The organism is Glycomyces paridis, from assembly GCF_004912155.1.
Lineage (GTDB): Bacteria > Actinomycetota > Actinomycetes > Mycobacteriales > Micromonosporaceae > Glycomyces > Glycomyces paridis.
On the sequence record NZ_STGX01000004.1, the window covers coordinates 315,078 to 371,499 of the forward strand.

Genomic DNA, 56,422 nt, shown 5'->3' on the forward strand with positions numbered 1-56,422 from the left:
TCTGCTCACCCAGAGCCCTTACCTGTGACCCGACGAGACGCTTAGGCCGTGTTTGCGGGCTGAGAAGGACTCCCGAAGTTCCCAGCGGCGCGCGAGCACGAGAAAAGGGGCCGAAAGGCCCCTTTTCGCTGTGGTCGGGTTGACAGGTTTTGAACCTGCGACCCCTTCGTCCCGAACGAAGTGCCGCCGGCACGGAGTGCCGCCAAAGAGCACTGCCAAGCTGCGCCACAACCCGAGGTTCCCGACGGCGCGCAGGCATAAGAAAAGGGGCCTCGCGGCCCCTTTTCGCTGTGGTCGGGTTGACAGGATTTGAACCTGCGACCCCTTCGTCCCGAACGAAGTGCGCTACCAAGCTGCGCCACAACCCGATGTTCTTTTGTACGCGCGCACGCTGGGCGTCCGCACGAAAGAAAATGCTACCTGAGGGTGCGGCCCCGTGTCGAACGGGGTCTCCCGCTTCGGGCCCGGTCACACCCGGGCCCGAAGCGGGGTCGTCCTAGAGCACGGCGGGGACGAACGTCAGGAGGCTGGCCTCCGGCGCGCACGCGAACCGCACCGGCGCGTACGGGCTCGTGCCCAGGCCCGCCGACACGTGCAGCCACATGTCCTCCCACGGGTGCAGGCCCTTGACGCGCTTGCGGTCGATTCCGCAGTTGGTGACCAGGGCCCCGTAGCCGGGCACGCACACCTGGCCGCCGTGGGTGTGCCCGGCGGCCACGAAGTCGTAGCCGTCGCGGGCGAACTCGTCGAGCACGCGCGGCTCGGGCGAATGGGTCAGCCCGATCGACAGGTCGGCGCCCTCGGGCACCGGCCCGGAGACGATCGCGTAGTCGTCGAGGTGGAAGTGAGGGTCGTCGACGCCCGCGAAGTGGACGTTGAGCCCCGACACGACCGTGTCGACCGCGAGGTTGTTGAGGTCGTGCCATCCGCCGTCGACCAGGACCTTGCGCAGCTCCTCGGTCGGCAGGGACGCCCCGTACTTGTGCTCGTGGTTCGGGTTGAAGTAGGTGAGCGGGTTCTTGAACACCGGCGCGAAGTAGTCGTTCGAGCCGAACACGAACGCGCCGGGGGCCTTGAACAGCGGCCGGAGCGTCTTGGCGACGAGGTCCACGGCGTCCGGGTGGGCGAGGTTGTCGCCGGTCAGGAGCACCAGGTCCGGGTCGAGCGCGGACAGGGACGCGACCCAGTGGGCCTTGCGCACCTGGCCGGGCGTCATGTGCAGGTCGGAGAGGTGCAGAACCCTGATCGGTTCGGCGCCTTCGGGAAGCGCCGGCACGGCGAAGTGCCGGAGCGTGTACTGGACGCGCTCGTACAACGAGGCGTAGACGAGGGCCAGCGCACCGGCGCCGACCCCGATCCCGGCTGCTGCGGCAAGTCCACGGCTGATCTTCATACCCCCAACGGTAGATTGCTGAGATATGAGTGAGTTGAAGACCCAGCTGGAAACAGATATGCGAGCCGCCCTCAAGGCCCGGGACAAGGTGACGCTGGGCACGCTGCGGATGGTCATCGCCGCGGTCCGGAACGAAGAGGTCGCGGGTAAGACGCCCCGCGAGCTGGACGACGCAGACGTGGTGAAGGTGCTGGTCAAGCAGGCCAAGCAGCGCCGCGAGGCGGCGGAGGCCTTCGAGGCGGGCGGGCGCGCGGAGTCGGCCGAGGCCGAGCTGGCGGAGGAGGCCGTGATCAAGCGGTACCTGCCGACCGAACTCACTGAGGCCGAAGTCACGCAACTGGTGCGCGACGCGATCGCCGAGGGCGGTTTCGCCGGTCCCAAGGACATGGGCAAGGTCATGAAGGCCATCGGCCCGAAGACGGCCGGGCGCGCCGACGGCAAGGCCGTCGCCGCGATCGTGAAGGCGACACTCGCGGGTTAGGCCCGTATGGTGTTTGCGCCGACCGGCGGCGTCGTCGGGCGCGGCTATCGTTGAGTGCCGGGCCCGCTCCGCCCGCAGACCGCCTGAACTCGCAGAACCTTGAGGAATCCATGTCCAGCCACATCGCGGCCGAGGCCGCGCGCCGCCGCACCTTCGCGGTGATCTCCCACCCCGACGCCGGCAAGTCGACGATCACCGAGGCCCTGGCCCTGTACGGCCGCGCCATCTCCTCGGCGGGCGCCGTCCACGGCAAGGGCGACCGCAAGGGCGTGGTGTCCGACTGGATGTCCATGGAGCAGGACCGCGGCATCTCCATCACCTCGGCGGCCCTCCAGTTCGAGTACCGCGGCTGCGTCGTCAACCTCCTCGACACCCCCGGCCACGCCGACTTCTCCGAGGACACCTACCGCGTCCTCACCGCCGTCGACGCCGCCGTCATGCTCCTGGACGCCGCCAAGGGCCTCGAACCGCAGACCCTCAAGCTCTTCGAGGTATGCCGGGCCCGGCGCATCCCCGTGATCACCTTCATCAACAAGTGGGACCGCCCCGCGAAGGACGCCCTCGAACTCATCGAGGAGATCGAGACGCGCATCGGCATCAAGCCGACCCCGGTGACGTGGCCCGTGGGCGTCGGCGGCGAGTTCCGCGGCGTCATCGAGCGCGTCGGGTTCGGCGACCGGCGCGACGGGTCCGAGACCGACGGCCGCCGCGCCGCGGGCCCGCAGGCCCCCGGCATGGTCCGCTACGAGCGCTCCCCCGGCGGGCAGCAGCTCGCCGTCGCCGAGTACCTCGACGAGGCCGCCGCCGCGGACCTGTTCGGCCCGGACTTCGAGCGCGCCCGCGAGGAGTCCGAGCTGCTCACCGAGGTCGAGGCCGACTTCGACCCGAAGACCTTCGAGGCCGGGCAGACCACCCCGACCCTGTTCGGGGCCGCGCTCGTCCAGTTCGGCGTCGGCCAGCTCCTCGACCTCCTGGTCGACATCGCGCCCTCGCCGTTCGCCCGCGAGGACGCCGCCGGGTCGCCGCGCGAACTGGAGACCGGCTTCTCCGGGTTCGTCTTCAAGTCCCAGGCGAACATGAACGCCTCCCACCGCGACCAGCTCGCGTTCATCCGCGTGTGCTCGGGCAAGTTCGAGCGCGGCATGCAGGTCACGCAGGCCCAGAGCGGGCGCACCATGTCCACCAAGTACGCGCAGACCATGTTCGGCGCCTCCCGCGACACCGTCGAGGAGGCCTGGCCGGGCGACATCGTCGGCCTCGTCAACGCCACCGGCCTGTCGGTCGGCGACACGATCTACACCGGGAAGGCCGTGGAGTACCCGCCGCTGCCGGCGTTCGCGCCCGAGCACTTCGGGGCCCTCCAGATGCACGACACCTCCAAGGCCAAGCGCTTCCGCCGCGGCATCGCCCAGCTCGACGCCGAAGGCGTCGTGCAGGTCCTCTACTCCGAGCGGCGCGGCGAGGCCACGCCCGTGCTCGCCGCGGTCGGCCCGCTCCAGTTCGAGGTCACCGTCGCGCGCCTCGCCGCCGAGTTCGACGTCCCCGCGACCATCGACAACCTGCCGTACCAGCTCGCGCGCCTCACCGACGCCGACGGGGCCGCGCGCCTGCGCACCGCCCCCGGCGTCGAGGTGTTCTCGCGCCCCAGGGACGGCGCGTTCCTTGTCGCGCTGCCGAACAAGTACCGCATCCAGACCATCGTCAACGACCACCCCGGCCTCGTGCTCGAACCGCTCCTCGCCGGAGGCCAGGGCTGATGGCGCGCCTGCTGACCTCCGGCGACATCAAGTCCCTGTCGAGGGGCCTCCAGATCACGCCGACGAAGAAGTGGGGCCAGAACTTCGTCGTCGACGCGAACACGGTGCGCCGCATCGCCGCCGCCGCGAAGCTCGACGGCGAGGACGTCGTCATGGAGGTCGGCCCCGGCCTCGGCTCCCTCACCCTCGCGCTCATCGAGATCGCCCGGCGGGTCATCGCCGTCGAGATCGACCCGAAGCTCGCGCTCGCCCTGCCGACCACGGTCGCGCACCGGGCGCCCGAGGAGCACGAGCGGCTCACCGTCGTGGAGACCGACGCGGCCCGCATCAAGCCCGAGCAGATGCCCGAGCCGCCCACCGCGCTCGTGGCGAACCTGCCGTACAACGTGGCCGTGCCCGTCGTCCTCCACGCCCTGGAGCAGTTCCCGAGCCTGCGCAAGGGACTCGTCATGGTCCAGGCCGAGGTCGGCGACCGGCTCACCGCCGGTCCCGGCTCCAAGATCTACGGCGCCCCCAGCGTCAAGATGGCCTGGTACGCCAAGGCCAGGCGCGCCGGGTCGGTGTCGCCGAACGTGTTCTGGCCCGTGCCCAACGTCGCCAGCGGCCTCGTCGCCTTCGAGCGCATCGAGAGCCCGAAGGCGAACCGCGTCGAGGTGTTCGGCGCCGTCGACGCCGCCTTCGGTCAGCGGCGCAAGATGCTGCGCCAGTCGTTGAAGACCTGGGCGGGCGACCGGGCCGAGGCTGTGCTCGATCGGGCCGGGATCGAACCCACGAGGCGGGGTGAGTCGTTGGACATAGCGGAGTTCATCGCCCTCGCCGACGCCAAGGAGGCGGAGGGCGAGACCGCACCGCGACCTCAGGAGGCCTGAATGAGTGGACAGACCGCACCCGCCCAGCCCGGCGAGTCGATCAGCGTCGACGTGCCCGCCAAGATCAACCCGCACCTCGGCGTGGGGGACCCCCGCGCCGACGGCTACCACGCGCTGTCCACGGTGTACCAGGCGATCTCGCTGCACGACACCGTCACCGCCGAGCGGCTGGGCGAACCCGGCATCGAGGTGACGATCTCGGGCGAGGGCGCCGGGACGCTGCCCACAGGGGAGGACAACCTCGCCTACAAGGCCGCGAAGCTCATCGCGCTGTACGCGGGGATCGAGCCGGACGTGCGGCTGCACCTGAACAAGCGCATCCCCGTCGCCGGGGGCCTCGCGGGGGGCTCCGCGGACGCCGCGGGGGCGCTCATCGCCTGTGCCCGGCTGTGGGAGGTCGCGATCGGTGACGCCGAACTTCACCGCCTCGCGGCGGGGCTCGGCTCGGACGTCCCGTTCTGCCTCAAGGGCGGCACCGCGATCGGCTCGGGCCGGGGCGAGGAGCTGACGCCGGTGGCGGCCGTGGGCACCTGGCACTGGGTGGTCGCGACGACGGACACCGAGATCGCGACCCCGGAGTGCTACAAGGAGGTCGACCGGCTGCGCGAGGACGGCATCGGGCGGTATTCGGCCGACACGGGCCCGATCGTGCGCGCCTTCGAGTCCGGCGCGAGCGCCGACGAACTCGCCCGGCTGCTGGTCAACGACATGGAGGCCGCGGCCGTGAGCCTGCGCCCGCAGCTCGCCTCGCTCATGCACGGGGGCCTGGAGGAGGGCGCCCTGGCGGCGCATGTCTCCGGTTCGGGCCCTTCGATCCTGTTCCTCGCCACTGACGTCAAGCACGCGGTGGCCCTGGCGCGCCGCATCCGGATGCGCGGCGGGGCGCGCAGCGTCCACCTGGCGCACGGCCCGGTCCGGGGCCCGGCGGACTGAGCCGCGGCCCGGCGCGCACCAGGCGCCGCCGTCGCCACCGAATCGCCACGGGCGCCCGGCCTCGAAGGCCGGGCGTCCGCCGCTTCGCCCGGCGCTGACCGGTCCGACTCCGACGGTTGTCGGTCCCCCGAGGCACCCTTGTCATCGGGGGCACCGGATGCCGACACACCCGACCCCGGGGGCGGGCGAGCGCCCGGGGCTGGAGTCGTGCTAGATCCGCCTACGCGGCGAAGGTCCACATTCGATTCCTTCGCTCTGCATTGCCCTGAATGCGACCGTTGCCGCTGGTACAGGAGTTGCGTCACCGTCACCGGACCCCGGGTGTGGCAGCGGTCTGCCACACTGGAGTGACCATGCTCACCCCCCTTTGTGGCCGTCCTCAGGAGTCCCACATGAGCGATCGCGTGCTCCCATCGAATCCCCCCGACGGCGATCCCGACGCCGCCCGCCCGTCGGCCCGCACCGACCTCCCCGGCTACCTCGCCGACTTCGAGACCCGCATGAACCGGCTCCAGGAACGCGCCGAGGACTCCCAGGCGCTCCTCGCGGCCGTAACCGGCACCGGCGCGAGCGCCGGCGGCGAGGTCACCGTGACCGTCGGCGCGGGCGGGGCCCTCACCGACATCGAGTTCACCTCCGAGGTGCGCCGCACCAGCCCCGACTCCCTCGCCGACATGGTCAAAGAGGCCTACGGCAAGGCGGTCGCCGAGGCCGCCACCGGGGCGACCGAGGCGATGGCAACGCTCCTCGGCGCCGGATCGCCCGCAATGGAGGACTTCGCGTCCTCGCTGCGCGCCCGCGGCGAAGGCGGCGCCTGATGGCCGCCGGGTGGGGCGTCATCGGCGAGGCCATCGCGAACCTCGTCGCGGCCACGCGCGGGGACGTCAGCGAACCGCTCGCCGCGATCGCGCAACGTGCGCGGGACGCCGAACTGGGCGACCAGAACGCGTTCAGCGAGTTCCTGTCCGACTCGGTGCCCTCGGCCATCGCAAGTTTCGACCGGACCGCCGAGGGGGCGCTCAGCGCCGCCGCCGACTTCGCCGACGCCCTCGCCGAGGGCGTCGCCGCGGCCCACCGGGCCTACGAGGAGGCCGACCGGCGCTCCTGCGACGAACTCGTCCGGCTCACCGAGGATCTGAGGTAGCCGTGGGCATTCTGGACATCGCGGGCGACGTCATCGGCGCCGCCGGGGACCTCGCCGAGGACGCGATCGACGCCGCGGGCGACGCGGCCTCCACCCTCGCTGACGGCATCGTCGCGACCGCCGAGGGCGCGTACGACGTGGCCGCGGGCGTCGTGGACGGCGTCCGCTCCGTCGGCGGGTTCATCGGCGAGTACGCCGACCTGCTCGGCATGATCGTGAACCCGATGGGCTTCATCACCGGCGAGGTCGTCGGGTACCTCGCGAGCGAGATCGACTGGGTGCGCGACCCGATCGACCTGCTCCAGGGCGACACCGACCCGATCCAGGCGCTGGTCGAGGAGTGGAAGGGCATCTCCGACGAGCTCGCGGGGGTGGCCGCGAACCTCGCGGCGGGCGCCCGGAGCTCGGCGGACGCGTGGGACGGCGACGCGGGCCGGCGGTTCCGCAAGGTCGCGGGCGCGTTCGCGAAGCTCCTGGCGAAGGCCGCGTCGCTGGCGCGTTCGGCGGCCGACCGGATCAACACCGTCGGGAACCTGGTGGCCGAGGCCCGCGGCGAGGTCGTCGAGATGGTCTTCGACTGCCTGGACCGGTGCGTGCAGATCATGCTCGGGGCCCTGGCGGCGAGCGTGTTCAGCCTGGGGGCCTCGATCGCGGCGGGCATCGTCGCGATCGTGCGCGAGGCGGTGGGCTGCATGCGGGAGGTGCGCGAGCGCCTCGACCGGCTCGAATCCGAGGCGGGTTCTGCGCTGGAGGGCCTGGCCGAGGCCGAGTCGGCGTTCGCGGCGATCCGGCGGACGCTGGAGGAGGCCTCGCAGCGGGTCCGCAACCCCGGCAAGGCCGTCCAGGACCGGCCCGACGCGCGCCCGCGCGAACGGGAACGGGAGCGGCCTTCGACCGGTGGGCGGCATCCGACGGCGGAGCCGAAGGACCGCACCGAGGGCGGCTCCGGCGGCGGCTCGACCGGGGGCGGCGGTCCGACCGGCGGCGGGTCCTCCGGCGGCGGCGCGTCGGGCGGCGGCGGACCTTCCGGCGGTGGCGGCGGAGGCGGCCCCGAGGAGGAGCCGGAGGAGGAGCCGAAGGCGCCCGAACCCGAGGTCGACGACTCCGAGACCGCGGTGACGGAGCTGCCCGACGGCTCGCAGGCCTGGCACCCGTACCTGGTCGCGACCATCCCCGACGCCGAGTGGCGGGCGATGGCCGAGTCGATCCCGCGCGAGGTGTGGGAGGCGATGGCGGCCGACCCGGACTCGATCCCGCCCGAGCTGGCGAAGTACGCGCCCGACGACCTCAAGGACGCGTTCCCCAGCAACGACCCCGACTGGGAGCCGCCGCTGGACGAGGACGGCAGGCCCAAGCCCACCGGCGCGCAGATCCCCAAGGAGCTCATGCAGTACGTGACCCCGGGGATGCGCGAGGCGATCGCGGACTTCGACCTCGCTGCGGGCAAGGAGGCCTGGCGGCAGGAGCACCTCACCGAGGAGCAGCGCCTGCGCGAGGACCTGAAGGAGGCCGAGACGCCCGAGGAGAAGGTGCGCATCCTCGAACGCCTCGACCAGATCCACGAGGCCGACGAGGCGCGGCGCGAGGCCGAGGACGCCGAACGGGAGGCCGCCGCACTCGAAGAGGAGTACGCGGACGCGTTCGGGGCCCAGGACGAACCACCGGTGCGCACCGCGGAGCCGCTGTAAGGACCGGGCCCGGGCTTCGCGCCCGGGCCCGCCGCGCCGCGCCGCCGCACTACAGTGGGCCCATGTCCACGGACCGACCCTCCCCGGCGGCGCTCGCCGCGATGCCGACCGCCGAGTTCGCGTTCCCCGGCCCGCTGCGCGACCGCCTCGTCGCGGCGATCCTCGACGGCGCCAAGACCTCCACGACCGGCCTACTCCTCGACTACGAGCTCGAAGGCGAACCGCTGCCGACCGTGGGCGAACGCTCGGTCGTGGTCGATTCGGCGGGCCTGCCGGTGGCGGTCATCGAGACCACCGAAGTCCGCGTCCTGCCGCTGTCGCAAGTGGACTTGCAGCACGCGGTCGACGAGGGCGAAGGCGACCGCACCGTGGCCGAATGGCGCGCGACCCACGAGGAGTTCTGGCACGGCACGGAGATGCGCGAGGCGATCGGCGACCCCGACTTCACCGTGGACGACGCGACTGAGGCCGTCCTCCAGCACTTCCGCCTCGTCGCCGACCTGCGCGTGGACTGAGACCCGTAAAGGCCTGGGCGCCAGCCGATCCGGCGAAGACGGCCGAGGCCGTCCGCGCAGAGTCGCGAGGCGGGAGACCAGACTTCCCCACCAACGGATGCGCAACGGGCGGCTTCACCGCCGCATCCCGGCCCCGCGCCGGGTCAAGACCGACGGCGTCTCGCAGGCGGCCGCGCTGCGGCCCTGCGCTTCTGCCACTCTCGCCACCCTGCGGCGCTCCCGCGTCCGGCACCGCCCGCTTATCATCGGGTGACCTCGCCCGCCGGACGATCCCCTCGCCGCCCGGCGCCAACGACTTCCCGGAGACCCCGTGCCCGACCGCGCCACCGTCCCGCGCCTGCGCGCTCCCGCAGGCGAACCCGCCGCTTCCGCCACGGCCCGAGAGGAGACCGCGTGGACGCCGGCACCGTGATCGGCGGGCGCTTCCGCCTTGAGGAACGCCTCGCGACCGGCGGCATGGGCGCCGTGTGGCGCGCCCACGACCTCCGCCTGGACCGCGAGGCCGCCGTCAAGGTGCTCCGCTCGGACCTGGACGACACCGACCGGCCCGTCGCCCGCTTCAGCCGCGAGGCCACCACGCTCGCGAAACTCAAGGGCACCGGCTTCGTGGAGATCTACGACTTCGGCGAAGAGGAGGTCGACGGCTTCCCGATCTGGTTCATCGCCATGGAGCTCATCGCGACCGGCTCGCTCGGCCGCCTGCTCGCCGAACGTGGCCGCCTCACCTCCGCGGAGACCCTCCAGCTCCTCGCCGAAGCCGCCGCGGCCCTGGAGAAGGCCCACCGCATCGACGTCGTGCACCGCGACATCAAGCCCGCCAACCTCCTCATCGACGACGAGGGCCACGTCCGCGTCGTGGACTTCGGCATCTCCCTGCTCAATTCGAGCCCGCGCCTGACGCCCACCAGCGCCGTCTTCGGCACCCTCGCCTACATCTCCCCCGAGCAGCTGCGGCGCGGCGAGATCGCCGGGCGCTCCGACGTGTACTCGCTCGGCGCGGTCGCCTACGAATGCCTCACGGGCGCACCGCCCTTCGACGCCTCCGACCCCGCCGCCGAAATGCACGGCCACCTCTACGAGGAACCGGCCGCGCTCCCGGAGGAGGTCACCCCCGAAGCGGCCGGCATCGTCCTGCGCTGCCTGCGCAAGGACCCCGAGGAACGCTACGAATCGGCCGCGGCCCTCGCCGCGGCCTGCCATGCGGCCCTGGGCGTCTCGACCCCGCCGCCCACGACCTCCCTGGCCTCGCCTGCACCCGCCCCCGAACCCGCCCAGGTCGACACGAAGCCCGAACCCACCCAACGCGGCCGCCGACTGCTCATCACCGCCGCCGTCATCCTCGCGCTCCTCGCCGCGGGCACCGCCGTCACCCGGCCCTGGAACCTCTTGCGAGACAACGAGGACGGCACCAAAGAGCCCACCAAGGCCGTCGAGCAGACCACAAACGCCACCTCCGCGGCCGCCACCACCGCCGCCGAGGAGACGACCACCGCGCCCGAAGCGACCGCCTCCGACGACCCGCCCCCGGCCCCGGAAACCGGCGGCGGCGAGACGGACACGAACGATTCGGGCGACACCGGCGGCGGCTCCGACACCGACGAGACCGAACCGGAGACCTCCGGCAGCGGCACCGTCCCCCAGGTGACCCGCCTCAGCACCCACGACGCCGAACAGGAACTCGCCGAAGCCGGCTTCGACAACGTGCACATCGAAGGCGCGATCTACTCCTGGTTCGGCGTCGAATGGGACAACTGCGAAGTGCTCGAACAGACCCCCACCAGCGGCGAGACCGCCGACTTCGACGACCAGATCGTCCTCGGCTACTACACCGACACCGACGAAGACCCCGCCGACTGCACCTGACCCCCCGCCATCTGACCGGAGCGAGGTTCACCGGCACGCTGCGTTGCAGCGCGCGCACAGCCGTCGACGCGTTGGCCTCGGGCCCTTCAGTCCGCATATCGGGAAAATGCGGAAGAATTCACACGCCCGCAATGTCATCACGCTCCGTCACTCGAAAAAGGACACCGAGCGCTTCGAGACACGGGCGGACATCCTCGCGGTCACTCACCGTCACTGAAAGTCGACATCCGATCGCAGCCCTGCCCCGATGCCGCTCGCGACGTCCCCCACCGCAGTGCCCGATTCGGTACGTTCGCGAATGATCACACCCCGACGCGAAGGATCGATCCCCCATGCCCGGCAGAACCAGAGCCGACACTGATACCCGCCAGCAGGCCGGCACGAGCGTGTCCGTCGACTACTACCAGCTCGCCGATCTCGCCCGCTTCAGTTATGAAGCCGCGCAATGCTACGGCGAACTGCTGTCGCACTTCGGCGACACCTACTCGGCCGATGCAGAGCTTTGCAACGCCGACGGCACGGCCACTGCAGCCGATCTCGAAGTCATCGCCATGCGCGAAGAGCTCATCGAATACTGGAAGACCACCGCCGGGCGGTACGAGCTCGCCGGCGCACAGCTTGAGGAGTCGCTCCGCACCTACCAGGACTCCGACGACGCCGCAGCCGCGGACATCGAAAGGGCCTTCGACGACTGGGGGAACCACGAAGGCGCCGGATCCAGCAACCCCACCTGGGATGCGGAGGAGTTCGCCGAACCCACCGACCGGCCCGAAGAGGCCACCGACGAGCAGCCCGACTACGTGATCTACGACGACGAGATCAAGGGGAACTGAGCATGCCGGGACCAGCGGCCACCATCGACGAAGGTTCAGGCGCCAACGACCACACCGCGTCGACCACGCACTTCCTCGACCAGTTCCAAGACGCCCTCACCGAGCGCTGGCAGGACACGATCGTCACCTCGGTCCGCGACGACATGCCACTGCCGTCGCCGTACTCCGCCAAGGGAGAGCGGTACACGCCACCGGACCTGCACCGCAACGCCGGCATGGCCGCGCACTTCGCCGTCGGCCAATGCGACCAGCTCGCCTGGTACGACGGCGGGAGGGACGGCTCGGTCCCCTCCTCGTGCCACGGCCGCACGGCGCCCGAGGGCGTGACCGAGTTCAACACCTTCTACTACCGAGAGCAGACGGTCGAAAACCCGCTCACCGTGGACTGCTGCCTCGGCGAACTCCTCGCCCTCGCCGAGGACTGGTCCTGGGAGACACGCGAACTGATCCGAGGCAAACTGCCGCCGTTCGCCGACCACAACACCACGAACCTCCAGGTCGCCTACGAAGCCTTCGCCCGGATCTCCACCGAGATGGGGCTCAAGCCCGATTCAGAAGAATTTAAAGTAGACAGCGATACTTTCCCGCACTACGTGGAGTCCATCGCGAACGGCAACAGCGGCGCGAACCAGGCCTGGATGGTCGACTGGACCGGCCTCGCCGCCGACACGGTCGGCGAAGGGTACATGGAGTCGACGGCTCCGACGTTCAAGAACCAGGCCAATCTCATCGCGGGACTGGCGAACATGATCAACATGCGCTACGAGATCATCCGCCACTACCGCGAGTCAACGCTCACGATCCTCGCCCTCGCCACCTCGCAACTGGGAGCGACCGTGACGGTCACCGAAACCACCGACCTCGGAAAAGTCTGGATGGCGGTGACGGGCACGGGAATGTCAGGAGGCGTCCTCGGCGACGCCCTCGCACTCGCCCCAGGGCTCAAGGAGGCAGCCGGAGTGATCAAGCTGAGCGCCTCGGGATTGCGTCTGTTGGGCTGGACCGGCACCAACTTCACCGATCCGTTCACCAGCAGCATCGAGCAGTTCGAATTCTCGCCAGAGGAGGTGGTGGTCGACCTGCTCGACGAGATTCGGACCATGCTCGGCAAGCTCCAAGCCTCGGAAGAGGAGTACGCGGGCTACGTGAGCGACCTCCGAGCCAGATTGAATCAGGTCCCGACCGAGTACCTGGAGCTCTATGACTTCGGGCGAAACCAATGACGCGCAAAGGAAGCACGAGAGGGTCGGGCCCGCTGGTTCGCCTCATCGTCGCGATGCTCACCGCGATGCTCGTGCTGGGCTGCCAAGACACGGGTGGGCCGGATGAACCGACTTCCGAACCGGAACCGACGGTGAGCGCCACGCCCGAGGACACCAGGATCTACTCAGGCGATATCTATTCCACGGAGGTGTGCCCCGCTCCCGAGGAACTCACCACGCTGCCGACCGGGGAGAGTTTCACCACCGCGATAGTCGAGTTGTCGGATCGTCCCGATGACCTGTACAACTACCATTCCATCACCTGCACCTATGGGATTCAGCTCAACCCGGGGTTCACGAACGTCAAGAGCGATTTCGTCTACATGCGGATACAGCTGGGCGTGCTGAAGGAGCCGAACCCGAAGAGCACCGAGGCCGAACTCGACGAGTGGACAACCTACTTCGGTCAGGGCGAGTGGACTGCAAGCTCCTCCGAGAACAAGACAGGAGAGTTCTACCGCGTCTGCGTCTCCGAGGAGAGCGGCGGAGAGGTAGGACAGGACGAATTCTCTTTCGACTGCGAGGACTCCATTCTGCACATGCCCTACGCGAACGCAGTGATCTATGCCGACACCAGAAACCTCGAAATGATCTTCTCCAGTACCTACCACACCACCGGTGAACCCGTGGACGACGAGGACTTTCGAACCCTCGGAGCGGCCATGACGGAACTCGCACAGCTGGTGACCGAAGCGATTCCGTTGGTGGAGCCGTAGCAGCCCATACCCGTCGCCTGGGCGCGGAACGGGGAAGGTACGAAGAGCCCGCCCGCGCGGCGGTGCGGTCGGCGGCCGTGGGTGCGACATTGGCGCTGCTGCTCGGGTGCCAGCCGAACGAGGAACCCGACGATCCTGAGGGTACTGCCTCCGAATGGGGAACGGAGACACCGACAGACGACGAACTGTACTCATTGGACGTAACCAAGGACGAGGTGTGCCCGGAGGCGGACAAGGTCGAGTCGCTGCCACGGGCGGACAGCTACACGGTCGACCGTATGCCCTTCGGGACTGAGGCGGACCAGTCTGACGGGTACACCGGCATATCGTGCCGTTACGGCGTGCGGGTCAATACGCCCGAGTACGAACGCGTCGAGGACGCGTACGTGTACGTCTTGGTGAATCTGACAATCCAAGAGGAGCCGTTCGAGGTGCCGGAGCCGATGGAGATCGACTATGAGCCGCTGTCGTACTTCGATGACTGGAACGTCGTGTACTGGGACCTCCAGGAGGGCGAGTATGCGAGCGTGTGCGCCTCCGAGCAGAACCCGATCTTCGATGTGGGCGACCGATACGACTGCGGCGCGACGGGCCCGTTCCAGTACGCCCAGACGGTCCTGGACGCCGACAGCCGGAACCTGCGACTCCACCTCCGGGCGGAGTTCTGCACGCCTGAGGCGACGGTGAGCGACGCCGATCGGGAAGTGTTGGCAGCCGTGATGTCGGAGGTCGCCGCTCTGATGACCGAGGCGGTTCCGTTGGTGGAGCGGTGACGGAACGGAGATCGTGCGGCGCAGCGTGTCGGTGTCGGGAAGCGGTCACGCGGGGTGCGGGGGTCGGGGGTTTCGGGTAGGGTCGCGGTGACCGGGCGCCCGCGGTTCGGCGAAGGTCACCCCGTTAGCGGAGAGGAAGGCCCCCAATGGCATCCATCGATGAGGTGTTGGCGTCGATCAGCGCGAACACGGACACGTTGACCGAGGCGCAAGGGCAGATCGAGGCGTCGAAGGCGATCACCGAGGAGACGCTCGGGCAGTTGCAGGCGCTGAACGTCGAGGGGGCCGCGGCCGCGCTCGGGGTCACCAAGGACCAGTTGGAGGAGTGCAGCGCGCTGGCGGCGGCGCTCGTCAACAAGCTCGGCGAGGCGCTGAACTCGGCCACGGTCGCCAAGGGGCAGTAGGCGAGTCGGGGCCGCCGCGGAGGCGGCCCCGGGTCAGGCGTTGCGGTCCCAGATCATCCTGAGGCCGTGGAGGGTCAGGTTCGGCTCGTAGTGGGTGATGGTCTCGCACTGCTCGATGACGACGGGCGCGAGGCCGCCGGTCGCGACCACCGCGGTCGGCTCGGTGCCCAGTTCGACGCTGATGCGGCGCACGAGGCCGTCGACCTGGGCGGCCGTGCCGTAGACCATGCCCGACTGGAGGCATTCGACGGTGTTCTTGCCGATCACGCTGCGCGGCTTGACGAGCGGGATCTTCAGCAGGTTGGCGGCCCGGGAGGCGAGGGCGTCGATGGAGATCTCGATGCCGGGCGCGAAGGCGCCGCCGAGGAAGTCGCCGGTGGCCGAGATGACGTCGATGTTCGTGGAGGTCCCGAAGTCCACGGTGATGCAAGGCCCGCCGTAGAGGTGGAACGCCGCGTGGGTGTTCGCGATCCTGTCGGGCCCGGCCTCGCGCGGGTTGTCGATGCTCAGGCGCACACCGGTCTTGACGCCCGGCGCGATCTGCACGAGCCGCGCGTGCGGGTAGTACCGCTGCGCCATCTTCGCGACCTCGGCGCCTTGCTGGGGGACGGTGGAGGACAGCGCGATCCCGGTGAGGTCCACGCCGTCGCCGTCGAGGAGGGCCCGGAACGTCAGGCCGAGTTCGTCGGCGGTGGCGTGCGGGTCGGTGCGGATCCGCCACGAGTGCACGAGGGTCTCGCCCTCGAAGACGGCGAGCACCGTGTTGGTGTTCCCGATGTCGACGCACAGCAGCACGGTCTTACTCCTCGAAGTCGAGTCCGATGTCCAGAATGGGCGAGGAGTGCGTGAGCGCGCCCACGGAGAGGTAGTCGACCCCGGTGGCGGCGTAGTCGACCGCCATGTCGATGGTGATGCGCCCGGTCGCCTCCAGCTCGGCCCGGTCGCCGACGGCCTCGACGACCTCGCCGAGCTCCTTGGGGCTCATGTTGTCGCACAGCAGGAACAGCGCGCCCGCGGCCACCGCTTCGAGGGCCTCGTCGATGGTCTCGACCTCGACCTGGATGTCGATCTCGGGCTCGGCGGAGCGGACCGCGTTGAACGCCTCGGTGATCGAGCCCGCGGCCTCCTTGTGGTTGTCCTTGATCATCGCCACGTCGTACAGGCCCATGCGCTTGTTGTCGCCGCCGCCCGCGCGCACCGCGTACTTCTCGAATGCCCGCAGGCCCGGCGTGGTCTTGCGCGTGTCGAGGACGGTGGTGTGCCAGTCGGCCAGGACGTCCGCGAAGCGGCGGGTGTGCGTGGCGACCCCGCACATGCGGCACAGCAGGTTGAGGGCGGTGCGCTCGGCGGCCAGGAGCGACCGGGTCGGGCCCGAGACGCGCGCGAGGACCTGGCCCGCGCGGATGCGGGCGCCCTCCTTGGCGAGGTAGGCGAACTCGATCTCGCCGGGCATGGCGTGGAAGACCGCGTGCGCCACGGGCAGGCCCGCGAGGAGCCCGTCCGCGCGGGCGGTGACGGCCACTGTGGATTTGTGCCCGGGGTCGAAGATCGATTCGGAGGTGACGTCGCGGCGGGCGTGGGAGAGGTCCTCGTCCAGGTAGTCCTGGACGGCGACGTACACGTCCTCGGGGTCGAGGCGCAGGGCGAGCAGGCGCTCGTCCAGCCCCGCCCCGCCGGGCACTGCGGCGAATCGGCTCATGCGATGGGCTCCCAGGTGGTGTCGAGCTCCCCGTCGGAGCTGATGGAAAGGCACAGGTGCCCGAGCCAGTCGTCTCCGGCCTCGGGATGGTCCTCGCGCCAGTGACTGCCTCGGGTCTCGCGCCGCCGGTGGGCGGCGGCGGTGACGGCGGCGGCGACGGTGAGCAGGTTGGTGGCCTCCCATGTGGCCGGTCGCGGACGTCCGGACACATTGTCCCCCAATGCCGTCAGCGACGCAGCGGTGGCCTCCAGTGACCGCTCGGAGCGGAGCACGCCCGCGCCGGCGGTCATGGCCTCCTGGAGCGGGGCGCGGGAGGTCGTGGAGCACACGTCCCCCTCGCCCGCCGGGGCCTCGGGCACGCCGGGGCTCGGCTTGCGCTCGGCCACGTCGTCGGCGATGCGCTGGGCGAACACGAGCGCTTCGAGCAGGGAGTTGGAGGCGAGTCGGTTGGCGCCGTGCAGCCCGGTGCAGGCGGCCTCGCCCGCGGCGTACAGACCCGGGACGCTGGTGCGCCCGAACAGGTCGGTGCGGACCCCGCCCGAGGAGTAGTGGGCGGCGGGCGCGACGGGGATCTGGTCGGTCACCGGGTCGACGCCGATGGCCCGGCAGGACGCGGTGATCGTCGGGAAGCGCTGTTCGAGCATGTCCCGGCCGAGGTGGCGCGCGTCGAGCCACATGTGCGGGCGGCCCTCGGCGATCATCCGGGCGGTGATGGCCTTGGCGACCACGTCGCGCGGGGCGAGCTCGGCGAGCTCGTGGCGCCCGACCATGAACCGCTCGCCGGAGAAGTCGCGCAGGTAGGCGCCCTCGCCGCGCAGGGCCTCGGAGATGAGCGGCTGCCGGTCGCCGGAGACGACCTCGGCGCCGAGCCCTTCGCGCGCGTCCGCGCCGCCGACGTACAGCGACGTCGGGTGGAACTGGACGAATTCGAGGTCGGTCACGGTCGCGCCCGCCCGCAGGGCCAGCGCGACGCCGTCGCCGATGGACACCGACGGGTTGGTGGTGGACTGGAAGATCTGGCCAAGGCCGCCGGTGACGAGGACGACCGCGCGGGCCTCGACGCCGCCCACGCCGTGCTCGACGCCTTCGCCGAGGACGTGGAGGCTCACCCCGGCGGCGTGGCCGCGGGCGTCGGTGAGCAGGTCGAGGACCATCGCGTTCTCGATGATGCGGATCCACGGGTCGCGCAGGACGGCCGAGTGGAGGGCCCGCTGGATCTCGGCGCCGGTGGCGTCGCCGCCGGCGTGGACGATGCGGCGGGCGCGGTGGCCGCCTTCGCGGGTGAGCTGGAGGGAGCCGTCGGGGTGGCGGTCGAACTCGGTGCCGAGGTGGATGAGGTCGGCGATGCGTTGGGGGCCTTCGGTGACGGTGACGTCGACGGCGGCCGGGTCGCAGAGGCCGACGCCGGCGATCTGAGTGTCGCGGGCGTGGGCGGCGGGGGTGTCGAGGGGGTCGAGGACGGCGGCGACGCCGCCCTGGGCCCAGCGCGTGGACCCGTCGTCGATGTGGACCTTGGTGACGACGGTGACGTGGAAGCCGGCTCGGCGCAGGTTGAGCGCGCAGGTGAGGCCGGCGACGCCGGAGCCGATGACGCACACGTCGGTGGTCTCGGTCCAGGAGGGGGCCTCGGCCCGCAGGCGCCGCGGCAGGCGCGGCAGGTGCGGGAGCGGTGCGAACGCGGGTGGCAAGTGCCCGTTGCCCTTCTAGGGTCGGGCGCCCGGTCGCCCGGGTGCCCGTTCGGTGGGTGCGCCGCCGTTCGCGGCTCGGTCAACTGTGCCCCCGCGGGCGCCGGGGGTGCCAAGCGGGTGTGGCGCGCGTCCCTGCGGACGCGGCGGGGCCCCGCCCGCGCCGCGCGGGGCGGTGCGGGCGGGGCCCTGTCCGGTCGGCACGTCCGGTCAGCGCCTGGAGACGCGGCGGACGAAGTCGGCGAGGTCGGCGGACTGGCGCACGCGCGACTCCTCGTGGATGTACATCATGTGCCCCGCCGGGTAGGTTCGCGTCTCGATCCGCGAGCGGTCGTCGAGCGGGATCTCCAACTGGTTGAGCGTGTACTCGATGGCCTCGATGGGGACGCCGCCGTCGTAGCGGCCCATCGCGATGTGGACCTCCAGGAACGGGTTGAGGCGCATGACGTTGCCGAGCTTGCCGATGACGTCGACTGCCTCGCCCTCGAACTCCTTGTACGACCAGGGGTGGACGGCGCGGGAGAGGCGCTCGTAGACGTGCTCGTTCTCGTATTCGAGTTCGGCGCGCAGGTAGTACTGGAGGGCGGCGGTGTAGGGGCCGTCGGTGCCGGTGAGGAACGGGTCGTAGGGCATCTGCTCGCGGTTGTACCGGTCGGCCGGGCCGGTGAAGCGGGTGTCGAGGCGGCCGGTCACGAGGCGCTTGTGGCGCAGCAGCTCGGCGTAGTAGCGGGTGTGCTCCAGGCGCAGGTTGGCCTGGTCGACGTACTCCTCGCTGACGCCCGAGAGCGCGGCGATCTTGGCGACGGCGGCGGCGCGCTCCTCGGGGGCGAGGTTCTGGCCCTTGGCGAGGACGCCGCGGTACTCGTCGGCGTAGGCGCGGGCCTCGGCGACGACCTCGTCGAGGGTGCGCCCGGGGTGGAGCCCGTGGTAGTGGGCGGTGGCGGCGTAGGTCGGCAGGAACAGCGGGGCGGGGAGGTCGGAGCGGGTGGTGTGGAAGAGCGTCTCGAGGTTGAACGCGGGGGCGACGAACATGAGGCCGTTGAGCGCCATGCCGAAGCGGGTCTGGAGGTATTCGGCGATGCCGGCGCCGCGGGTGCCGCCGTAGGACTCGCCGATGAGGAACTTCGGGGAGAGCCAGCGGTTGTTGCGGGTCGTCCACAGCCGGATGATCTCGGCGATGGACTCGATGTCCTTGGTGAAGCCGTGGAAGTCGCGGGCGTTCTCGCCTTCGGCGGCGCGGGACCAGCCGGTGGAGACGGGGTCGATGAAGACGAGGTCGGTGTGGCGCAGGAGGGTCTCGTCGTTGTCGAGGAGGCCGTACGGCGGCGGGGTGAGCGCCCCGGCGTCGCCGGAGTCGACGCGGCGGGGGCCCAGGAGGCCGACGTGCAGCCAGATCGAGGAGGAGCCGGGGCCGCCGTTGAAGGCGAAGGTGACGGGCCGCTGGGTGACGTCGGCGTCGTCGAGGGTGTACCAGGTGACGGAGACCTCGGCCTTGGGTTTGCGGCCGTTGAACTTGTCGTCCTCGGTGACCTCTTCACGGAGGACGATCCGCCCGGTGGTGGCCGTGTAGGCCAGGTCGCCGAGCGTGTGGTGGGTGGTCTTGAGGTCGTCGGCGGGCTCGGGCTTGTCGGCCTTCTTGTCCGTCTCGGCGCTCTCGTTCTTCGCTTCTTCGCTCATGAGTCTGTAACTTACCGCTCGGCTAGTGGCGATGCCACCGGGTTGCCCGCGGTGCCGGGCGCGGGGTGCGCCTTGTCGGCGTTGACCTCGATGATCGCGTTGCGTTCGTCGACATGGACGACGGTGGGGGTGTAGGCGCGGGCCTCGGCGTCCTCCATCTGCGCGTAGGAGATGAGGATCACCAGGTCGCCGGGCTGGACGAGGCGGGCGGCGGCGCCGTTGATGCCGATGACGCCCGAGCCGCGCTGCCCGGCGATCGTGTAGGTCTCCAGGCGGGCGCCGTTGGTGATGTCGACGATGGCGACCATCTCGCCGTCGAGGATGTCGGCGGCGTCGAGCAGGTCGGCGTCGACGGTCACGGAGCCGACGTAGTGGAGGTCGGCCTGGGTGACGGTGGCGCGGTGGATCTTGGACTTGAACATGGTCCGGATCATCGGGCGTCTCCAATTACTACGGGGGCGTTGTCGATCAGGCGGGTGGTGCCCGATTTCGCGGCGATGAGCAGCCGCGCGGGGCCGGCGGCGGGGGCCTCGCCGAAGTCGTTCGCCCGGACGGCGACGTAGTCGACGTCCAGGCCCGGTTCGGCGGCGAGGACGGCGCGGGCGGCGGCGAGCGGGTCCGGCGAGGCCTGGGCGGCCGCGATGGCGGCCGGGATGGCGAGGGCGGCGGCGCGCTCGGGCGCGGAGAGGAACACGTTGCGGCTGGAGCGGGCCAGGCCGTCGGCCTCGCGGTCGGTGGGGACCGCTTCGATCGCGATGCCCCAGTCGAGGTCGGCGACCATGCGGCGGACCATGGCGAGCTGCTGGAAGTCCTTCTCGCCGAAGCAGGCCGCGTCGGGCCGGGTGAGGTGGAGGAGCTTCGCGACGACGGTGAGCACGCCGGTGAAGAACCCGGGCCGGGAGGCGCCTTCGAGGAGGTCGCCGTCGGGGCCGGCGTGGACGGTGGTGAGGCCCTCGCGCCCGGCGGGGTACATCTCGTTCACGCTGGGGGCGAACACGAGGTCGACGCCCTCGGCCTCGCAGACCGCCATGTCGGCGTCGAGGGTCCGCGGGTACTTGTCGAGGTCCTCGTTCGGGCGGAACTGGAGCGGGTTGACGAACACCGTGACGATCACCGAATCGGCGATCTCCTTGGCGCGCTTGAAGTTCGCTCGGTGGCCGTCGTGGAGGGCGCCCATGGTGGGGACGACCGCGACCCGGCCGGGCAGGGCGGCGCGGGCCTTCGCCAGCTCGGCCTTCGTGTAGACGAGCACGGTCATTCGGAGGTCTCCTCCTTCTCGGGGTGGGCGAGGACGTCGAGCAGGCCCTCGGCGTCGGCGCTCTTGAGGCGGCCCGACGCGAGCGCGCGCTCGGCGGTGCGGCGGGCCATCGCGCGGTAGGCGTACTCGACGCCGGTGCCTTCGAGGGCGGCGAGGTGGCGGGCGACGGTGCCCGCGTCGCCGCGCGAGACGGGTCCGGTGAGGGCGGCGTCGCCGTGGCGCAGGGCGTTGTCGAGCGAGGCGGACACGAGGGGCGTGAGGAGCCGCTCGGGGGCGGCCACGCCGATGGCGCGCAGCTGCTCGACGGCGTCGTTGACGAGCGTCGACAGGTGGTTCGCGGCGTAGACGAGCGCGGCGTGGTAGCGGGCCCGGTCGGCCTCCTCGACGTGCTCGGGCTCGCCGCCGAGTTCGAGGGCGAGCGCCTCGCCGACGAACCGGGCCTCGGCCTCGCCGGTGACGGCCCACGAGATCCCTTGCAGGCGTTCGAGGTCCTCATCCCGGCCGGTGAAGGTCATGGCGGGGGCGAGCGCGAGGGTGAGGGCCCCGGCCTCGCGGGCGGGGCGCAGCACGTCGGCGCCGAGGGCGCCGGAGGTGTGGGCCCAGATCTGGCCGGGCCGCACGGGCAGGGAGGCGACGAGCGGGGCGATCGCGTCGTCGGGGACGGCGATGAGCAGCAGGTCCGCGGCGGCGGCCACGTCGGGCGGCGGCAGGATCTCGGCGCCGGGCAGGTGCCGGGCGGCGCGGGCGAGGGAGGCGTCGGATACGGCCGAGGCGGCGACGACCCGGTGGCCGGCGCGGGTGAGCGCGGCTCCTACGGTGGCGCCCACTCTGCCTGCGGAGACGACGCCGACGGCGAGTCGGGAGGCGGGCCGCTGCGTCGCGCTCTGGTGCTGTTCCATCTGGCTGATCCAGTCCTTCGGAAGGTACCGGTCGTTGCTGACGTGTCAATTGTGCGTCGCCGTGTCGGCGGCGCCAGCCCGGGCGGCCCCGAGTGGCAATTCTCACCTCCGCATAGGCCGGGTTCGATATCCCGCCCGGCGCCCGCCGCACCGGCCCCCATAAGGTCGCGGCATGGGCTACGAGCGCTGGAGCACCGCGATGAACCGGGCCCTCTACGGGCCCGGTGGCTTCTACCGCCGCGAACGCCCCCGCGACCACTTCACGACCAGCGCCCGGCACCCGGCCTTCGCCGAAGCCCTCGCGCGCCTCGTCACCGCCGCCTTCGACCGCCTCGGCCGCCCCGAGGACTTCACGGTGGTCGACGTCGGCGCGGACACCGGCGACCTCCTCGCGCGCCTCTCGGGCCTGGAGCACTGGAGGCTCGTGGGCGTGGACCTGCGCCCCAGGCCCGAGGGCCTGCCCGAGCGCATCGTGTGGCGCCCCGAGCCCCCCGAGCGGTTCACGGGCGTCCTCCTGGCCTGCGAGCTGCTCGACAACGTCCCGTGCGACGTCGCCGTGGTCGCGGGCGGCGAACGCCGCTACGAAGCGGTGAACCCCGAAGGTGCGACCCGCCCCGGAGCCCGGCTCGACGCCGCCGACGAGGCCTGGCTCGACCGGTGGTGGCCGATCCGCGAGGACGGCGAACGGGCGGAGATCGGCCGCCCCCGCGACGACGCCTGGCGCGCCCTCACCGCCCGTCTCGTGCGCGGCACGGCTCTCGCGGTCGACTACGGCCACACGCGGTCCGCTCGCCCCGAAGGGGGCACGATGACCGGTTTCAGGAACGGCAGGGCGATGGCCCCGGTCCCCGACGGCTCGATGGACCTGACCGCGCACGTGGCGGTCGACGCGATCGAATGCGACCACCGCGAACGCCAGAGCGAGGCACTGCGCGCCCTGGGTCTCACCACGGCCCGCCCAGCGCTCACGCAGGCATACGAGGACCCGGCCGGATACGCGGCGGCCCTCGCGAGAGCGAGCGCCGCCGCGACCCTCACCGACAACACGGGCCTAGGAGCCCACTGGTGGCTCCGAACCGACCGCTAGAACAGGTCTTCGGTCCGCTCGACCTCGAATGCCCTGGTGAACCATCCCTCAAGCATGTCGAGGTCAGTGCACCCTTCGATGCGGACCCGCTCACCTTCACTCACTGGAATGGCTCGCATGTCGAGGGTTTTCAGGACGGCTCGGGCACGTTCCTTGGTGATGCTCTCCAGCGCGAGCCGGGATCCGAATTCGTACTGCATGGTCTGCATTATCTGCCTCCAGAATTCCTGAGCGCAACCTTCGAGCCCGACCTCGGTGAGGTCGGCCCAGACAGCGCGCTGGTCGGGTGGGATGGTGTCGATCGCCTGCGCCAACAGCTCCAGCGCCTTCTCGATGTCGGGATCGAAGCGGTTGGTGAGCGCGGCCAGAACCGCGAGGTCGACTCCTTCAACGGCCTGCTCTATCTCGGTGATGACCGGAAGGTTGTCAGGGCCGACCACGAACGGGGACAGCTCCAGCGATGGGAGGCCTGGAGGACCGAGCCGGAGCGGCCCGCGTGCCCAGCGAGCTGTGGCGGCACTCGGCGTGACGACCAGCAGTGTGGCCGGGATCTCGTACTTGCTCTCAAGGTAGCTCAGGTAGTACGCCCAGCTTCGGATCTTCGACGGGGCCTCCCTGGTCTGCGCTTCGACTACGAGCAGTTGGGGGCCTCTTTCGGTGAGCGCCTTGATCACCGTGTCCGGCCTGCGCACCATCGGCGCAATCTCGGTGAGATCGGTGTCGACGAGTTCCGACTCCACGATTTCGGGGAAATCGACTTCGTACGCGCGCTGGATGGTCTCGGCAATGAGGTTAGGGCTCTTGCGAAACACGTGGTGCAGTGCTTCATGGGGGAGTTTCACCATGCACTCAAGTTATGTGCGGCGACTTCTGGTTCCAGGGAGGCGCAACGCGTGTCGAGTGTCGGTTAGGCGACAGAAGCGACTCGGCGTTTCGAAAGTCTTTGAAGCGCAGGCCTTTTCGACGTTTGAAAGCGCTGGGGGAAACCGAACTGGTCGGCATGACCGACGGAGCGCTTGGCAGACAGTGCGATCGAGGTCGACGGCGGCGCGGCCGGGGGCTCGGGGCCCCCGGCCGCGTCGCTCAGTCGGCGGTGCAGGTCACCGCAGGTGCGGCGGCCGCACCGGTGGCGACGAAGCCCCAGGCCGTGGCGGTCTGCCCGGCCTGGATGGCGCCGTTCCAGCCGACGTCGACGGCGGAGACGGAGGATCCGGAGGCGGTGACGTCGGCGTTCCAGCTGCTGCTGATGCGCTGGCCGCCGGGCCAGGTCCAGGTCAGCCGCCAGCCGTTGACGGCGTCGTCTCCGGCGGTGACGAGGACGTTGCCCTGCCAGCCCGAACCCCAGTCGTTGACCACGTCGATCTCGGCCGAGCAGCCGGACCCGGCCGGGGGCGGGGTCGTGGTGTCGTCGGGGGGCGTCGTCTCGTCAGGGCTCGTCTCTTCGGGAGGCGTCGTCTCGCCGGGCGTGTCAGATTCGAACCGGTTGAAGAACTCCCAGGTTGCAGCAGGAATCCACGAGTTCGCGCCGTCACCGGAGGCGCCGTCCCGCGGCGCCTGCATGTGTCCGCCGTCGAAGGAGGCCCACACGACCGGGTGGTCGGGCGAGCATCCCGAGAACTCGGTGGTGAGGTGCGTCAAGCTGCCCTGCGACGCCGTCGGCGTGGTCTGCGGGGTGCAGCCGTTGTTGGCGACGAACCGGTCGCGCTGGGCCGTGCCGTCGCTGAAGTTGTCGGTGTTGCCCTGCGCCGCGAAGACCGCGACGGGCGCGTTCCCGCCGTCGCATCCGCTGACCCACCCGGGCGAACCGTAGGGCGCGATCGCGCGGAACACGTCCGGGCGGGAGCAAGCGAGCGAGTAGCTCATGGCCCCGCCGTAGCTGAACCCCAGGGAGAACAGCTGGTCGGTGTCGACGCACAGACCGCCTTCGATGAGCGCGATCATGTCGTCGACGAAGGCGACGTCCTCGCCGCCGCTGTTGGCCCAGGCGTTGTCCAGGCCCTGCGGGGCGACGAAGATCGTGGAGTCTCCCGCGAGGCGCTTGAGCCCGTAGTAGGCGTAGGTGCCGCTCTGCACACTGTCGCCGGTCGCGACGTTCTGGGCGGTGCCGCCCCACCAGTGGAAGCCGAAGACGAGGCGGTAGGGGCGGTCGTTGTCGTAGCCGGAGGGGACGTCGAGGATGAAGCTGCGGCTCTTGCCGCCGCTCTGGATGGTGTGGGTGCCGCTGGTCAGGGTGGGGGCCTGTCCGCAGCCGGCGGTCGCCGCAGCCTGTACCGGGGAGGTCGGAGGATCGGCGGAGGCGGTGAGCGTGCCCGCGGCGAAGACCGCCGCCAGGGCCGCCGCGACAAGCGCGATGCGCGCACTCGATCGCAAGGGTTTCATGATGAGACGCCTTTCGTGTAGACGATGGGGTGGTGAGACTGCTTGAGACAGTGCCACCGCGACCGAAAGTTTCGTGAGAGGCTCCGAAAATTACGATACCTTGGTTATCGATAACTGTCTATATTCTGAGGAGCACGGGTTCCCGCCCGCTGCGCCGACCGGAACGCTCACACTCCGATCGGAGCCCGCACTTCCTCGCGATAGGCGCTGGGGCTCATGCCCTTTCGCCGTTTGAAGGCGTTGCTGAATCCGAACTGGTCGGCGTAGCCGACGGAGCGGGCGACTTGGGCGACAGTGCGATCGGGGTCGGCGAGGAGTTCTTCGGCGAGTTCCATGCGGCGCTCGGTGAGGTAGGCGAGGGGCGGGGCGCCCATGATCTCGTTGAAGCGCTTGGCGAGGAGGGCGCGGGAGACGCCGGCCTCGCCGGCGAGGTCGGCGACGGTCCAGGATTTCGCGGGCCGGGTGTGGATCGCTTCGAGGGCGGGGCCCGCGACGGGGTCGGCGAAGCCGCGGTACCAGGCGGGGGCGCGGCCGCCGCGCCGGTCGAACCAGGTTCGCAAGGTGCACACCAGGCCCCAGTCGAAGAGCCGGTCGATGTACGCCTGGGTGCCGGGCTTGCGGTCGGCGAGGTCGCTCGCGCAGACCTCCAGCATCGCGCAGACCTCGGACTCGTCGTCGACGACGATCACCGGCGGCAGCGCGCGCAACAGGCGCTCGTGGCGGCGGCCCGAGGCCCGGTAGGCGCCGACGAACATCACCGTGGCCTCGCCCTGGCCGCCCACGGAGCCCGGCGACTCGATCGCGCAGGACCCGGGGTCGAAGCAGGTGAGCCAGTAGTCGAGGTGCGGTCGGTCCACAGAGGAGCGCTGGTCGGCCATGCGGAACAGCTCGCCCCCGCGCACCACGGCGGTCTGCCCGGCCCGCAACGGGACCTCGGTGCCGTCGGCGAGCAGGAGGACGCCGCCGCCGCGGGCGACGGTGATCATCGTCAGCGGCGCGCGGTCGTCGAAGCTGACCACCCAGGGGGCCTTGAGGACCGCGTCGTCGAAGAGCGCGCCCTCGGCGCGGATGCCGTTGAGGAGTTCACTGAGCGGATCCATGCCGCAATGGTAGACGCAGACGCATGGATCGAAGCGTTCCTACCATCGCGCGTCCACGCCCTGGCGGCTGTACTGGACACCGGACACCGAAACGCCTGGAGGCCACCATGACCACCGAACCGACCGCGCTCGTCGTCGTCTCGCACCACCGCACCGACTCCCTGACCGTCCACATCGGCGACGTCGTGGCCGCGCGGCTGAAGGAGGCCGGGTACGCCGTCGACCTGCTCAACCTCCACGAAGAGGGCTTCGACCCGCGCATGACCGTCGCCGACCAGCCCGACTGGGACGACCGCGACAAGGTCTACTCCCCCGAGGTGCAGTCCCATATGGACCGCATCCTCGCCGCCGACCTCGTCGTCCCGGTCTTCCCCGTGTACTGGAACAGCGCCCCGGCCCTCCTCAAAGGCTGGATCGACCGCGTCTGGAACTACGGGTTCTCCTACGGCCGCAGCAGGCCCCGGCTCACCGGGAAGCGGATGCTGTGGCTCGGCCTCGCCGGCGCCACCGCCGGCGACGAGTTCGCCGCCTGGATGAAGGAGACCCTCGGCCGCGTCCTCCTCGAAGGCGTCTCCCACTACAACGGCATCACCGACGCCGCACTCGAAGTGCTCCACGACGCCGAGGGCGAACCGCAGATCGTCGACGCCGCCGGGAACCTCACCAAGGGCCCCGCCCTCACCGACGCCCAACGCACCGCCCACTACGAGGAACTCGACCGCCTCGCCGCCGCCCACGTCGCCGCGTTCCTCAAGTAGTCCTTATCCAGGAGTACCCGGGCTGGAGTAACCAGCCAGCCGACACGCGTGCAGTCCCGACTCGGTCAAGACCGGCCGCGATTCCTCAATGCGAGCTCGCCGGGGCCGGTACCAGACCTGGCGTCTGATCAGGAATGCGTGGCCGGTGGCACCCAGCCACTCAAGTGCGACGATGAGGCCGAAGAGCCAACCGGGTCCCATCGTCGTGGTGATTAGCGAGCAGACGAACAACCCCAGGTAGTACACGAAGTACAACCAGAAATCCCACCGCCGCGGTCGGAGGATCGCGGAAACCAGGAATGTGATCGGCGTGCCGAAACTGACCATCAAGAAAGGACTGGCGGCCCAAACATACGAACCGATGTGCCGACCGAGACCTGGCTTCTCCCACCAGGTTCTCCCCTCGATGATCAGTTCGGGCCGCGACGGCTGCTGTTGCGGAGAGATCGGATCGAAGTAGCCCGCGGCCGGCTGGGGCGACATCGCGGCCGGGCTGGCGGGGATCGGGGAGGCCGGTTGGTCGGCGGCCCTGGCCTGAGACATGCGTGAACCGAACCGCCCTGCCAGCGGAATTGGAGTTTCGTAGCCGAGCGCCTGCCGACGTGCTGCGGCGAGCCAAACGCAGATGCCACCGAGCGTCGCCAACAGGATCAGTCCGAGGACTCGCTGGCCGGATGACGGCCCGGCTCCACCGTCCACGGCACCTGAGAGCGCTGAGGCGGTGATGATCATGGCGAAACCCCACGCACCCGTACCGAGCGTCCACCCGAGCCAGTATCGATTCCGCGTCTCTAGGAAGGCGTGCAGGAATCCGATCCAGGCAAGCACGCCGCCGCTGAAACAGGCCACGTAGAAGTACCAGTGGAGGCTACTCGGCTCGGGTCGCTCCTGCACGGCACGCCCGAGGACCGCATACGTCGTCGCTGTAGGCGGGCGCTGTATCGGCGCGACCCGGTCCGCCGGAATCGCTTGAGGGGCGGGGGCGCTGGGCTGTTCGAGCACACCGGGTTCTGCTCCGGGATAGTCCGAGGCCCGCTCCAGCCGACTGGCAGTTTCCCCGACAGGAACCACCTTCCGGCTGGCCAGATCGTAGGTAAACAGCGCAATGCCCTCGTTGTCCGCGAGTTCGAGCGCGGGCCGCGAATATCCGCCCGCGCTGTAGAAGAGCCTCGATGTGCTGCGGCCCCCAGCTCCGAGCAATTGCTGTATCGCTGGGCGACCCACGGGACTGCGAAGGTGTTTCACCTGCGCGATCGCAGTCGGCGCCTCGACATCGACACCGCCGTCGGGACCGGTCGTCGTCCGCTTGGCGCCGCGGAAGCCGACCTTTTGCATATGCTCGGCGGCAAGGTACTCGGCGGCGTCCGCCTCGGGTTGGGCACTCGTCATGGAAGACACCTTCATCGGCAGGGGCAATGCACGCTTGCGCGGCGCCTCCCCCGCGACGCCAGTTGCACGAGTGGTCCGAGTCCTAAATAGTCGCTATCGTTGGTGTTGCGGCACTACAAATTCGGCTACGCGTGAACCTAGAATCGTAGTCCCGTGCCGCGGCGGGAACGATCCCCCAAAAGAGTGAGTCAAGGAGGCTCTGTGGCGTCACGCCATGAGCGGCACCACAACCAGACGCCGGAACTCTTTCGCGTTCAGCACCGCCTTCAAATGCCGCTGAGACGCGAGCCCTGTGGCCCTTTCGGGCCAGCCTTGGTGCCCCGCACTCAGTCGCGGCCCAGGACCCAGCCGATGCCGGCGAGGAGCGCGATGAGGCCGAAGAAGACGTAGATGGCGATCTCGACCCACTCGTGCGGCGTCGGTCGCCGCCAGAAGCGCTTGTCGGGGCGCTCGGGGTCGGTCGGATCAGGGGTGTCGTTCATGGCTCCAGCGTAGGCAGCCCCACCCAGCGCCACCACCGCCCCAAATGACTTTGACGCGGCCCGCCCCCGCCCCGAGAATCGTGGCATGGGATTCGTGGATCTGGCCGGGGTGCGGTACGTGCTCGGCGACGGCAGGACGCTGTTCGACGACGTGTCGTTCCGTGTCGGCGAGGGCGCCAAGGTCGCGCTCATCGGGGCGAACGGCACCGGCAAGACCACGCTGCTGCGCATCGTGACCGGCGCTCTGGCGCCGGAGGCCGGGACGGTCGCGCACGCGGGCGGGCTCGGCGTGATGCGCCAGCTCGTGGGGATGCGCGACGGCCTCGCGCCGCTGCGCGGCCTCGCCGTGGACCTCGCGCCGCCGCCGGTGCGGGCCGTCGCGGCGCGACTGGCCGACGCCGAGGCCCGCATGGCCGCGGGAGGCGGTGAGCGGGCGCAGCTCGCGTACGCGCAGGCGCTCGCCGACTGGGGCGAGGCGGGCGGGTACGAGTTCGACGTACTGTGCGACACGGTCGCCGTCGCGATCCTCGGCCTGCCTTGGGAGGCGGTCAAGGACCGTCCGCTCAGGACGCTCTCGGGCGGGGAGCAGAAGCGCTTCGCGCTCCAGCTGCTGCTGCGCGGGCGCGACGAGGTGCTGGTGCTCGACGAGCCGGACAACTTCCTCGACGTCCCGGCCAAGCGCGAGCTGGAGGAGGCGATCCGCGAGTCCGAGAAGTCGATCCTGTTCGTCTCCCACGACCGCGAGGTCCTCGCGAACGCGGCCGGCGCGGTCGTCACCCTCGAAGCGGGCACGACCTGGACGCACGGCGGCGGCTTCGGCACCTGGCACGCGGCCCGCGCCGCCCGCCACGAGCGGTTCGAGGAGCTGCGCCGCCGCTGGGACGAGGAGCACCACAAGCTGCGCGAACTCATGCTCATGTACAAGAACAAGGCCGCGTACAACGACTCGATGGCCTCGCGCTACCGGGCCGCGCAGACGCGGCTGCGCAAGTTCGAGGAGGCCGGGCCCCCGCCGGCCCCGCCACGCGAGCAGGACCTGCGCGTCAAGCTCGCGGGCGGTCGCACCGGCAAACGCGCGGTGGTGTGCGAGCAGCTCGAACTGGAGGACCTGACGTTCCCGTTCGACCTCGAGGTCTGGTACGGCGACCGCGTCGCCGTCCTGGGCGCCAACGGGACCGGCAAGAGCCACTTCCTGCGACTGCTCGCCCGCGGCGGCACCGACCCCGAGTCCGCGCCCGCGGCGGGCCGGAACCTCGACCCGGTGCGCCACGGCGGCCACGCCCGGCTGGGCGCAAGGGTGCTGCCGGGCCACTTCTCGCAGACCCACGAGCATCCCGAGCTCGACGGGCGCACGCTCCGCGAGATCCTCTGGGACGGCAGCGAGGAGCGCCCTTCGCTCGACCGGTCGAAGGCCATGAGCGCGTTGAACCGGTACGAGCTCACCGCCCAGTCCGAACAGGACTTCGGGACGCTCTCGGGCGGGCAGCAGGCGCGGTTCATGGTGCTGCTGCTCGAACTCTCCGGCGCGACCTGCCTGCTGCTGGACGAGCCGACCGACAACCTCGACCTCGCCAGCGCCGAGGCCCTCGAAGAGGGCCTGAAGTCCTTCGAGGGCACCGTCATCGCGGTCACGCACGACCGCTGGTTCACGCGCGGCTTCGACCGCTTCGTGGTCTTCCGGAACGACGGCGACGTGGTCGAGGCCGACGAGCCGGTCTGGGACGTCAGGTAGGGGAGCCCCGCGGGGCTCCCCTTCGCTAGTCGGTGCCGATCTCCATGGCGACGTGGTCGAGGAGCTCCTCCTCGGCCGGGGCCTCGCCGCGGGAGGCGATGGCGCCGGCCCCGCCCTGGGGCATCGCGCCGATGAGGCCGGTCGAGGCGGCCTGGGCCGCACCGATCTTCACCGGGTGCGAGTCGCCGACCATGCCCAGGCCCGCGTACTGCTCGAGTTTCGCGCGGGAGTCTGCGATGTCGAGGTTGCGCATGGTGAGCTGGCCGATGCGGTCGAAGGGCCCGAAGGCCGAGTCCACGGTGCGCTCCATCGACAGCTTGTCGGGGTGGTAGCTGAACGCCGGGCCGGCGGTGTCGAGGATCGAGTAGTCCTCGCCGCGCCGCAGGCGCAGCGTGACCTCGCCGGTGACGGCGGTGCCGACCCAGCGCTGGAGGGACTCGCGGATCATGAGGGCCTGCGGGTCGAGCCAGCGGCCCTCGTACAGCAGGCGGCCGAGGCGGCGGCCTTCGCTGTGGTAAATCGCGAGGGTGTCCTCGTTGTGGATGGCGTTGACGAGGCGCTCGTAGGCGGCGTGGAGGAGCGCCATGCCGGGGGCCTCGTAGATGCCGCGGCTCTTGGCCTCGATGATGCGGTTCTCGATCTGGTCGGACATGCCCATGCCGTGGCGCCCGCCGATGGCGTTGGCCTCCATGACGAGGTCGACGGGGGTGTCGAACTCCTTGCCGTTAATGGCGACGGGGCGGCCCTGCTCGAACGCGATCGTGACCTCTTCGGTGCCGATCTCCACGTTCGGGTCCCAGTGCCGCACGCCCATGATCGGGTCGACGAGCTCCATGCCGGCGTCGAGGTGTTCGAGGGCCTTGGCCTCGTGGGTGGCGCCCCAGATGTTGGCGTCGGTGGAGTAGGCCTTCTCGGTGCTGTCGCGGTAGGGGAGGTCGCGTTCGGCGAGCCAGGCGGACATCTCGGTGCGCCCGCCGAGCTCGGCGACGAAGTCGGTGTCGAGCCAGGGCTTGTAGATGCGCAGGGAGGGGTTGGCGAGGAGGCCGTAGCGGTAGAACCGCTCGATGTCGTTGCCCTTGAAGGTGGAGCCGTCGCCCCAGATCTGGACGTCGTCTTCGAGCATGGCGCGCACCAGGAGCGTGCCGGTGACGGCGCGGCCCAGGGGCGTGGTGTTGAAGTAGGTGCGCCCGCCGGAGCGGATGTGGAAGGCGCCGCAGGCGAGGGCGGCGAGGCCTTCCTCGACGAGGGCGGCGCGGCAGTCGACGAGGCGGGCGACCTCGGCGCCGTAGGAGAGGGCGCGGCCGGGCACGGAGGCGATGTCGAGCTCGTCGAACTGCCCGAGGTCGGCGGTGTACGTGCAGGGCACGGCGCCCTTTTCGCGCATCCAGGCGACCGCGACGGAGGTGTCGAGGCCACCGGAGAAGGCGATCCCGACGCGCTCGCCGACGGGCAGGGAGGACAGAACTTTAGACATGGTTATGAGTATGCATGATATTGCATTTTCATGCAATGTGGCTTCGGTTACATCCTGGCACGGTTCGGTGCCCGCGGTGGCGCGGGACGCCGTCGGGGTGCGGCGGGCGGGTGCGGCGACGCGCGGATCGCGGCGTCCCGGCCCGCGGGCCGGGCGGCGTGCAACCGGGCCGGGGCTCTCCGGTCCCGGCCCGTCGCGCGCCGGGCTCGCTACCAGGCGACGGGGAGGGTGTGGACGCCGTAGACGACCATGTCGCTGCGCATGGGGATGTCGGTCGGGTCGACGGTCAGGTGCAGGTCGGGGAAGGCCGCGAGGAGGCGGGCGAAGCCGATGCGCATCTCGACGCGGGCGAGCTGCTGGCCGACGCACTGGTGGAGTCCGTGGCCGAACGCCATGTGGCCCTGGGGGTCCCGTTCGAGGTCGAGGGCGTGGGGCCGCTCGTACTTCCCGGGGTCGCGGTTGGCGGCCTGGAGGGCGATGGTGACGTGCTGTCCGGCGAGGATGCGGTGGCCGTCGATCTCGGCGTCCTCGCGGGCGATGCGCATCGCGCCGTTGTGCACCACGGTGAGGTAGCGCAGCAGTTCCTCGACGGCGTTCGCCATGCGTTCGGGTTCGGCGCGCAGCGCGGCGAGCTGCTCGGGGTGCTCCAGGAGGGCGAGCGTGCCGAGGGCCAGCATGTTCGCGGTGGTCTCGTGCCCGGCGACGAGGAGGATGAGGGCGATCCCGGCGGCTTCGGCGTCGGAGAGGTCGGCGTCGCCGGCGAGCGCCGAGAGCATGTCGTCGGCCGGTTCGGTCCGCTTGCGCGGCACGAGGTCGACGAGGTAGCCGAAGACGGCGGCCATCGCGGCGTTGCGTTCCTCGACGGGCAGGGACTGGTCGACCATGACCGCCGAGTCCCCTTGGAAGACGTCGCGGTCGGCGTAGGGGACGCCGAGCATCTCGCAGATGACGAGCGAGGGCACCGGGACCGCGAACTCGCGCACCAGGTCGGCTCCCGGGCCGGCCGCGCGCAGCGCGTCGATCGCGGCGTCGACGATCCCGGCGATGCGCGGCTCCAGGTCCTTCATGCGCTTGACGGTGAACACGCCGGTGACCTTGCGGCGCAGGCGGGTGTGCTCGGGCGGGTCGAAGAACAGGAAGAAGCCGGGCGGGACCTGCTCGGAGATGGCCACGAACACGTGGGGCAGCTCGGTGGGCGAGCGGAGGAACCGCTCGCCGGTGACGAAGCGGGGGTCGGCGAGGACCTTGCGGGACGCGGCGTGGCCGGTGACGAGCCAGCCTTCGACGCCGTCGGGGTAGTACGTCATGCGCCGCAGCGGCCGGTCCTGGAGGGCCATGAGGGCGGTGGGCGGGTCGTAGCGGGTCTCGCGCCGGTAGGGCATGCCGTGCGGGAGGGTCTCGTTGTGGGACATGGGGTCTCCTGGAGGCGTCGCGGACGGCCGCCGCGGGCGGCCGATGGTGTCACCGCATCGGTCCCACCGATGCGGCCCCACCGCTTCGTTCCACCACTTCGGAGACTATGCGGGTTCGCGTCGTCGCACAACGTCACCGGGATGCTTTGTCCTAGATCCGACATTCCGTGCGGGTCGGATGCGGCGCGCGCCTACAGGAGTTCGAGGAGTTCCTCGAGGTACTGGGCGACGCCGTCGTCGTTGTTGCCCGCCGGGGCGATCTCGCTCGCGGCGGCCTGGACCCACGGGTGGCCGTTGGGCATCGCGACGGCGTGGCCGGCCGCGTTGAACATGCTCAGGTCGTTCGTGGCGTCGCCGAAGACGAGCACGTCGGACCAGTCGATGCCGAACTTGTCGAGCACCACCTGGATGCCGGCGGCCTTGGTGACGCCGACCGGGCACACTTCGAGCATCCCGACGCCGGACTCGGTGACGGTGACCAGGTCGGGGTCGAGCACGTCCTGCGCGGCCACGAGCAGCTCCGGCCCGGTGTGGTGGTCGGACACGAAGTAGCCCTTGACCATCGGACCGGAGAAGGCGACCTCGCGGGGCGCCGCTTCGAGGACGACGGCGGGCCAGGGCCAGTCGGGCATCGGGTCGCCGGTGATGTTCCGGTCCGGGTCGGCCGGTTCGGCGAGCGCCCGCACGGGGCCGACCTCGGCCTCCACCAGGCGAAGCGCCTCGTGGAGGACCGCGCCGTCTACGGAGCGGTCGGCGAGCTGCACGACCGTGTCGTCGTACCGGCATTCGTACACGAACGCGCCCTGGCCGAGGACGAGGAAGTCGGCGGCCGGGATGTCGTTGCGGCACAGGTCGAGCAGCCGAGGGCCCCGGCCGCTGGCGCCGACGAGGATCACCCCGGAGGCGGCCAGACGCTTGAGCGCGGACATGGTGCGCGGGGAGACCGTCTCGTCCGAGCGGACGATGGTGCCGTCGAGGTCGGTGGCGACGAGTCGGGGTGCCCTGGCCAGTTGGATCATGCGTCCTCCATGGTTGTCTCGCTTCGCTCCGCCACCGCGGAACCGTCGCCGCGCCACTGCCGGCGCTCGCCGCGGCGGGCTCAGAACCAGCGCGCCAGCACCTTCGCGACCCCGTCCTCCCACACCGAGGGCGCCACTTCGTCGGCGGCGGCGCGGACTTCGGGCTCCGCCTGCCCCATCGCGACGGCGTGTCCGGCCCACGCGAACATGCTGAGGTCGTTGTGGGCGTCGCCGAAGACGACGGTGTCGGCCGATGATACGCCGTAGCGCTCGGCGATGCGGGCGATGCCGGTGGCCTTGGTGACGCCGGGCGGTCCGATGTCGACCCAGCCGTTGAAGCCGACCTCGACGTGGAAGTCGGCCGGGTCGAGCCCGGCGGCGTCGGCGAGGCGCATCGCGCGCGGGCAGCGCACGCCCGCGCCGTAACGGTTGTCGGAGTCGATGCGGGCGACGATGCGCGCGGTGTGGCGCGAGAGGATGTCGTCGAGGGTGATCACGCCGCCCCACTTGGCGTGGAAGTCGCGCCGGAAGCCCTCGGTGTGCCACCAGCCGTCGAGCCCGCGGGAGACGGCGAACTGGACCTTCGGGTCGGCGGCGAGGAACGCCTCGACGGCGGGCCGGGCGTCGACCACGGACTCGTACGACACCTCCCCGGCACCGAGGTCGTACTCGGCGGAGCCGTGGCTGGAGGAGGCGAAGCCGTCTTCGAGGCCGAGGTCGTAGGCCGTGCTGACGGTGCTCCACAGGGCCCGGCCGGTGACCACGGCGACGGGCACGCCCGCGTCGCGCACGGCCCGGATCGCGTCGATGACGGCGCGGCTCGGTTTGGTGCCCTGCTCGTCGTGGTAGTCCACGACGGTGCCGTCGAGGTCGACGGCGACGAGCTTCGGGGGCGTCTGGCGGAGGGCGGGCGGGGCGGAGTCTGACACGCCCCAACCGTATCCCCGCCCGGATGAACGGCGGGGGACCGAGCGGCTGAACTCACGTGAGGGCCCTCATGACAATTTGCAATCACACCAAACCCACCCATCGGGTCGCCTTCAGGCATACGGTTCGTCTATGGGCGAGATCACGATCGAACGCGTCTACGACTACCGCGAGGACCCGCAGCGGGCCGGAGCGGTCTTCCTGGTCGACCGGCTGTGGCCGCGCGGGGTCAGCAAGGAGGACCTCGACGGCGTCGCCTGGGAGCAGGAGGTCGCGCCGTCCCCGAACCTGCGGATCTGGTTCGGCCACCGCGCCGACCGCTTCGCCGAGTTCACCGCCAGGTACCGCAGCGAACTCGACGGCCACCCCGAGCGGGCCGAGAAGATCCTCGAAGCGGCCCGGTCGGGACCGGTGACCCTCCTCTACGCCGCCAAGGACACCGAAGTGAACCACGCTCTCGTTCTTAAGGCCTGGCTCGACGAACAGGACACCGAGTAGGACCCGAACTGTCGGACCCCCGTGGCACGGTAGTTGCACCGGGGGCCCGCAGATTCGTCGGGTCGCCGAATCAACCGGAAACGCCCGAAAGCACACGGCCCGCCGATCCTCGGATCGGCGGGCCGCTCACGTCTCGCAGCGATTACTTCGGTTCGATGACGTCCTTGCCGAGGAACGGCTGGAGCGCCTTCGGCACCGCCACCGACCCGTCCGGCCGCTGGTGGTTCTCCAGGATCGCCACCAGCCAGCGCGTCGTCGCCAGCGTCCCGTTCAACGTCGCCGCCACCGCGTTCTTCCCCTGCTCGTCGCGGTACTTCACGTTCAGGCGCCGCGCCTGGAACGTCGTGCAGTTCGACGTCGAGGTCAGCTCGCGGTAGCGGCCCTGCGTCGGCACCCACGCCTCGCAGTCGAACTTGCGCGAAGCCGACGTGCCCAGGTCGCCCGCCGCCACGTCGATGACCCGGTACGGCAGCTCCATCTTCTGGAGCATCATCTCCTCATATGACAAGAGCTTCTCATGCTCGGCCGCCGCGTCCTCGGGCCGGCAGAACGAGAACATCTCGACCTTGTCGAACTGGTGGACCCGGATGATGCCCTTGGTGTCCTTGCCGTACGAGCCCGCCTCGCGGCGGAAGCACGAGGACCAGCCCGCGTACCGGCGCGGCGCCTCCAGCTCGCCGAGGTTCTCCCCGGCGTGGTAGGCCGCGAGCGGCACCTCGGAGGTGCCCACCAGGTACATCTCGTCGCGTTCGAGGTAGTAGATCTCGTCGGCGTGCTCGCCGAGGAAACCGGTGCCCTCCATGGCCTCCGGGCGCACCAGCACCGGCGGGATCACCGGCGTGAACCCGGTCTCGACGGCCTGCTGGATGGCGAGGTTGAGCATCGCCAGCTGCAGCAGCGCGCCGTCACCGGTCAGGTAGTAGAAGCGCGCGCCCGAGGTCTTCGCGCCGCGCTCGGTGTCGAGCAGGCCCAGGGCCGTGCCGATCTCCAGGTGGTCGCGCGGGTCCTCGATCGCGGTCCGCTCCCCGACCTCGCGCAGGACGACGTAGTCGTCCTCCCCGCCGGCCGGGGCCCCCTCGGCGACCAGGTTCGGAATGGCCCGGCCGGCCGCCTCGAAGGCCGCCGCGCTCGCGGTGACCTGGAGTTCGGCGGCCTTGACCTCGTCGGACAGGACCTTGGTGCGGTCGAGGAGGACCCGCTTCTCATCCGCGTCGGCACCGGCGATCCGCTTGCCCAGGCCCTTCTGCTCGGCCCGCAGGGACTCGAAGGACTGGAGCGCGCTGCGGTGGTCGGCGTCGGCGGAGAGGAGGGCGTCGACGGCTTCGACGGAGGCGCCGCGCTTGCGCTGGCTGTCGCGGTAGGCGTCCGGGTCGTCTCGCAGTGCACGCAGATCAATCACGCCCACCAGATTACCGGCCGGGCCCGCGCGCCACCGAGCGCATATTGTGGGCGTGTGGCGGTGGATATGGACCGGGCGGACTTCGAGGCGGCGGTCGCCGACGCGCTCGACGCGGTCCCGCAGGAGCTCATGGCGATGCTCGACAACGTGGTGATCCTCGTGGAGGAGGAGCCCGACGGGCCCGAGAAGGAGCTGCTGGGCCTCTACCAGGGGACGGCGCTGACCGACCGGGGCTGGGAGTACGGCGGGGTCCTGCCCGACACGATCACGATCTACCGGGGCCCGACCCTGCGGATGTGCTCGACCCCGCAGGAGGTCGTCGACGAGGTCGCCGTGACGGTGGTGCACGAAATCGCCCACCACTTCGGCATCGAGGAGCACCGCCTCCACCAGCTCGGCTGGGGCTGACCGACCGGCCCGAACCGCAGGCGGCGGCCCGATGGCTTCGGTTGCGGGGCATGGCAAAGCGGGGGTGATTTGCCGGGAAAACCGACCAATTCGCGGGCCCCCGGTTCAACTACCGTGCCACGAGGGTCCGACAGTCCCACATCGCAGATGCGAACACGAGTCCCCCTCGATGGCGCGAATACAAGCATTCTTCCTTGGGTTCCCTCGCATCTGAGAGGATACGATGCTCGAGTGACGACGTTTCGGATCGGAGAGGCGGCCGAGCTGCTCGGCGTCTCCGCGGACACCCTCAGACGCTGGATCGACGCCGGGAAACTCGCCGCCGCGCGCGACGAGCACGGCCGCCGGGCCATCACCGGCGCCGACCTGGCCGCGTTCGCCCGCGAACGCGCCGCCGCACCCGACGCGGGCGCCGGATCGTCCTCGGCGCGCAACCGCCTGCGCGGCATCGTCACCGGCATCGTCAAGGACCAGGTGATGGCACAGGTCGACCTCCAGGTGGGACCGTTCCGGGTGGTGTCGCTCATGAGCCGCGAAGCCGTCGACGAACTCGGGCTCGAAGTCGGCTCGCTCGCCACCGCCGTCGTCAAATCCACCAACGTCGTCGTCGAACGCCCCGAACGCTGAACCCCGGAGAAACCCATGCGCACCGGACCCGCCTTCGCCACCGCCGCCCTCATGCTCACCGGACTCACCGCCTGCGGCGGCACCGACGACGCCGACGCCACCCTCACCGTCTTCGCCGCCGCCTCCCTCACCGAGGCCGTCACCGAGATCGGCGAGCAGTTCGAAGCCGAACACGACGGCGTCACCGTCGAATTCAACTTCGCCGCCTCCTCCGACCTCGCCGCGCAGATCACCGAAGGCGCCCCCGCCGACGTGTTCGCCTCCGCCGACGAGGCCAACATGGACAAGGTCGTCGACGCCGGCGCCGCGGACGCCCCTGAGACCTTCGCGCTCAACCAGCTCGTCATCGCCGTCCCCGCCGGCAACCCCGAAAACGTCACAGGCCTCGCCGACCTCGATGGCCTCGACTTCGCCGCCTGCGCCCCCGAAGTCCCCTGCGGCACCGCCGCCCAGACCGCCGCCGACGCCTCCGGCACCGACCTCACCCCCGTCACCTACGAGGCCGACGTCAAGTCCACCCTCCAGAAACTCCTCCTCGGCGAAGTCGACGCCGCCCTCGTCTACCGCACCGACGCCATCGCCGCCGCAGACGCCGTCGACGCCGTCGAATTCCCCGAATCCGCCGCGGCCGTCAACACCTACCCCATCACCGCCCTCGACGAAGCCCCCGAAACCGACCTCGCCGACCAGTTCACCGCGTACGTCCTCGGCGAAGACGCCCAGGCGATCCTCGAAACCGCCGGATTCCAACAGCCCTAACGGAAGAGGAACACCATGCCAACCGCCCGGACCCGCAGACGCCGCCGCATCCCGGCCGCCCTGCTGGCCCCCGCCGTCCTCGGCCTGGCGTTCCTCATCCTCCCCCTCGCCGGCCTCCTCGCCCGCGCCCCCTGGAGCGAACTGCCCGCCCGCCTCGCCGAACCGGCCATGCTCGACGCCCTCCGCCTCTCACTGGTCACCGCGACCGCCGCGACCGCCCTCTCCCTGCTCTTCGGCGTCCCCATCGCATGGCTCCTCGCCCGCGGCGACTTCCCCGGCCGCAGCCTCCTGCGCGCCCTCGTCACCGTGCCGCTCGTCCTGCCGCCGGTCGTCGGCGGCGTCGCCCTCCTCCTCGTCTTCGGCCGCAACGGCATCGTCGGCTCCTGGCTCCACGACCGCTTCGACCTCACCATCCCCTTCACCACCACCGCCGTCGTCCTCGCCATGACCTTCGTGTCCATGCCGTTCCTGATCGTCTCCGTCGAAGGGGCGCTGCGCGGCGCCGACACCCGCTTCGAAGAGGCCGCCGCCACCCTCGGCGCCGGACGATGGACCGCCTTCACCCACGTCACCCTCCCCATGATCGCCCCGGGCGTCCTCGCCGGCGCCGTCCTCTGCTGGGCCCGCGCCCTCGGCGAATTCGGCGCCACCATCACCTTCGCCGGCAACTTCCCCGGCCGCACCCAGACCATGCCCCTCGCCGTCTACCTCGCCCTGCAAACCGACATGGAGGCCGCGATCGTCCTCAGCCTGCTCCTGCTCGCGGTCTCCGTCATCGTCCTGGCCTCCCTCCGCGACCGATGGACGGCCACCCCGTGAACCCCGAACCGCACCCGCAGCAGGGCCTCGACGCGCACCTCGTGGTCGTACGCGGCACGAACCCCAAGCGCGGGAACGAATCCGCGACAGACGACAGCGACCGGAGCACCCACCGCCGCAACGCCTCCCGCGACGACCAGACCTTCCGGCTCGACCTGCGCCTGCGCGTCGAACCCGGCGAAACCGTCGCACTCCTCGGTCCCAACGGAGCCGGAAAGACCACCGCCCTACGGGCCCTCGCCGGACTCGAACCGCTCTCGGACGGCGGCATCATCCTCGACGGCGCACTCCTCGACCGGCCCAGGAACAGCACCGGCACCGGCACCGGCAACAACTCAGCGAACACCCGAGACCGCTGGGTCCCGCCCGAACACCGCCGCATCGGCGTCGTCTTCCAGGACTACCTGCTGTTCCCCCACCTCAACGCACTCGACAACGTCGCATTCGGACCCCGCCGCCGCGGCACGGGCCGCGCCGAAGCCAGAGGGCTTGCGGCCGACCGGCTCGCACGGGTCGGCCTGGCGGACTTCGCGAAACGGCGGCCCTCGCAGCTGTCGGGCGGCCAGGCGCAGCGGGTCGCGCTCGCCCGCGCGCTCGCTACCGACCCGGCGCTCCTGCTGCTCGACGAGCCGCTCGCGGCGCTCGACGCGCGCACCCGCCTCGACACCCGCGTCGAACTGCACCGCCACCTCGCCGGCCATGCGGGCGCGGCGGTCCTGGTGACGCACGACCCGGTCGACGCGCTCATGCTCGCCGACCGGCTCATCGTGATCGAGGACGGTCGGGCCGTCCAGGAGGGCGACGCCGAGGCGGTCACCGCGCGCCCACGCACCGACTACATCGCCCGCCTCGTGGGCCTGAACCTCTACCGCGGCACGGCGTCCGGGCGGACGGTCGTACTGGAGTCGGGGACCGTCCTGGCGACCGCCGAACCGCTTGACGGGCCCGCCTTCGCCGCGTTCGCCCCCAGCGCGGTGGCCCTGTTCCGGGACGAGCCCGACGGCAGCCCTCGGAACACCTGGCGCGCTTCGGTCTCGGGCGTCCACCGCCACGGCGACCACCTCCGCGTCCAACTCGACGGCCCCCTACGAGCCGCAGCCGACGTGACCCCCGCAGCCGCCGCCCACCTCGCCCTCGCCCCTGGGCGGGACGTCTGGGCGGCGGTGAAGGCCACCGAAATCCGCGCCTACCCGGCCTGACACCGGTCGCCGCCACCCAACCTCCATTGGCAAACGCTCAAGCCTGAAACGGTCTCACGCCGCCGCTCCGTGCCCAGCCGCCGCACCGGATCTCCGCCCGCAGACGCTTGGTCCTGAGACGGCCTCGCGCCGCCACCCCGCCCGACACCGGCCGTCGCCCGCCCCGGCCATTCGCGGCCTTGGCTCGCAAACGCTCGGACCCGAGGCGGCTTCGCGCCGCTGCCGCGCCTGACGCCAGCCCTCTCCGCCGCCCGGCCCCGCCATTCGCGACCTTGGCTCGCAAACGCTTGGGCCGGAGACGTTTTCGCGTCTCCGGCCCTCGCTGGAATGTCGTACCCCCGTGTCACGGTCGTTGAACCGGGGGCCCGTGAATAAGTCGGGCGAGCAGGCAAATCACCTCCGCTCCGCGCTGCCCTCCGACCGGCCGGATCGGGGCCGGAGCCCAGATCCGATGCCTTCCGGATCGGCCCGGTCGCCCCCGATCCGGTGACCTTCAGCCGTTCCTTCGCACCGCTTCACCGCAGCAGAGCCTTGCCGCAGCACCGCCTCGCCGCGGTACCGTCTCACCGCAACAACGGTTCACCGCCACACCACCACCGGCGTTAAAGCCGTCACGGCCACGAGTCCGCGCTCCGGGGCCGGAGCGGCCTGCGGGGTGCCGTCGCCGTCGTGGCGGGCGGCTCGGCGGATGACCGGGATGCAGCAGGCCACGATCACCAGCGAGACCAGGCCGATGGCGACGAACGCCGCCTGCACGCTCATGACCGTCGAGACGGCCCCGCCGAGCAGGAAGCCGATGAGCTGCGCCGCGTTGACCCGGCCGTTCACCGCCGCGTTCGCCCGGCCCCGGTAGGCCTCGGGGACGCGCCGCGCCAGCGCGATGCCCAGCGCCGAGTTCTCCCCGGCGTTGAACAGGCCGCCGATGAGGTTGAGCGGCACCAACAGCAGCACGCTGAACAGCGGCAGGCCCTGCCCGAGGCAGACCAGGCCGACCCCGGCCAGACACGCCATCTGCATCCAAGCGAGCTGCACGTCGCGCCCGAGCCGGCGGATGACCGCGGCGGCGATCCAGGCGCCGCCGACCATGCCGATCGTCCAGCAGGCCTTGATGAGCCCGTACAGGCCCTCGCTGGCGTCGTAGACCTCGCGGACGAGGAACACGTGGAGGACGTTGACCGCGCACATCGCCGCGATCACCGCGCTGAGGCCGAGGACCATGGAGCCCAGGAGCTTGTCGCCGCGCAGCTTCCAGCCGGCGCCGGGGACCGCGCCGCCGGTCGCGGCGGCGCGACGGACGCCGCCGCGTCGGGTGCGGATGTCGCAGCACAGCAGGACGCGGGCGAGCGCGGCGAAGGCGGCGAGCATGAGCGCGGCCCCTGCGCCGTGGGCGCCCATGACGAACCCGGCGACGGCCGGTCCGGCGGCGAGCCCTGAGAGCGTCCCGGTCTGGACGAGCGCGACCGCGCGCGGCAGGTCCTCGCTGCGGGACATGCTCGGGATGAGCGCGCTGACGACCGGCTGGAGCACGGCCGTGCCGCAGGCGTTGAGGACGACCAGCGCGAACAGGGCGTACAGGTTGTCGGTGAAGGCCATCGCGGCGATCGCGACCGTCTGGAGCAGGCCCGATCCGGCCATGAGCGCGCGGCTGTCGAAGCGGTCGGCCATGCGGCCGGTGAACGGCGCCAGGACGACGAGCGGCAGGGTCGCGAAGATGATGAGGGCGGCGACCGCCATGCCGCCGTAGCCCTCGCTCTGGAGCCGGAGGGTGAGGGTGAAGTCGGCGGTGAACATGGCGGTTCCGGCGAGGAACGCGCAGGTCGCGGCGGTGTAGACGTCGGACCATCGGGTCCCGTCGGTGAAGAATGTGAAAGACATATTTCGAAGATACTCTTTCACGCCATGATGCGAAAGAGGTTTTTCAGAATTTTTGAAGTAGTTCTTTCATAACTTTGCGCAGCGGGCCGCCGAACACCCGTCGAAGCGACTCCCCGCCGCCCGCAAGGCGATCCGCTCCTGGCGCACCGAGGTCCGAGCCGCCTCGCTCCCCCTCGCGGACCGGGCCTCGCCCGCCTCCCCGGCCCCGCCGTGCCTCGACCCCGCTCCCCCGTGCGGGCCGGGCCTCACACTCTGGGGAAGAGCCTGAACATCGCGTGGTAGACGACCGCCTCGCTCGGCCCCTCGCTGCCTTCCGCGATCCGCTTTCGCGTCAGCTCCGCGTACTCCCCCTCCAGCTCCATGAAGCGGCGGCCGAACTCCTCGGCCTCCTCGGGAGTCAGCCGCAGCGTCCCGTGCTGCACCATCGAGGCGTCCCGGATCTTCGGGTCCAGGTCGAACCTGCTGTCGAGGAAGCGCGTGAAGTTCTCCTCATCGCGCTCCCTGAACGCCTCGCCCATGGTGCGTTCGATGACCTTGTCGCTCTCGGAGGCGTCGTCCCCGGCCGCAATCGAGAAGCTGTGCAGCGCAAGGCGCCACACCCGCTCGCGCGCGTCGCCGCGGCTCGGGGCCTCCTCGATGAACCCCGCCTTCGCCAGCGTCCGCAGGTGGTAGCTCATCGCGCTCGGGGTCATCCCTGCGACCTCGGCGATCTCGGTGGCCGTGGCGCCGTCGAAGCCCTTCACCCGCCGCAGGCCGAGGAAGTCGAAGACCGCCATCCGGGCCGGGTGCGCAAGCGCCTTCATTCGCTCCGGGTCGGTGATCTTGACGCGGTGGGCGTCCTCCGGCAGGATCCCCTGCGGCCGCCCGGGCGGGACCGGCGGGACCGGGGCGACGGGCGGCACCGGCGGGAGCGGGGGCCGCGGCAGGCCGTTCTCCGGATGCGAAGCAGACGTTTCAGACATGCCTCAAGCTAACCACGTGCCACGGGGGACGTCTCGGGCTCGGTCGATCGACCGCCTCCGATGCGGCCGGTCAGCCGCCCGAGGAGGCCGCCACGGACGCCGCGGTGGCCGCCGTGACCGCGGCCATGACCGCCGCCTGCGCGGCCTGGACCGCCTCGCGGGTCGCGTCCCCGGCCCACGAGCCGTCGCCGAAGCCCTTCAGGACCTTGCGGACCTCGGACTTCTTGCGGTCGGGAAAGACCGCGCGCTCCATGTTCAGGGCGTAGACGAGCGAGCCGAGGGCCGCGGTCCGCGCGTCGGAGGCGCGGCGCAGGTCGACCGCGGAGGCGAGCCGGAACCGCGCGTCGGTCTCGGCGCCGGGGTCGCCGGGCAGGTGGCGGCTGAACGGGAAGAGCCCGAGCGCCTTGTCCCGCCGCTCCTTCAGCAGCCCGCGCCCGGTGAGGTCGGCGAGCACGGTCCGCTTCAGACCCTTGGCGAGGCGCTCGACCGCGCCCTTGGGCTTGCGTGGCTTGTCCGCCGCGAGCCGGGCGAGCGCGCCGTCGAGGACCGGCTGCCCGACGGGCGCGGGGTCGGCGACGTGCACGCGGCCGTCGGCGAGGTCGACGCGACCGGCGAGCACGAGTTCGAGCAGGACCGCGCCGGCGAGGCCGAATTCGAGGTGCCCGACGCGGCTGCGGCCGGTGGCGTCGTCGTAGGCGAGGAGGACGAGTTCGTCGACGAGGGAGACCATGCGCTCCAGCCTATGCCGCCGCGCGGTTCAGCGCGGGCTCCCGCCTTCGCGGAGGGCGGCGAGCCAGTCGGCGGCGTCGGCGAAGTCGGCGTCGGTCATGCCCTCGGGCGCCGGGACGGGCGTCTCGGCGTGGCCGCGCGGATAGGAACCGAGGTAGCGCACGTCGGCGCAGATGCGGCGCAGGCCGGTGAGGGCCTCGCCCATGCGCGCGTCCGCGAGGTGCCCGGCGCAGTCGAGGAAGAACGCGTACCGGCCGAGCCCTTCGCCGGTGGGGCGCGACTCGATCCGGGTGAGGTTGATGCCGCGGATCGCGAACTCGGTGAGCACGCCCAGGAGCGCGCCGACCCGGTCGTGGTCGATGTAGACGGCCAGGGAGGTGAGGTCGTTCCCGGAGGGCTCGGGCGGCGCGGCCGGGCGCGTGACGTGCACGAACCGCGTCTCGGCCTTGGCGTTGTCGCCGATGTCGAAGGCCTGCACGGGAAGCCCGAAGGCTTCGGCCGCGAACGGCGGGCACACGGCCGCGTCGAACTCGCCGTCGACGACCCGCTGCGCGGCCTGCGCGGTCGAGAGCGCCTGATGGACCACGGCGTTCGGGAGCTCGCGGGCGAGGTACTTGCGGACCTGCGCGAGGGCGACGGGCATGGAGGCGACCGTCGCGATCTCGGCGGGGGCCTTGGCGGAGGCGAGCACGAACGTCACCGGGATGACGGTCTCGCCGGCGATGACGAGCGGGTCGCCGCCCACCAGCTCGTCCACGGTCAGCGTGACCGTGCCCTCCTGGGAGTTCTCGATCGGCACGAAGCCGGCCCCGACCTCCCCGCGCCGCACGGCGTCGAGGACCTCGGGAATCGAGGCCATGGGGACGGCGGCCGCACCCTTGGCCGCGGGCAGTCGGCGGAGCGCGGCCTCGGTGAAGGTCCCGCGCGGTCCCAGATAGGCGAACTCCATGTGCCAACGCTAGCAAGGCCGGTCGAGTCGGGCCCGCGAGCTGGGCCGGCGCCGCCGCCGACCGGCCCGCCCTGAGACCGCCGTCTCAACGGCGACCCGCCTCGGGCCGGTGCCCCGCCGTCGCGTATGCTTGTCGAGCCCCAGCGGAATTCCGCGGTGGTAAGCCAGGGAAATCGGAATGCGTCACTCGCTGCCGTATGCCAGGATCACTGAGCGCCCCCATCGTCTAGGGGCCTAGGACGCCGCCCTTTCAAGGCGGTAACACGGGTTCGAATCCCGTTGGGGGTACGGCCCAGACGCGACGCCGGTCACACGGCGAGCATCTGGTATAAATGAACAGGTCTTGCGACCTTGCAGGATGCGACAGCGTCCGACCAAGGTCCCGTAGAGCAGCTAGGAGTGCTCGCCACCCTGTCAAGGTGGAGGTCGCGGGTTCAAATCCCGTCGGGACCGCAGTACGAAGGCCCATCGGTTCGCCGGTGGGCCTTCTTCATGCCCGCAGCCCGGGCCCGTTCGCGCCGTCCCGACCACCGTTCCGGCCACCGTCCCGATCGGTGCACGGACCTCCGGGGCACTCCGGAAGGGACCGGCAACCTCGCGGACACCTGCGGGCCGCACCCCCACTGCCGGGCGTCCGGGCGGCGCTGACTGCGAATCCACGGCGGCGCCCCATTGTGGGCGGCGGGAGTGACTTCGGGATCGCGAATGGATTTCAAGGCGAGTTCACCACGGGTTCATTTTCTTCGTTAACCTTGTGATGTATGACGAATAGTGACCCTGTTCCCCTCGTTGACACCGGTTTGCCGCCCGACCGGTTCCTCGACCGGGAAGAGAGCTGGCTGCGGTTCAACGGCCGGGTTCTGCGCCTCGCGCAGTCCCCCGAGCTGCCGCTGCTCGAACGGGTCCGGTTCCTCTCCATCTTCTCTAACAACCTCGACGAGTTCTTCATGGTCCGCGTCGCCGGACTCATGCGCCGCCTCGCCACCGGCCTGCCCGTGCGCACTTCCTCTGGCCGCCCCCCGCACGCCGTCCTCAGCCGCATCGCCCGCCTCGCGCACAACCTCAGCATCGAGCACGCCGAGTACTTCCGCGACGAGATCGCACCCCTCCTCGCCAAGGAGGACATCGCGATCGTCCGCTGGGCCGACCTCGAAGACGCCGAGCAGGCCCGCATGCACGAGTTGTTCCGCACCCGCATCTACCCCGTCCTCACCCCCCTCGTCGTCGACCCCGTCCACCCCTTCCCCTACATCTCCGGCAAGTCCCTCAACCTCGCCGTCCAGGTCCGCGACCCCCGCAACGGCGCCACCCGCTTCGCCCGCGTCAAGGTCCCCCCGCTCCTGTCGCGCTTCATGGCCGTCGCCCCCGGACGCTTCACCCCGCTCGAAGACGTCATCGCCGCCCACCTCGCGCAGCTGTTCCCCGGCATGGACGTCCTCGGCCACCACACCTTCCGCGTCACCCGCAACCAGGACCTGGAGATCGACGAGGACATCACCGAGAACCTCCTCCAGACCCTCGAACGCGAACTCCTGCGCCGCCGCTTCGGACCGGTCGTCCGCCTCGAAGTCGAGGACACCGTCGACCCGCTCGTCCTCGACCGCCTCACCGCCGAACTCGGCGTCGACGAAGAGGTCGTCTACAAGCTCCCCGGCCCCCTCGACCTCGCCGGACTCGACGCGCTCGCCGACCTCGGCCGCACCGAACTGAAGTACCCGCGCTTCCGGCCCTCCGAGGACGTCCTGCCGCCCGACGCCGACCTGTTCGCCGTCATGCGCGAACGGGACGTCCTCGTCCACCACCCCTACGACTCGTTCACCGCTTCGGTCGAACGGCTCATCGAGGAGGCCGCCGCCGACCCGAAGGTCCTCGCGATCAAGCAGACCCTCTACCGCACCAGCGGCAAGTCCCCCATCGTCGACGCCCTCATCTCCGCCGCCGACGCCGGCAAGCAGGTCGTGGTCGTCGTGGAGATCAAGGCCCGCTTCGACGAGCAGGCCAACATCGACTGGGCCCAGAAGCTCGAACAGGCCGGCTGCCACGTCATGTACGGCATCGTCGGGCTCAAGACCCACTGCAAGCTCGCCCTCGTCGTGCGCCAGGAGTCCGACGGGACCCTCCTGCGCTACAGCCACGTCGGCACCGGCAACTACCACCCCACCACCGCGCGCCTCTACGAGGACGTCGGCCTCCTCACCACCGACCCCGAGGTCGGCGAGGACGTCAACGCCGTCTTCAACCACCTCACCGGCTTCTCCCGCGACGAGGACTTCAACCGCCTCCTCGTCGCCCCGCACTCCCTGCGCCCCGGCCTCATCGAGCGGATCGACCGCGAGATCGAGCACCACCGGATGGGCCTGCCCGCGCGCCTGCGCTTCAAATGCAACTCCCTCACCGACGAAGGCATCATCGACGCGCTCTACCGCGCCTCCCGCGCCGGCGTGCCCGTCGACCTGTTCATCCGCGGCATCTGCGCGCTCCGCCCCGGCGTTCCCGGCCTGTCCGAGAACATCCGGGTCCGCAGCGTCCTCGGCCGCTTCCTGGAACACTCCCGGGTGTACGTGTTCGAGAACGGCGGCGACCCGGAAGTATGGTTGGGCAGCGCGGACCTCATGCACCGCAACCTCGACCGCAGGGTGGAGGTCCTGGTACGCGTCCAAGGCGACGCCCACCGCGCCCAGCTGACCTCGCTGCTCGACCGCGGCATGGACGGCGACACCCGCACCTGGAGGCTCGGCCCGCTGGGCCTGTGGACCCGCCAGCGCGGCGGGAGCGACCTCCAGGAACAACTCATGCAGGAGCACAGTTGATGCAACCCGAGATCCTCGCCGCCGGCGCCGTCCTGTGGCGGCCGGGCGAGGACGGCCCCGAGCTCGCCCTCATCCACCGCCCCAAGTACGGCGACTGGACCTTCCCCAAGGGGAAGCTCAAGCGCGGCGAGCACCTGCTCGCGGCCGCCCAGCGCGAGGTGTTCGAGGAGACGGGCATCAGGCCGGTGCTCGGGCGCCCGCTCGCGCCCTCCTTCTACGACAAGGAGGGCAAGCTCAAGCGGGTCGACTACTGGTGCGCGACGCCCGCGGCCGACGAGGCCGTGGACGAGGCGGTGGACCCGCGCGAGGTCGACGACCTCGAATGGCTCCCGCTCGACCGGGTCGCCGACCGGCTCACGTACGAGCGCGACCGGCCGGTGCTGGAGGACTTCTCGCGGCAGGTCGCCCGCGAGACCGTCCCGATCGTGTTCGTGCGGCACGCGATCGCCCTGTCGAAGGCCGACTGGTTCGACCAGGACGAGCTGCGCCCGCTCAACCGGCGCGGGCGCGAACGGGCCCAGCAGCTCGAAGTGCTCCTCGCCGCGTTCCCGGCCGGCGCGGCGTACAGCTCCACGAGCGCCCGCTGCCTGGAGACGCTCCTGCCGTACTGCGCCGCCGAGGGCGTCGCGGTGACCGGCCTGCCGGAGTTCACGCTCGGGACCAGCAAGCCCGCGCAGGCCACGGCCCGTCTCGACGAGATCATCGAGTCCGGTCGGCCCGCGGTCGTGTGCGGCCACGGCGAGCACATCGACGAGATGATCGCCTACACGAGCGGGCGTCTGGGCACTCCGGTCCCTGTGGGCCCCTTGGAGAAGGGCGACTTCGTGGTCTTCCACACCGCAGGCGGGCGGCTCGTCGCCACCGAGCACCACGACTGATCGGGGCCCGGTTCGAAGCGGTCGCGTCGGCGGGACTGCCTCCCGCGCCGGTGGCGCGGTCTTGTTTCGGTTCTTGTGTGTGCGTTCTTCGGTGTCGGTCGGCGGCTGTTCGTGTTGTCGTAGGCGGGTGGTACGTGGGCGGCCGGCCTCGTCAGGTCCGGCCGCCCTCGTGTTCCTCCGCGGAGTGCGGGTATCGACGGGGACCGTTGCGCGGGTGGCTTCCCGCGCGCTGGCCTCGGTATGGCGACGTTCGCGAATCCCCTCTGTCGCCGCCATCCCGCCGATACCGGATGGCTTTTTTGATATCTACTAAACAGGGGGCACTGGCGACTGTCGAATGCGAAGTTCTTACTTGTGGATAACTTGGTGAAACCGCAGGTGGCAGAGGTTCAGCGTTCGAGGCGGATCGTGTCGAGGTAGACGCCGCCGCAGCGGAACACGAGATAGAGGCGCTTGAGCCCGGCGGCGCGGTCGAGTTCGGCTCGCACCGTGGTGAAGTCCTGGACGCCGTCGGTCACCGGGACGGCGATCTCGGCGATCACGGGCCCGTTGGGCGTCCCGGTGCGGACTTCGACGACGCGGTCGGCGAGGTCGGCCCAGGGGGCGGTCGTGGTGGCGGCGCGCAGTTCGATCGCGGTGGCGCCGTCGAGGTCGACGTTGTTGAGGCCGACGTGGTCGCCCGCCCGGCGGGAGCCGGTGGAGTGATAGCCGCCTCGGCGCGCGAGGGTGTTGCGCTTGGAGATCTCCCAGTAAGTGACGCCCTTGTTGAGCGTGGCAACCTCCCAGACGTTGCGGGCCTCGGCAAGGTCGAGGACGCCGAGGTCCGCGCCGTTGACGCGGATGCTCGTCTCGAAGCCGCCCGGGCCCTCACCCACCCAGAAGTCGTAGGTGCCGGATTCGACGATCCGCTCCCCGCGCGCGGGGTCCCACACGAACAGGTCGCGCGGGTCGACGGCGACGGCGACCCGGCGGGTCTCGCCGGGCGCGATGTCCTTCGCCCTGGTGAAGCCGGCGAGCTGCGGGCGCAGGCCGGGGCCGTAGCCGTTGTCCATGTGGCCCGCGAAGACGAGCACGACCTCGTCGGAGGTCCGCTCGCCGGTGTTGGTCACGTCGACCTCGATGGCGAACGGCGCGTCGGCGTCGACTTCGGCGGGGAAGTCGGGGTTCCCGTAGGCGAACGAGGTGTAGGTGAGGCCGTGCCCGAATTCGTAGACCGGCGTCGCCGCGGAGTAGCGGTAGGTCAGGCCTGCGGCGATGACGTCGTATTCGAGCATGTCGACCTCGTCGACGCGGTACGCCGTGTGGTTGCGTCCCGGCTTCGGCAGCGAGGAGGTGTCGGCGAGCCACGTCGAGGTCAGGCGCCCGGCGGGGGCGTAGTCGCCGACGAGCGCTTCGGCGATCGCGGTCCCCGCCGCCTGCCCGGCGTGGGAGGTGTAGAGGATCGCGGCGACGTTCGGGTCGTTCGCGATCGCGCCGATCGCCAAGGGGTAGGCCGAGACCACGACGACGACGGTGCGGCCGGGCTTGGCGGCGGCGACTTCCCGCACGAGGTCGGCCTGGCGGGGGGCGAGGTCGAGGCCGGGGCGGTCGAAGCATTCGCGGGCGTTGACGAGCGGGTGGTTGCCGACGAACACCACCGCCCAGTCGGCCTCGGCGGCGACGGCGGCGGCTGCGGCGGGGCCGTCCTCCACGACGGTCTCGGTGAGGACCGCCTCGGCCGGGCCCTTGGTGAGCGGCAGCGAGCCGTCGTCGGCGAGTCGCGGGTGGAAGGGCCCGTCGGGCACCGACGGGACGTGGTTGACGCCGAACAGCTCCACGGCGTTGCCCTCGCGACGGTAGTGGAGGTTCTGGTGGGTGAACCAGGCGTTCGCGTCCTCCATCGCCTCCTCGCCCGCGAGCAGGACCGGGCCGCCGTCGCCGGAGGCGCCGGCCTGGTTCGCGAACGAGGCCGGGCCCTCCTCGTAGTGCAGGAGGTTCGCCATGACGAACTTGCCGGTGGCCTTGTGGCGGAACATGTGCTGCTCGTGCGCCCAGTCGAAGGCCTCGAACGCCTCGGTGTCCCCGAGGGTCTCGGAACGGGCGGCCAGCCGGCCGTCCTCGCCCACGGTCACATAGGCGCCGGGTGCGGCCTCGCCGGAGCGGCGCGCCTGCCAGGCGATCGTGTCGTTGCCGCTGTGGTGCAGGAGGTTCGCCTCCCCGAGGCGCTCGCGCAGCGCCTGGAGCGGGGTGATGCGGCGCTCGTCGGGCACGAGCGGGCTGTAGTAGTCGCGCAGGTTGAGGTCGGCGAGCGGGCCGAGGACGGCGATGCGCGCGGTGTCGGGGAACGGGAGCGCGGCGTCCTCGTTCTTGAGGAGCACGAGCTGCTCGCGCGCGGCCTGGAGGGCCAGCGCAATCGACTCGGGGCGCTCCTGCGGGTGCGGGTCGGCCTCGATCAGGTTGTATTCGCAGGCGTCGCCGTCGAGCAGGCCCGTGCGGACGAGGAAGTCGAGCCAGTCGCGCACGGCCCGGTCGACGTCGTCCATGGTGAGGCCGAACAGTCCGCGGCGCACCGCTTCAGCGGCGTCGGGGACGAATGGCAGGTCGGAGCCGTCGTGGAAGTGGGAGACGCCGGCGTGGAGCATGAGGGCGGAGGCGTAGACGCCGGTCTCCTTCGCGTCGAGGTCGAGGCCGTCTTCGGCCGCGAGGGCGGCGGGGTAGGGGACGTCGGCGTCGGGTTGCTCCCAGGTGTCCCAGGCGGCGCCCTTGGAAGTGTTGAGGTTGACGCCGTCCCAGCCGTCGGGGAGGAAGAAGAAGCGTCCGCCCGCGGCCCATTCGGTGCGGAGGGTGTCGAGGATCGGGGAGATGATCGAGGGGACGCCGTTGACGAGGTTGTAGGAGGTCATGGCGCCGAGGACCGCGCCGGATTCGACGGGCTTGCGGTAGGGCACGGCCTGGTACTCGTGGAGGGCGCGCACGCCCATGGAGGCGGAGGTGCGGTGGCGGTGGTATTCGTGGTTGTAGCCGAGGAAGTGCTTCATCTGGGGGAAGACGCGCACGTAGTCGGGGTGGCGTCCGCGCAGGCCCCAGGCGTAGGCGGTGGTCATGGCGGCGGCGTGGAGGGGGTCTTCGCCGAAGCCCTCTTCGAAGCGGCCGGCGAGGGGGTTGGAGCGGATGTCGGCGACGGGTCCGAAGCCGGCGTAGACGCCGGTGTCGCGGGCGCGGGTCTCGTGGGAGACGACGTCGCCGATGGCCTCCATGAGGTCGGTGTCCCAGGTGGCGCCGAGGCCGATGGCCTGGGGGAAGAGGGTGGCGTCGGCGTGGTGGCCGGAGCCGTGGAGGACCTCGTTGAACTGGTTGCTCAGTTCGGGGAGGACGGTGCCGTCGGCGAGGACGGTTTCGGGGATGCCGTTGAGGCAGGCGAGTTTCTGCTCGTCGGTCATGAGCGCGAGGAGGGCCTCCACGCGCTCGGCGACGGGCCTTGTCGGGTCGAGGTGCACGGGAGCGCTCATGCGGGTCCGATCGTTCGGTGACAGGTCCCACGACATTACGACGGGCGACCAGACAAATTCAAGCGGGTTCTCCCCCTCCCCGCCGTCAACCATGTGACCTGCGCCAAACCGCTCCCCCGCAGGGCCCGGATCGTCGCACCCCGCGGGCATCATCGGCTTCGGGGAGCCTTCGACCCCCTATAGCGCCTTCGCCGCGCCCGAAAACGCTTCTCCCGCCCGCACCGCCGCGACTTGTCGCACCCCTGGGGCATCATCGGCTTCGGGGAGCTTCCGACCCGCTATAGCGCCTTCGCCGCGCCCTGGGACCGCCCGCTCCCCCGCGGCTCGCCCGGACCGGGTCGGGCGCACCGCTTCCCCTGCCGCGCAGGCCGCCCGGAACCTTCCCGGTTCGTTACGATTCCTGTCATGACCCCCGGCCCCCGCACCGCCCTCGGCATCGACTTCGGCACCTCGCACACCATCGCCGTGGTCCGCCGCGCCGACGGGAGCGTCCGGCCGCTCCTGTTCGACGGCGCGCCGCTCATGCCCTCCGCGGTGTGCGCCGACACCGACGGCGGCCTGCTCGTCGGCCGCGACGCCGTCCACGCCGGGCGCCGCCACCCCGAGCGTTTCGAGCCCAACCCCAAGCGCCTCATCGACCGGCCCTCGACCCTCCTGGGCGAGCGCGAGTACCCCGTCCCCGACCTCATCGCGGCCGTCCTCGACGCCGTCGCCGAGGAGTGCCGCCGCGTCGTCGGCCGCCCCGCTCAGGTCACCCTCACCGTCCCGGCCGAATGGGGTCCCTCGCGCCGCCAGGTCGTCGAGGACGCCGCCGCCCGCTCCGGCCTCGGCCAGGTCCGCCTCGTCCCCGAACCGGTCGCCGCCGCCACCTACTACGCCGAGGCCCTCAAGCACCGCATGGCCGTCGGCGCCTCCATCGTCGTCTACGACCTCGGTGCGGGCACCTTCGACGCGAGCGTGGTGCGCCGCACCGCGGGCGGGTTCGCGACCGTCGCCCTCGACGGCCGCGGCGACCTCGGCGGCCTCGACATCGACGCGGCCCTCGTCGACCACCTCGGCGCGACCTACGGCGCCCGCGAGGGCTGGAAGCGCCTCACCGCCCCCGACACCATCGAGGACCGCCGCCACTACCGCGACTTCCAGGACGAGGTCCGGGTCGCCAAGGAGCGGCTCTCGCGCCACCAGCAGTCCGACATCGCCATCCCGCTGCTCGACGTGGAGGCGCACCTGACCCGCGGCGAGCTCGAACAGATCGCCCGCCCCCACATCGAGCAGACCATCCGCGTCACCGAGGCGGTCATCCGCGCCGCCGGGCTCGACGCGGCCGACAGCGCCGGCGTGTTCCTCGTCGGCGGCGCGAGCCGGATGCCGCTGGTCGCGACCATGCTCCACCGCGCGCTCGGCCTGGCCCCCACCGTCCTCGACCAGCCGGAGGTCGTCGTCGCCGAAGGCAGCGTCCTGTGGGCGCACGCCGGGCCCGCCACGGTCACCTTCCCGCTCCAGCGCCCTGCCGCGCCCCTGACGCCCGCGCCGAGCCCGGCCGGGCCCCCGCACACCTCCCCGGCCGCCTTCCGGCCTGAACCGCCCACGCCGCAACAGGTCGCGCCCGAACACCCGCCCTACACCGAACCGGTCGCCCCGCGACCGCTCGCACTGGTGCAGGAGTCCTCGCCGCCGCAGCCCGCGCCCGCCCGGACGCTGCCGCCGCGGATGCCGACCACGCCCCCGGCCGCCGAGGACGACGCAGAGCCGCGCCCGCCGCAGACCGAGGCCGAACGCGCGGCCGCGAAGCGCCGCGGCAGGCGCTTCCTGCTCTGGTTCCTCGCCGTCGACGTCGCGATCGTCCTCGCCCTCATCGTCGTGTTCAACCCGCCCGCGTTCCTCGCCGGGAAGGACGACGACACCGGTGAGGAGGAGACCCTGACGCAGGCCTTCGAACCCGACTGGGACGCCCTCGGCCAGTTCGGGACCCTCGCGAACGGCATCGAAGGCGCCTTCGACGGCCCCGTCGCCTCGCTCGCGACCGTCTCGACCGCCGCCGAGGACCTCCTCTTCGCCGCCGACTTCAACGGCACCGTCCGCGCCTGGTCCCTCGAAGAGGGCCTGCTCCTCGACGAGTTCGCCTTCCCCCAGGGCATCCAGGGCCTGTACCCGACCACCGACCCCTCCGGCACCGAGATCCTCGTCCTCGTCGACGCCGCCTTCGACGCCCACGTCTGGGACGAGGCCTCGCAGGAGTTCACCGCGGTCGGCGGCCCCGAATTGCCCGACATGGAGGACGTGGAGATCGGCCGCGTGCGGACCGGCGTCGAGGACGGCGCCGCGGTCCTCGCGGTCATGACCGAGACCGAGTACGAGCTCTACGACCTCTGGTCCGAAACCTCCCTGGGCGTCCGACCCCGCCCCGAAGGGCTCGACTGGCCGAACTTCGCGCCCGTCGGGGACGCCGTGCGCATCGCCGGCGTCGGCTACAGCGACCCCGTCGAGGTCTTCGCCGCCGACGGCGAGCACCTCGGCACCGCCACCGACTTCGGCGACTGGACCACGAACGACCCGCCCGTCGGCCTGAGCATCCTCACCGACGGCCCCGACGCCTACGCGATGATCTACGGCGAATCGAAGAGCCTGCACTTCTGGGACCTCGCGACCCTCGAACCCGCCTTCACCACCCTCAGCCACAAGGACGAGCACGACGACTTCCTCAACGAGATCGTGCAGACCCAGCTGGGCCCCTCGCTCATGTACCTCGACGCCGCCGGCGCCGTCCAGGTCCAAGGGGCGGAAAGCGGGGAGTGGGCCGAAATCTCCGACGCCTCGACGGGTACGGTCACCGGGCTGGAGCACGCGACCGTCGACGGTCACCCGATCGCCGTGACCGCCGACGATCGGGGCGATATTCAATTCTGGAGTCTTGGACAGTGATCTTCCTGGTCATCGCGGCGGCCCTCGTCGCCGCCGCAACCGCTTACGCCATCTGGGCGATGGCCCAGGAGCACCGGATCGAGACGACCGCGCACCTCGACGCCCGCGCCAACGAGGTCTGGGCGGTCCTCACCGACTTCCCCGCCTACGGCGAGTGGAACCCGTTCCTCACCGCGATCGCCGGCCTCCTCGCCGAGGACGAGCGCCTCGACGTGACCCTCACCCGCCCCGGCGGCAAGGTCGACCGCTTCCGCCCCCGCGTCCTGCGCGTCTCCCCCGCCCGCCAGATCCGCTGGCTCGGCAGGCTCGGCCCCGGCGGCCTGTTCGACGGCGAGCACTACTTCGTGCTCGAACCGCAACCGGACGGCACCACGGTCCTCACCCACGGCGAACGCTTCACCGGCGTCCTCGTCCCGCTCATGAAATCCGCCCTCGCCGACACCGAGCAGGGCTTCACCGCCATGAACGAGGCCCTCGCCGCCCGGCTCAGCA

At 71.0% G+C, this 56,422-nt stretch carries 50 protein-coding genes and 4 tRNA genes (1 of these 54 running past the window's edge); 29 read left to right on the forward strand and 25 right to left on the reverse strand.

The features are described 5' to 3' along the window. Positions 1–131 precede the first annotated feature (131 nt). The 3 genes from E9998_RS25210 to E9998_RS07640 form a co-directional block, all read right to left on the reverse strand. Positions 132–235: transfer RNA gene (locus E9998_RS25210), tRNA-Pro, on the reverse strand. A 56-nt stretch (positions 236–291) separates the two neighbouring features. Then, a tRNA-Pro gene (locus tag E9998_RS07635) sits at positions 292–368 on the reverse strand. A gap of 128 nt (positions 369–496) precedes the next feature. Then, positions 497–1,393 carry a metallophosphoesterase gene (locus E9998_RS07640; protein ID WP_136529103.1) on the reverse strand — a complete coding sequence of 299 codons (897 nt, stop codon included), beginning with the start codon at positions 1,391–1,393 and terminating at the stop codon, positions 497–499. A 25-nt stretch (positions 1,394–1,418) separates the two neighbouring features. On the opposite strand from E9998_RS07640, the gene E9998_RS07645 reads away from it, so the two are divergent. From E9998_RS07645 to E9998_RS07710, 14 genes are all read left to right on the forward strand, one after another. Continuing rightward, positions 1,419–1,874, forward strand: coding sequence for a GatB/YqeY domain-containing protein (locus tag E9998_RS07645; RefSeq protein WP_136529104.1), 456 nt, complete (start codon positions 1,419–1,421; stop codon positions 1,872–1,874). Positions 1,875–1,984: 110 nt separating this feature from the next. After that, positions 1,985–3,631, forward strand: coding sequence for a peptide chain release factor 3 (locus tag E9998_RS07650; RefSeq protein ID WP_136529105.1), 1,647 nt, complete (start codon positions 1,985–1,987; stop codon positions 3,629–3,631). Beyond that, on the forward strand, positions 3,631–4,500 hold the full coding sequence (gene rsmA / locus E9998_RS07655) for a 16S rRNA (adenine(1518)-N(6)/adenine(1519)-N(6))-dimethyltransferase RsmA (RefSeq protein WP_136529106.1): 870 nt from the start codon (positions 3,631–3,633) through the stop codon (positions 4,498–4,500). Before E9998_RS07650 ends, rsmA begins: the two co-directional genes overlap by 1 nt. Further along, positions 4,501–5,433: a 4-(cytidine 5'-diphospho)-2-C-methyl-D-erythritol kinase gene (locus E9998_RS07660; protein ID WP_136529107.1), complete on the forward strand. Its 933-nt coding sequence runs from the start codon at positions 4,501–4,503 to the stop codon at positions 5,431–5,433. Positions 5,434–5,825: 392 nt separating this feature from the next. After that, positions 5,826–6,251 (forward strand): YbaB/EbfC family nucleoid-associated protein, encoded by a 426-nt coding sequence (locus E9998_RS07665; protein ID WP_158299727.1) that lies wholly within the window; start codon positions 5,826–5,828, stop codon positions 6,249–6,251. Beyond that, complete coding sequence (locus E9998_RS07670; protein WP_136529109.1) at positions 6,251–6,577, forward strand: hypothetical protein; 327 nt, start codon at positions 6,251–6,253, stop codon at positions 6,575–6,577. The genes E9998_RS07665 and E9998_RS07670 overlap by 1 nt, the downstream gene beginning before the upstream one ends. A 2-nt stretch (positions 6,578–6,579) precedes the next feature. Continuing rightward, positions 6,580–8,265: a WXG100 family type VII secretion target gene (locus E9998_RS25665; protein ID WP_192907055.1), complete on the forward strand. Its 1,686-nt coding sequence runs from the start codon at positions 6,580–6,582 to the stop codon at positions 8,263–8,265. 62 nt (positions 8,266–8,327) lie between these two features. Further along, positions 8,328–8,780, forward strand: a complete 453-nt coding sequence (locus E9998_RS07680; RefSeq protein ID WP_136529110.1) for an ASCH domain-containing protein — start codon at positions 8,328–8,330, stop codon at positions 8,778–8,780. 393 nt (positions 8,781–9,173) lie between these two features. After that, positions 9,174–10,643 (forward strand): serine/threonine-protein kinase, encoded by a 1,470-nt coding sequence (locus tag E9998_RS07685; RefSeq protein ID WP_136529111.1) that lies wholly within the window; start codon positions 9,174–9,176, stop codon positions 10,641–10,643. Between the two features lie 332 nt (positions 10,644–10,975). Continuing rightward, the gene (locus tag E9998_RS07690) at positions 10,976–11,476 is read left to right on the forward strand and encodes a hypothetical protein (protein ID WP_136529112.1); all 501 of its coding nucleotides are present in this window, start codon (positions 10,976–10,978) and stop codon (positions 11,474–11,476) included. Positions 11,477–11,478: 2 nt separating this feature from the next. Next, positions 11,479–12,699 carry a hypothetical protein gene (locus tag E9998_RS07695; protein WP_136529113.1) on the forward strand — a complete coding sequence of 407 codons (1,221 nt, stop codon included), beginning with the start codon at positions 11,479–11,481 and terminating at the stop codon, positions 12,697–12,699. 53 nt (positions 12,700–12,752) lie between these two features. Further along, on the forward strand, positions 12,753–13,454 hold the full coding sequence (locus E9998_RS07700) for a hypothetical protein (RefSeq protein ID WP_136529114.1): 702 nt from the start codon (positions 12,753–12,755) through the stop codon (positions 13,452–13,454). A gap of 89 nt (positions 13,455–13,543) precedes the next feature. After that, entirely contained in the window at positions 13,544–14,227 is a 684-nt protein-coding gene (locus E9998_RS07705) for a hypothetical protein (protein ID WP_136529115.1), read from the forward strand. Positions 14,228–14,373: 146 nt separating this feature from the next. Further along, the gene (locus E9998_RS07710) at positions 14,374–14,631 is read left to right on the forward strand and encodes a hypothetical protein (RefSeq protein ID WP_136529116.1); all 258 of its coding nucleotides are present in this window, start codon (positions 14,374–14,376) and stop codon (positions 14,629–14,631) included. Positions 14,632–14,664: 33 nt separating this feature from the next. Here the strand turns inward: E9998_RS07710 and E9998_RS07715 are convergent, their stop codons facing one another. The 7 genes from E9998_RS07715 to E9998_RS07745 all read right to left on the reverse strand — a co-directional run bounded on the left by E9998_RS07715 (position 14,665) and on the right by E9998_RS07745 (position 21,849). Further along, positions 14,665–15,426 carry a type III pantothenate kinase gene (locus E9998_RS07715; RefSeq protein ID WP_136529117.1) on the reverse strand — a complete coding sequence of 254 codons (762 nt, stop codon included), beginning with the start codon at positions 15,424–15,426 and terminating at the stop codon, positions 14,665–14,667. 4 nt (positions 15,427–15,430) lie between these two features. Then, positions 15,431–16,330 carry a carboxylating nicotinate-nucleotide diphosphorylase gene (gene nadC / locus E9998_RS07720; RefSeq protein WP_136529118.1) on the reverse strand — a complete coding sequence of 300 codons (900 nt, stop codon included), beginning with the start codon at positions 16,328–16,330 and terminating at the stop codon, positions 15,431–15,433. Then, complete coding sequence (locus tag E9998_RS07725) at positions 16,327–18,018, reverse strand: L-aspartate oxidase (RefSeq protein WP_136529119.1); 1,692 nt, start codon at positions 18,016–18,018, stop codon at positions 16,327–16,329. The genes nadC and E9998_RS07725 overlap by 4 nt, the downstream gene beginning before the upstream one ends. Before the next feature lie 207 nt (positions 18,019–18,225). After that, complete coding sequence (locus tag E9998_RS07730; protein ID WP_136529120.1) at positions 18,226–19,692, reverse strand: S10 family peptidase; 1,467 nt, start codon at positions 19,690–19,692, stop codon at positions 18,226–18,228. 11 nt (positions 19,693–19,703) lie between these two features. Next, positions 19,704–20,126 carry an aspartate 1-decarboxylase gene (gene panD / locus E9998_RS07735; RefSeq protein ID WP_136529121.1) on the reverse strand — a complete coding sequence of 141 codons (423 nt, stop codon included), beginning with the start codon at positions 20,124–20,126 and terminating at the stop codon, positions 19,704–19,706. Continuing rightward, positions 20,123–20,950 carry a pantoate--beta-alanine ligase gene (gene panC, locus E9998_RS07740; protein ID WP_136529122.1) on the reverse strand — a complete coding sequence of 276 codons (828 nt, stop codon included), beginning with the start codon at positions 20,948–20,950 and terminating at the stop codon, positions 20,123–20,125. The genes panD and panC overlap by 4 nt, the downstream gene beginning before the upstream one ends. Further along, positions 20,947–21,849: a Rossmann-like and DUF2520 domain-containing protein gene (locus tag E9998_RS07745; protein ID WP_136529123.1), complete on the reverse strand. Its 903-nt coding sequence runs from the start codon at positions 21,847–21,849 to the stop codon at positions 20,947–20,949. Before E9998_RS07745 ends, panC begins: the two co-directional genes overlap by 4 nt. Before the next feature lie 172 nt (positions 21,850–22,021). Here E9998_RS07745 and E9998_RS07750 point away from each other — a divergent pair, with 172 nt between their 5' ends. Beyond that, a complete protein-coding gene (locus tag E9998_RS07750; protein ID WP_136529124.1) occupies positions 22,022–22,936 on the forward strand; it encodes an SAM-dependent methyltransferase in 915 nt (304 codons plus the stop codon). Here E9998_RS07750 and E9998_RS07755 read toward each other — a convergent pair. From E9998_RS07755 to E9998_RS07765, 3 genes are all read right to left on the reverse strand, one after another. Next, the gene (locus E9998_RS07755) at positions 22,933–23,781 is read right to left on the reverse strand and encodes a hypothetical protein (RefSeq protein WP_136529125.1); all 849 of its coding nucleotides are present in this window, start codon (positions 23,779–23,781) and stop codon (positions 22,933–22,935) included. The two genes, E9998_RS07750 and E9998_RS07755, sit on opposite strands and share 4 nt — an antisense overlap. A 238-nt stretch (positions 23,782–24,019) precedes the next feature. Further along, the gene (locus E9998_RS07760) at positions 24,020–25,315 is read right to left on the reverse strand and encodes a CE1 family esterase (protein ID WP_136529126.1); all 1,296 of its coding nucleotides are present in this window, start codon (positions 25,313–25,315) and stop codon (positions 24,020–24,022) included. Positions 25,316–25,482: 167 nt separating this feature from the next. After that, positions 25,483–26,415, reverse strand: coding sequence for an AraC family transcriptional regulator (locus E9998_RS07765; protein WP_136529127.1), 933 nt, complete (start codon positions 26,413–26,415; stop codon positions 25,483–25,485). A gap of 107 nt (positions 26,416–26,522) precedes the next feature. Here E9998_RS07765 and E9998_RS07770 point away from each other — a divergent pair, with 107 nt between their 5' ends. Continuing rightward, positions 26,523–27,173 (forward strand): NAD(P)H oxidoreductase, encoded by a 651-nt coding sequence (locus E9998_RS07770; protein ID WP_136529128.1) that lies wholly within the window; start codon positions 26,523–26,525, stop codon positions 27,171–27,173. Positions 27,174–27,176: 3 nt separating this feature from the next. Here E9998_RS07770 and E9998_RS07775 read toward each other — a convergent pair whose 3' ends face one another. Beyond that, positions 27,177–28,562 carry a restriction endonuclease gene (locus tag E9998_RS07775; protein ID WP_158299728.1) on the reverse strand — a complete coding sequence of 462 codons (1,386 nt, stop codon included), beginning with the start codon at positions 28,560–28,562 and terminating at the stop codon, positions 27,177–27,179. A gap of 326 nt (positions 28,563–28,888) precedes the next feature. Beyond that, on the reverse strand, positions 28,889–29,044 hold the full coding sequence (locus E9998_RS25215) for a hypothetical protein (protein WP_158299729.1): 156 nt from the start codon (positions 29,042–29,044) through the stop codon (positions 28,889–28,891). 85 nt (positions 29,045–29,129) lie between these two features. On the opposite strand from E9998_RS25215, the gene E9998_RS07780 reads away from it, so the two are divergent. Continuing rightward, positions 29,130–30,776: an ABC-F family ATP-binding cassette domain-containing protein gene (locus tag E9998_RS07780; protein ID WP_136529130.1), complete on the forward strand. Its 1,647-nt coding sequence runs from the start codon at positions 29,130–29,132 to the stop codon at positions 30,774–30,776. 25 nt (positions 30,777–30,801) lie between these two features. Here the strand turns inward: E9998_RS07780 and argG are convergent, their stop codons facing one another. The 4 genes from argG to E9998_RS07800 form a co-directional block, all read right to left on the reverse strand. Continuing rightward, positions 30,802–32,250: an argininosuccinate synthase gene (gene argG / locus E9998_RS07785; protein ID WP_136529131.1), complete on the reverse strand. Its 1,449-nt coding sequence runs from the start codon at positions 32,248–32,250 to the stop codon at positions 30,802–30,804. Between the two features lie 209 nt (positions 32,251–32,459). Continuing rightward, on the reverse strand, positions 32,460–33,662 hold the full coding sequence (locus E9998_RS07790) for a cytochrome P450 (RefSeq protein WP_136529132.1): 1,203 nt from the start codon (positions 33,660–33,662) through the stop codon (positions 32,460–32,462). Positions 33,663–33,853: 191 nt separating this feature from the next. Beyond that, positions 33,854–34,681, reverse strand: a complete 828-nt coding sequence (locus tag E9998_RS07795; protein ID WP_136529133.1) for an HAD family hydrolase — start codon at positions 34,679–34,681, stop codon at positions 33,854–33,856. An 80-nt stretch (positions 34,682–34,761) separates the two neighbouring features. Further along, positions 34,762–35,610 carry an HAD family hydrolase gene (locus tag E9998_RS07800; RefSeq protein ID WP_136529134.1) on the reverse strand — a complete coding sequence of 283 codons (849 nt, stop codon included), beginning with the start codon at positions 35,608–35,610 and terminating at the stop codon, positions 34,762–34,764. 130 nt (positions 35,611–35,740) lie between these two features. Between E9998_RS07800 and E9998_RS07805 the strand changes: the two genes are divergently transcribed. Beyond that, a complete protein-coding gene (locus E9998_RS07805) occupies positions 35,741–36,106 on the forward strand; it encodes a DUF488 domain-containing protein (protein ID WP_136529135.1) in 366 nt (121 codons plus the stop codon). Between the two features lie 142 nt (positions 36,107–36,248). Here the strand turns inward: E9998_RS07805 and serS are convergent, their stop codons facing one another. Continuing rightward, positions 36,249–37,505, reverse strand: coding sequence for a serine--tRNA ligase (serS, locus tag E9998_RS07810; protein ID WP_136529136.1), 1,257 nt, complete (start codon positions 37,503–37,505; stop codon positions 36,249–36,251). 66 nt (positions 37,506–37,571) lie between these two features. On the opposite strand from serS, the gene E9998_RS07815 reads away from it, so the two are divergent. The 5 genes from E9998_RS07815 (at position 37,572) to E9998_RS07835 (ending at position 41,317) form a co-directional block, all read left to right on the forward strand. Further along, positions 37,572–37,913, forward strand: coding sequence for a metallopeptidase family protein (locus tag E9998_RS07815; protein WP_204745319.1), 342 nt, complete (start codon positions 37,572–37,574; stop codon positions 37,911–37,913). A 231-nt stretch (positions 37,914–38,144) separates the two neighbouring features. Continuing rightward, positions 38,145–38,540 (forward strand): TOBE domain-containing protein, encoded by a 396-nt coding sequence (locus tag E9998_RS07820; protein WP_136529137.1) that lies wholly within the window; start codon positions 38,145–38,147, stop codon positions 38,538–38,540. A gap of 15 nt (positions 38,541–38,555) precedes the next feature. Next, entirely contained in the window at positions 38,556–39,299 is a 744-nt protein-coding gene (gene modA / locus E9998_RS07825; RefSeq protein WP_136529138.1) for a molybdate ABC transporter substrate-binding protein, read from the forward strand. Between the two features lie 15 nt (positions 39,300–39,314). Further along, complete coding sequence (locus E9998_RS07830; RefSeq protein ID WP_136529139.1) at positions 39,315–40,118, forward strand: ABC transporter permease; 804 nt, start codon at positions 39,315–39,317, stop codon at positions 40,116–40,118. After that, the gene (locus tag E9998_RS07835) at positions 40,100–41,317 is read left to right on the forward strand and encodes an ABC transporter ATP-binding protein (RefSeq protein WP_136529140.1); all 1,218 of its coding nucleotides are present in this window, start codon (positions 40,100–40,102) and stop codon (positions 41,315–41,317) included. Before E9998_RS07830 ends, E9998_RS07835 begins: the two co-directional genes overlap by 19 nt. Before the next feature lie 579 nt (positions 41,318–41,896). Here E9998_RS07835 and E9998_RS07840 read toward each other — a convergent pair. The 4 genes from E9998_RS07840 to pheA all read right to left on the reverse strand — a co-directional run bounded on the left by E9998_RS07840 (position 41,897) and on the right by pheA (position 45,832). Next, complete coding sequence (locus tag E9998_RS07840; protein WP_136529141.1) at positions 41,897–43,192, reverse strand: MFS transporter; 1,296 nt, start codon at positions 43,190–43,192, stop codon at positions 41,897–41,899. Positions 43,193–43,437: 245 nt separating this feature from the next. After that, positions 43,438–44,154: an ArsR/SmtB family transcription factor gene (locus E9998_RS07845; RefSeq protein ID WP_136529142.1), complete on the reverse strand. Its 717-nt coding sequence runs from the start codon at positions 44,152–44,154 to the stop codon at positions 43,438–43,440. A 70-nt stretch (positions 44,155–44,224) separates the two neighbouring features. Further along, positions 44,225–44,884: a GOLPH3/VPS74 family protein gene (locus tag E9998_RS07850; protein WP_136529143.1), complete on the reverse strand. Its 660-nt coding sequence runs from the start codon at positions 44,882–44,884 to the stop codon at positions 44,225–44,227. Between the two features lie 27 nt (positions 44,885–44,911). After that, a complete protein-coding gene (pheA, locus tag E9998_RS07855) occupies positions 44,912–45,832 on the reverse strand; it encodes a prephenate dehydratase (protein WP_136529144.1) in 921 nt (306 codons plus the stop codon). A 215-nt stretch (positions 45,833–46,047) separates the two neighbouring features. On the opposite strand from pheA, the gene E9998_RS07860 reads away from it, so the two are divergent. From E9998_RS07860 to E9998_RS07875, 4 genes are all read left to right on the forward strand, one after another. After that, positions 46,048–46,120: transfer RNA gene (locus tag E9998_RS07860), tRNA-Glu, on the forward strand. A 90-nt stretch (positions 46,121–46,210) separates the two neighbouring features. Further along, positions 46,211–46,285: transfer RNA gene (locus E9998_RS07865), tRNA-Asp, on the forward strand. Between the two features lie 308 nt (positions 46,286–46,593). Then, positions 46,594–48,642 (forward strand): RNA degradosome polyphosphate kinase, encoded by a 2,049-nt coding sequence (locus E9998_RS07870; protein WP_136529145.1) that lies wholly within the window; start codon positions 46,594–46,596, stop codon positions 48,640–48,642. Beyond that, positions 48,642–49,520: an NUDIX hydrolase gene (locus E9998_RS07875; RefSeq protein WP_136529146.1), complete on the forward strand. Its 879-nt coding sequence runs from the start codon at positions 48,642–48,644 to the stop codon at positions 49,518–49,520. The genes E9998_RS07870 and E9998_RS07875 overlap by 1 nt, the downstream gene beginning before the upstream one ends. 389 nt (positions 49,521–49,909) lie before the next feature. Here E9998_RS07875 and E9998_RS07880 read toward each other — a convergent pair whose 3' ends face one another. Next, a complete protein-coding gene (locus tag E9998_RS07880; protein ID WP_158299730.1) occupies positions 49,910–53,008 on the reverse strand; it encodes a glycoside hydrolase family 3 protein in 3,099 nt (1,032 codons plus the stop codon). A gap of 405 nt (positions 53,009–53,413) precedes the next feature. On the opposite strand from E9998_RS07880, the gene E9998_RS25800 reads away from it, so the two are divergent. Together E9998_RS25800 and E9998_RS07890 are read left to right on the forward strand one after the other, a co-directional pair. Next, positions 53,414–55,930, forward strand: a complete 2,517-nt coding sequence (locus E9998_RS25800) for an Hsp70 family protein (RefSeq protein ID WP_204745312.1) — start codon at positions 53,414–53,416, stop codon at positions 55,928–55,930. Then, on the forward strand, positions 55,927–56,422 hold the 5' portion of the coding sequence (locus tag E9998_RS07890; RefSeq protein ID WP_204745313.1) for an SRPBCC domain-containing protein. It continues 14 nt past the right edge of the window; only the first 496 of its 510 coding nucleotides appear in the window; the start codon lies at positions 55,927–55,929; its stop codon lies beyond the right edge, outside the window. The genes E9998_RS25800 and E9998_RS07890 overlap by 4 nt, the downstream gene beginning before the upstream one ends.

Excerpts from the sequence above, each read along its gene's own strand:
- E9998_RS07875 (WP_136529146.1), top strand. The coding sequence starts at position 48,642 with ATGCAACCCGAGATCCTCGCCGCCGGCGCCGTCCTGTGGCGGCCGGGC.
- E9998_RS07750 (WP_136529124.1), top strand. The coding sequence starts at position 22,022 with ATGGGCTACGAGCGCTGGAGCACCGCGATGAACCGGGCCCTCTACGGG.
- E9998_RS07765 (WP_136529127.1), bottom strand. The coding sequence starts at position 26,415 with ATGGATCCGCTCAGTGAACTCCTCAACGGCATCCGCGCCGAGGGCGCG.
- E9998_RS07780 (WP_136529130.1), top strand. The coding sequence starts at position 29,130 with ATGGGATTCGTGGATCTGGCCGGGGTGCGGTACGTGCTCGGCGACGGC.
- E9998_RS07850 (WP_136529143.1), bottom strand. The coding sequence starts at position 44,884 with ATGGTCTCCCTCGTCGACGAACTCGTCCTCCTCGCCTACGACGACGCC.
- E9998_RS07680 (WP_136529110.1), top strand. The coding sequence starts at position 8,328 with ATGTCCACGGACCGACCCTCCCCGGCGGCGCTCGCCGCGATGCCGACC.
- E9998_RS07815 (WP_204745319.1), top strand. The coding sequence starts at position 37,572 with ATGGACCGGGCGGACTTCGAGGCGGCGGTCGCCGACGCGCTCGACGCG.
- E9998_RS07870 (WP_136529145.1), top strand. The coding sequence starts at position 46,594 with ATGACGAATAGTGACCCTGTTCCCCTCGTTGACACCGGTTTGCCGCCC.
- E9998_RS07775 (WP_158299728.1), bottom strand. The coding sequence starts at position 28,562 with ATGACGAGTGCCCAACCCGAGGCGGACGCCGCCGAGTACCTTGCCGCC.
- E9998_RS07790 (WP_136529132.1), bottom strand. The coding sequence starts at position 33,662 with ATGTCCCACAACGAGACCCTCCCGCACGGCATGCCCTACCGGCGCGAG.
- E9998_RS07840 (WP_136529141.1), bottom strand. The coding sequence starts at position 43,192 with ATGTCTTTCACATTCTTCACCGACGGGACCCGATGGTCCGACGTCTAC.
- E9998_RS07745 (WP_136529123.1), bottom strand. The coding sequence starts at position 21,849 with ATGGAACAGCACCAGAGCGCGACGCAGCGGCCCGCCTCCCGACTCGCC.
- E9998_RS07695 (WP_136529113.1), top strand. The coding sequence starts at position 11,479 with ATGCCGGGACCAGCGGCCACCATCGACGAAGGTTCAGGCGCCAACGAC.
- E9998_RS07690 (WP_136529112.1), top strand. The coding sequence starts at position 10,976 with ATGCCCGGCAGAACCAGAGCCGACACTGATACCCGCCAGCAGGCCGGC.
- E9998_RS07770 (WP_136529128.1), top strand. The coding sequence starts at position 26,523 with ATGACCACCGAACCGACCGCGCTCGTCGTCGTCTCGCACCACCGCACC.
- nadC (WP_136529118.1), bottom strand. The coding sequence starts at position 16,330 with ATGAGCCGATTCGCCGCAGTGCCCGGCGGGGCGGGGCTGGACGAGCGC.
- panD (WP_136529121.1), bottom strand. The coding sequence starts at position 20,126 with ATGATCCGGACCATGTTCAAGTCCAAGATCCACCGCGCCACCGTCACC.
- E9998_RS25800 (WP_204745312.1), top strand. The coding sequence starts at position 53,414 with ATGACCCCCGGCCCCCGCACCGCCCTCGGCATCGACTTCGGCACCTCG.
- E9998_RS07710 (WP_136529116.1), top strand. The coding sequence starts at position 14,374 with ATGGCATCCATCGATGAGGTGTTGGCGTCGATCAGCGCGAACACGGAC.
- E9998_RS07760 (WP_136529126.1), bottom strand. The coding sequence starts at position 25,315 with ATGAAACCCTTGCGATCGAGTGCGCGCATCGCGCTTGTCGCGGCGGCC.
- E9998_RS25215 (WP_158299729.1), bottom strand. The coding sequence starts at position 29,044 with ATGAACGACACCCCTGATCCGACCGACCCCGAGCGCCCCGACAAGCGC.
- E9998_RS07755 (WP_136529125.1), bottom strand. The coding sequence starts at position 23,781 with ATGGTGAAACTCCCCCATGAAGCACTGCACCACGTGTTTCGCAAGAGC.
- pheA (WP_136529144.1), bottom strand. The coding sequence starts at position 45,832 with ATGGAGTTCGCCTATCTGGGACCGCGCGGGACCTTCACCGAGGCCGCG.
- E9998_RS07660 (WP_136529107.1), top strand. The coding sequence starts at position 4,501 with ATGAGTGGACAGACCGCACCCGCCCAGCCCGGCGAGTCGATCAGCGTC.
- argG (WP_136529131.1), bottom strand. The coding sequence starts at position 32,250 with ATGTCTAAAGTTCTGTCCTCCCTGCCCGTCGGCGAGCGCGTCGGGATC.
- E9998_RS07830 (WP_136529139.1), top strand. The coding sequence starts at position 39,315 with ATGCCAACCGCCCGGACCCGCAGACGCCGCCGCATCCCGGCCGCCCTG.
- E9998_RS07845 (WP_136529142.1), bottom strand. The coding sequence starts at position 44,154 with ATGTCTGAAACGTCTGCTTCGCATCCGGAGAACGGCCTGCCGCGGCCC.
- panC (WP_136529122.1), bottom strand. The coding sequence starts at position 20,950 with ATGACCGTGCTCGTCTACACGAAGGCCGAGCTGGCGAAGGCCCGCGCC.
- E9998_RS07795 (WP_136529133.1), bottom strand. The coding sequence starts at position 34,681 with ATGATCCAACTGGCCAGGGCACCCCGACTCGTCGCCACCGACCTCGAC.
- E9998_RS07730 (WP_136529120.1), bottom strand. The coding sequence starts at position 19,692 with ATGAGCGAAGAAGCGAAGAACGAGAGCGCCGAGACGGACAAGAAGGCC.
- E9998_RS07880 (WP_158299730.1), bottom strand. The coding sequence starts at position 53,008 with ATGAGCGCTCCCGTGCACCTCGACCCGACAAGGCCCGTCGCCGAGCGC.
- modA (WP_136529138.1), top strand. The coding sequence starts at position 38,556 with ATGCGCACCGGACCCGCCTTCGCCACCGCCGCCCTCATGCTCACCGGA.
- E9998_RS07670 (WP_136529109.1), top strand. The coding sequence starts at position 6,251 with ATGGCCGCCGGGTGGGGCGTCATCGGCGAGGCCATCGCGAACCTCGTC.
- E9998_RS07640 (WP_136529103.1), bottom strand. The coding sequence starts at position 1,393 with ATGAAGATCAGCCGTGGACTTGCCGCAGCAGCCGGGATCGGGGTCGGC.
- E9998_RS07645 (WP_136529104.1), top strand. The coding sequence starts at position 1,419 with ATGAGTGAGTTGAAGACCCAGCTGGAAACAGATATGCGAGCCGCCCTC.
- E9998_RS07805 (WP_136529135.1), top strand. The coding sequence starts at position 35,741 with ATGGGCGAGATCACGATCGAACGCGTCTACGACTACCGCGAGGACCCG.
- E9998_RS07665 (WP_158299727.1), top strand. The coding sequence starts at position 5,826 with ATGAGCGATCGCGTGCTCCCATCGAATCCCCCCGACGGCGATCCCGAC.
- E9998_RS07700 (WP_136529114.1), top strand. The coding sequence starts at position 12,753 with ATGCTCACCGCGATGCTCGTGCTGGGCTGCCAAGACACGGGTGGGCCG.
- rsmA (WP_136529106.1), top strand. The coding sequence starts at position 3,631 with ATGGCGCGCCTGCTGACCTCCGGCGACATCAAGTCCCTGTCGAGGGGC.
- E9998_RS07650 (WP_136529105.1), top strand. The coding sequence starts at position 1,985 with ATGTCCAGCCACATCGCGGCCGAGGCCGCGCGCCGCCGCACCTTCGCG.
- E9998_RS07835 (WP_136529140.1), top strand. The coding sequence starts at position 40,100 with ATGGACGGCCACCCCGTGAACCCCGAACCGCACCCGCAGCAGGGCCTC.